Source organism: Paenirhizobium selenitireducens ATCC BAA-1503, from assembly GCF_000518785.1.
GTDB classification, from domain to species: domain Bacteria; phylum Pseudomonadota; class Alphaproteobacteria; order Rhizobiales; family Rhizobiaceae; genus Allorhizobium; species Allorhizobium selenitireducens.
In genome coordinates, this window is the sequence record NZ_JAEG01000001.1 from 56,735 (window position 1) to 112,071 (window position 55,337).

The 55,337-nt window shown below is 63.9% G+C and carries 55 protein-coding genes and 2 riboswitches (1 of these 57 cut by a window edge); of the genes, 36 read left to right on the forward strand and 19 right to left on the reverse strand.

Annotated elements, in window-relative coordinates; genetic code table 11:
* The 5 genes from clpA to L867_RS0100330 all read left to right on the forward strand — a co-directional run.
* Positions 1–698, forward strand: partial view of an ATP-dependent Clp protease ATP-binding subunit ClpA gene (gene clpA, locus L867_RS0100310; RefSeq protein ID WP_028735023.1) — the 3' portion only. 1,780 nt of this gene lie to the left of the window's left edge; only the last 698 of its 2,478 coding nucleotides appear in the window; the start codon falls outside the window, past its left edge; its stop codon occupies positions 696–698.
* Positions 699–905: 207 nt separating this feature from the next.
* Positions 906–1,322: a nuclear transport factor 2 family protein gene (locus L867_RS0100315; protein ID WP_028735024.1), complete on the forward strand. Its 417-nt coding sequence runs from the start codon at positions 906–908 to the stop codon at positions 1,320–1,322.
* A gap of 120 nt (positions 1,323–1,442) precedes the next feature.
* Positions 1,443–2,201: an AzlC family ABC transporter permease gene (locus L867_RS0100320; RefSeq protein WP_028735025.1), complete on the forward strand. Its 759-nt coding sequence runs from the start codon at positions 1,443–1,445 to the stop codon at positions 2,199–2,201.
* Positions 2,198–2,533 (forward strand): AzlD domain-containing protein, encoded by a 336-nt coding sequence (locus L867_RS0100325; RefSeq protein ID WP_028735026.1) that lies wholly within the window; start codon positions 2,198–2,200, stop codon positions 2,531–2,533. Before L867_RS0100320 ends, L867_RS0100325 begins: the two co-directional genes overlap by 4 nt.
* 106 nt (positions 2,534–2,639) lie before the next feature.
* Positions 2,640–3,494, forward strand: coding sequence for an urea carboxylase-associated family protein (locus L867_RS0100330; protein WP_028735027.1), 855 nt, complete (start codon positions 2,640–2,642; stop codon positions 3,492–3,494).
* Positions 3,495–3,670: 176 nt separating this feature from the next.
* On the opposite strand, the gene L867_RS0100335 is transcribed toward L867_RS0100330, so the two are convergent.
* Genes L867_RS0100335 through L867_RS0100350 form a run of 4 tightly spaced genes read right to left on the reverse strand, consistent with a single transcriptional unit; the run spans position 3,671 to position 6,568 of the window.
* Complete coding sequence (locus tag L867_RS0100335) at positions 3,671–4,096, reverse strand: HIT family protein (protein ID WP_028735028.1); 426 nt, start codon at positions 4,094–4,096, stop codon at positions 3,671–3,673.
* Between the two features lie 60 nt (positions 4,097–4,156).
* Positions 4,157–5,356, reverse strand: coding sequence for a GNAT family N-acetyltransferase (locus tag L867_RS0100340; protein WP_028735029.1), 1,200 nt, complete (start codon positions 5,354–5,356; stop codon positions 4,157–4,159).
* 10 nt (positions 5,357–5,366) lie between these two features.
* Positions 5,367–6,101: a glycerophosphodiester phosphodiesterase gene (locus L867_RS0100345; RefSeq protein ID WP_028735030.1), complete on the reverse strand. Its 735-nt coding sequence runs from the start codon at positions 6,099–6,101 to the stop codon at positions 5,367–5,369.
* Entirely contained in the window at positions 6,098–6,568 is a 471-nt protein-coding gene (locus L867_RS0100350; RefSeq protein WP_028735031.1) for a RidA family protein, read from the reverse strand. The genes L867_RS0100345 and L867_RS0100350 overlap by 4 nt, the downstream gene beginning before the upstream one ends.
* A 120-nt stretch (positions 6,569–6,688) precedes the next feature.
* On the opposite strand from L867_RS0100350, the gene L867_RS0100355 reads away from it, so the two are divergent.
* The 14 genes from L867_RS0100355 (at position 6,689) to lpxB (ending at position 20,902) form a co-directional block, all read left to right on the forward strand.
* On the forward strand, positions 6,689–7,513 hold the full coding sequence (locus L867_RS0100355; protein WP_028735032.1) for a cell envelope integrity EipB family protein: 825 nt from the start codon (positions 6,689–6,691) through the stop codon (positions 7,511–7,513).
* 197 nt (positions 7,514–7,710) lie between these two features.
* On the forward strand, positions 7,711–8,478 hold the full coding sequence (gene rpsB, locus L867_RS0100360; protein WP_028735033.1) for a 30S ribosomal protein S2: 768 nt from the start codon (positions 7,711–7,713) through the stop codon (positions 8,476–8,478).
* 270 nt (positions 8,479–8,748) lie between these two features.
* Positions 8,749–9,675, forward strand: a complete 927-nt coding sequence (tsf, locus tag L867_RS0100365) for a translation elongation factor Ts (RefSeq protein WP_028735034.1) — start codon at positions 8,749–8,751, stop codon at positions 9,673–9,675.
* Between the two features lie 102 nt (positions 9,676–9,777).
* A complete protein-coding gene (gene pyrH / locus L867_RS0100370; protein ID WP_028735035.1) occupies positions 9,778–10,500 on the forward strand; it encodes a UMP kinase in 723 nt (240 codons plus the stop codon).
* A 50-nt stretch (positions 10,501–10,550) separates the two neighbouring features.
* Entirely contained in the window at positions 10,551–11,111 is a 561-nt protein-coding gene (frr, locus tag L867_RS0100375; RefSeq protein ID WP_028735036.1) for a ribosome recycling factor, read from the forward strand.
* 49 nt (positions 11,112–11,160) lie between these two features.
* Positions 11,161–11,904: an isoprenyl transferase gene (locus L867_RS0100380; RefSeq protein ID WP_028735037.1), complete on the forward strand. Its 744-nt coding sequence runs from the start codon at positions 11,161–11,163 to the stop codon at positions 11,902–11,904.
* A gap of 9 nt (positions 11,905–11,913) precedes the next feature.
* Positions 11,914–12,747: a phosphatidate cytidylyltransferase gene (locus L867_RS0100385; protein ID WP_028735038.1), complete on the forward strand. Its 834-nt coding sequence runs from the start codon at positions 11,914–11,916 to the stop codon at positions 12,745–12,747.
* A gap of 32 nt (positions 12,748–12,779) precedes the next feature.
* A complete protein-coding gene (gene rseP / locus L867_RS0100390; RefSeq protein WP_028735039.1) occupies positions 12,780–13,913 on the forward strand; it encodes an RIP metalloprotease RseP in 1,134 nt (377 codons plus the stop codon).
* A gap of 193 nt (positions 13,914–14,106) precedes the next feature.
* Positions 14,107–16,464, forward strand: a complete 2,358-nt coding sequence (gene bamA / locus L867_RS0100395) for an outer membrane protein assembly factor BamA (RefSeq protein ID WP_028735040.1) — start codon at positions 14,107–14,109, stop codon at positions 16,462–16,464.
* Between the two features lie 51 nt (positions 16,465–16,515).
* Positions 16,516–17,577: a UDP-3-O-(3-hydroxymyristoyl)glucosamine N-acyltransferase gene (lpxD, locus tag L867_RS0100400; RefSeq protein ID WP_028735041.1), complete on the forward strand. Its 1,062-nt coding sequence runs from the start codon at positions 16,516–16,518 to the stop codon at positions 17,575–17,577.
* Entirely contained in the window at positions 17,570–18,037 is a 468-nt protein-coding gene (gene fabZ / locus L867_RS0100405) for a 3-hydroxyacyl-ACP dehydratase FabZ (protein ID WP_028735042.1), read from the forward strand. Before lpxD ends, fabZ begins: the two co-directional genes overlap by 8 nt.
* Positions 18,034–18,849 (forward strand): acyl-ACP--UDP-N-acetylglucosamine O-acyltransferase, encoded by an 816-nt coding sequence (gene lpxA / locus L867_RS0100410; protein ID WP_028735043.1) that lies wholly within the window; start codon positions 18,034–18,036, stop codon positions 18,847–18,849. The genes fabZ and lpxA overlap by 4 nt, the downstream gene beginning before the upstream one ends.
* A 5-nt stretch (positions 18,850–18,854) precedes the next feature.
* Complete coding sequence (locus L867_RS0100415; protein ID WP_028735044.1) at positions 18,855–19,730, forward strand: LpxI family protein; 876 nt, start codon at positions 18,855–18,857, stop codon at positions 19,728–19,730.
* Entirely contained in the window at positions 19,727–20,902 is a 1,176-nt protein-coding gene (lpxB, locus tag L867_RS0100420; RefSeq protein WP_028735045.1) for a lipid-A-disaccharide synthase, read from the forward strand. Before L867_RS0100415 ends, lpxB begins: the two co-directional genes overlap by 4 nt.
* Here the strand turns inward: lpxB and L867_RS0100425 are convergent.
* The 3 genes from L867_RS0100425 to znuA form a co-directional block, all read right to left on the reverse strand.
* Entirely contained in the window at positions 20,899–22,830 is a 1,932-nt protein-coding gene (locus L867_RS0100425; protein ID WP_051438745.1) for an O-linked N-acetylglucosamine transferase, SPINDLY family protein, read from the reverse strand. The genes lpxB and L867_RS0100425 overlap by 4 nt on opposite strands.
* 110 nt (positions 22,831–22,940) lie before the next feature.
* Positions 22,941–24,131, reverse strand: a complete 1,191-nt coding sequence (locus L867_RS0100430; RefSeq protein WP_028735047.1) for a GTP-binding protein — start codon at positions 24,129–24,131, stop codon at positions 22,941–22,943.
* Positions 24,132–24,225: 94 nt separating this feature from the next.
* Positions 24,226–25,251, reverse strand: a complete 1,026-nt coding sequence (gene znuA / locus L867_RS0100435) for a zinc ABC transporter substrate-binding protein ZnuA (protein ID WP_028735048.1) — start codon at positions 25,249–25,251, stop codon at positions 24,226–24,228.
* Between the two features lie 106 nt (positions 25,252–25,357).
* Between znuA and L867_RS24240 the strand changes: the two genes are divergently transcribed.
* From L867_RS24240 to L867_RS0100450, 3 genes are read left to right on the forward strand one after another with little or no spacing between them, the layout of a single operon-like run.
* Positions 25,358–26,428 carry an ATP-binding cassette domain-containing protein gene (locus L867_RS24240; RefSeq protein ID WP_051438747.1) on the forward strand — a complete coding sequence of 357 codons (1,071 nt, stop codon included), beginning with the start codon at positions 25,358–25,360 and terminating at the stop codon, positions 26,426–26,428.
* Positions 26,421–27,236 carry an iron chelate uptake ABC transporter family permease subunit gene (locus L867_RS0100445; RefSeq protein ID WP_028735049.1) on the forward strand — a complete coding sequence of 272 codons (816 nt, stop codon included), beginning with the start codon at positions 26,421–26,423 and terminating at the stop codon, positions 27,234–27,236. The genes L867_RS24240 and L867_RS0100445 overlap by 8 nt, the downstream gene beginning before the upstream one ends.
* A 1-nt stretch (position 27,237) precedes the next feature.
* Positions 27,238–27,633, forward strand: a complete 396-nt coding sequence (locus tag L867_RS0100450) for a Fur family transcriptional regulator (RefSeq protein ID WP_028735050.1) — start codon at positions 27,238–27,240, stop codon at positions 27,631–27,633.
* A gap of 45 nt (positions 27,634–27,678) precedes the next feature.
* Here the strand turns inward: L867_RS0100450 and L867_RS0100455 are convergent, their stop codons facing one another.
* From L867_RS0100455 to tyrS, 6 genes are all read right to left on the reverse strand, one after another.
* Positions 27,679–28,206: a gamma carbonic anhydrase family protein gene (locus L867_RS0100455; RefSeq protein ID WP_028735051.1), complete on the reverse strand. Its 528-nt coding sequence runs from the start codon at positions 28,204–28,206 to the stop codon at positions 27,679–27,681.
* Positions 28,207–28,235: 29 nt separating this feature from the next.
* The gene (locus L867_RS0100460; RefSeq protein WP_028735052.1) at positions 28,236–28,508 is read right to left on the reverse strand and encodes a hypothetical protein; all 273 of its coding nucleotides are present in this window, start codon (positions 28,506–28,508) and stop codon (positions 28,236–28,238) included.
* Between the two features lie 51 nt (positions 28,509–28,559).
* Positions 28,560–30,032, reverse strand: a complete 1,473-nt coding sequence (locus tag L867_RS0100465) for a D-alanyl-D-alanine carboxypeptidase (protein ID WP_037172272.1) — start codon at positions 30,030–30,032, stop codon at positions 28,560–28,562.
* A gap of 131 nt (positions 30,033–30,163) precedes the next feature.
* On the reverse strand, positions 30,164–30,955 hold the full coding sequence (locus tag L867_RS0100470) for a hypothetical protein (protein WP_037172273.1): 792 nt from the start codon (positions 30,953–30,955) through the stop codon (positions 30,164–30,166).
* 242 nt (positions 30,956–31,197) lie between these two features.
* Positions 31,198–31,809 carry a transglutaminase-like cysteine peptidase gene (locus L867_RS0100475; RefSeq protein WP_028735055.1) on the reverse strand — a complete coding sequence of 204 codons (612 nt, stop codon included), beginning with the start codon at positions 31,807–31,809 and terminating at the stop codon, positions 31,198–31,200.
* A 509-nt stretch (positions 31,810–32,318) separates the two neighbouring features.
* Entirely contained in the window at positions 32,319–33,575 is a 1,257-nt protein-coding gene (gene tyrS, locus L867_RS0100480; protein WP_028735056.1) for a tyrosine--tRNA ligase, read from the reverse strand.
* A gap of 128 nt (positions 33,576–33,703) precedes the next feature.
* Here tyrS and L867_RS0100485 point away from each other — a divergent pair, with 128 nt between their 5' ends.
* Complete coding sequence (locus L867_RS0100485) at positions 33,704–34,849, forward strand: anhydro-N-acetylmuramic acid kinase (RefSeq protein WP_028735057.1); 1,146 nt, start codon at positions 33,704–33,706, stop codon at positions 34,847–34,849.
* Here L867_RS0100485 and L867_RS0100490 read toward each other — a convergent pair.
* On the reverse strand, positions 34,835–35,698 hold the full coding sequence (locus L867_RS0100490; RefSeq protein ID WP_028735058.1) for a patatin-like phospholipase family protein: 864 nt from the start codon (positions 35,696–35,698) through the stop codon (positions 34,835–34,837). The genes L867_RS0100485 and L867_RS0100490 overlap by 15 nt on opposite strands.
* A gap of 177 nt (positions 35,699–35,875) precedes the next feature.
* Entirely contained in the window at positions 35,876–36,553 is a 678-nt protein-coding gene (locus L867_RS0100495) for an alpha/beta hydrolase (protein ID WP_028735059.1), read from the reverse strand.
* 216 nt (positions 36,554–36,769) lie between these two features.
* Between L867_RS0100495 and L867_RS0100500 the strand changes: the two genes are divergently transcribed.
* The 11 genes from L867_RS0100500 (at position 36,770) to L867_RS0100555 (ending at position 47,811) form a co-directional block, all read left to right on the forward strand.
* Complete coding sequence (locus L867_RS0100500) at positions 36,770–37,936, forward strand: cysteine desulfurase family protein (protein ID WP_028735060.1); 1,167 nt, start codon at positions 36,770–36,772, stop codon at positions 37,934–37,936.
* 144 nt (positions 37,937–38,080) lie between these two features.
* Complete coding sequence (gene sufB, locus L867_RS0100505; protein WP_028735061.1) at positions 38,081–39,550, forward strand: Fe-S cluster assembly protein SufB; 1,470 nt, start codon at positions 38,081–38,083, stop codon at positions 39,548–39,550.
* A gap of 211 nt (positions 39,551–39,761) precedes the next feature.
* A complete protein-coding gene (sufC, locus tag L867_RS0100515; protein ID WP_028735062.1) occupies positions 39,762–40,517 on the forward strand; it encodes a Fe-S cluster assembly ATPase SufC in 756 nt (251 codons plus the stop codon).
* A gap of 23 nt (positions 40,518–40,540) precedes the next feature.
* Positions 40,541–41,815, forward strand: coding sequence for a Fe-S cluster assembly protein SufD (gene sufD, locus L867_RS0100520; protein ID WP_028735063.1), 1,275 nt, complete (start codon positions 40,541–40,543; stop codon positions 41,813–41,815).
* A complete protein-coding gene (locus L867_RS0100525) occupies positions 41,808–43,052 on the forward strand; it encodes a cysteine desulfurase (protein WP_028735064.1) in 1,245 nt (414 codons plus the stop codon). The genes sufD and L867_RS0100525 overlap by 8 nt, the downstream gene beginning before the upstream one ends.
* Positions 43,053–43,062: 10 nt before the next feature.
* Positions 43,063–43,443 carry an SUF system Fe-S cluster assembly protein gene (locus tag L867_RS0100530; RefSeq protein ID WP_028735065.1) on the forward strand — a complete coding sequence of 127 codons (381 nt, stop codon included), beginning with the start codon at positions 43,063–43,065 and terminating at the stop codon, positions 43,441–43,443.
* A 76-nt stretch (positions 43,444–43,519) separates the two neighbouring features.
* A complete protein-coding gene (gene sufA, locus L867_RS0100535) occupies positions 43,520–43,912 on the forward strand; it encodes a Fe-S cluster assembly scaffold SufA (RefSeq protein ID WP_028735066.1) in 393 nt (130 codons plus the stop codon).
* Positions 43,913–44,010: 98 nt separating this feature from the next.
* Entirely contained in the window at positions 44,011–44,868 is an 858-nt protein-coding gene (locus tag L867_RS0100540; RefSeq protein WP_232363874.1) for a class I SAM-dependent methyltransferase, read from the forward strand.
* Between the two features lie 147 nt (positions 44,869–45,015).
* Positions 45,016–45,465 carry an Lrp/AsnC family transcriptional regulator gene (locus L867_RS0100545; RefSeq protein WP_028735068.1) on the forward strand — a complete coding sequence of 150 codons (450 nt, stop codon included), beginning with the start codon at positions 45,016–45,018 and terminating at the stop codon, positions 45,463–45,465.
* A gap of 3 nt (positions 45,466–45,468) precedes the next feature.
* Entirely contained in the window at positions 45,469–46,095 is a 627-nt protein-coding gene (locus L867_RS0100550; protein WP_028735069.1) for a LysE family translocator, read from the forward strand.
* A gap of 123 nt (positions 46,096–46,218) precedes the next feature.
* Positions 46,219–47,811, forward strand: a complete 1,593-nt coding sequence (locus L867_RS0100555) for a hypothetical protein (protein WP_028735070.1) — start codon at positions 46,219–46,221, stop codon at positions 47,809–47,811.
* Positions 47,812–47,875: 64 nt separating this feature from the next.
* On the opposite strand, the gene L867_RS0100560 is transcribed toward L867_RS0100555, so the two are convergent.
* From L867_RS0100560 to gcvT, 4 genes are all read right to left on the reverse strand, one after another.
* A complete protein-coding gene (locus tag L867_RS0100560) occupies positions 47,876–48,202 on the reverse strand; it encodes a flagellar basal body protein (RefSeq protein WP_028735071.1) in 327 nt (108 codons plus the stop codon).
* Positions 48,203–48,686: 484 nt separating this feature from the next.
* The gene (gene gcvP, locus L867_RS0100570) at positions 48,687–51,551 is read right to left on the reverse strand and encodes an aminomethyl-transferring glycine dehydrogenase (RefSeq protein WP_028735073.1); all 2,865 of its coding nucleotides are present in this window, start codon (positions 51,549–51,551) and stop codon (positions 48,687–48,689) included.
* Positions 51,548–51,910, reverse strand: a complete 363-nt coding sequence (gene gcvH / locus L867_RS0100575; RefSeq protein WP_028735074.1) for a glycine cleavage system protein GcvH — start codon at positions 51,908–51,910, stop codon at positions 51,548–51,550. The genes gcvP and gcvH overlap by 4 nt, the downstream gene beginning before the upstream one ends.
* Positions 51,911–52,165: 255 nt before the next feature.
* Positions 52,166–53,305 carry a glycine cleavage system aminomethyltransferase GcvT gene (gene gcvT / locus L867_RS0100580; RefSeq protein ID WP_028735075.1) on the reverse strand — a complete coding sequence of 380 codons (1,140 nt, stop codon included), beginning with the start codon at positions 53,303–53,305 and terminating at the stop codon, positions 52,166–52,168.
* A 68-nt stretch (positions 53,306–53,373) separates the two neighbouring features.
* Positions 53,374–53,457: riboswitch (glycine riboswitch) on the reverse strand.
* Positions 53,458–53,459: 2 nt separating this feature from the next.
* A riboswitch (glycine riboswitch) is annotated at positions 53,460–53,548 on the reverse strand.
* Between the two features lie 238 nt (positions 53,549–53,786).
* Between gcvT and L867_RS0100585 the strand changes: the two genes are divergently transcribed.
* Positions 53,787–54,158 (forward strand): hypothetical protein, encoded by a 372-nt coding sequence (locus L867_RS0100585; RefSeq protein ID WP_028735076.1) that lies wholly within the window; start codon positions 53,787–53,789, stop codon positions 54,156–54,158.
* Between the two features lie 85 nt (positions 54,159–54,243).
* Positions 54,244–55,302, forward strand: coding sequence for a copper chaperone PCu(A)C (locus L867_RS0100590; RefSeq protein WP_028735077.1), 1,059 nt, complete (start codon positions 54,244–54,246; stop codon positions 55,300–55,302).
* The last annotated feature ends 35 nt before the right edge of the window (positions 55,303–55,337 follow it).

Consider the following 55,337-nt stretch of genomic DNA (forward strand, 5'->3'; position numbering starts at 1 on the left):
AGGTGATGGACCACGGCTCGCTCACCGACCATAACGGCAAGAAGATCGACTTCCGCAACGTCATCCTGATCATGACGACCAATGCCGGCGCCTCGGAAATGGCGAAGTCGGCGATCGGCTTCGGCTCGTCGAAGCGGACCGGCGAAGACGAGGAGGCGCTCAACCGCCTGTTCACGCCGGAATTCCGCAACCGCCTCGATGCGACGATCCAGTTCGCGCCGCTGCCGACGGAAGTCATCCATCAGGTGGTGCAGAAATTCGTCATGCAGCTCGAAGCGCAGCTGTCGGAACGCAACGTGACCTTCGACCTGTCGGAACCGGCCATCGCCTGGCTCGCCACGCGTGGTTACGACGAGAAGATGGGCGCCCGGCCGCTTTCGCGCGTCATCCAGGAGCACATCAAGAAGCCGCTCGCCAACGAGATCCTGTTCGGCAAGCTGAAGAAGGGTGGCGTGGTCAAGGTCGGCGTCAAGAAGGACGAGAACGGCGCGGACGTGCTCGATCTGGAAGCGCTCTCCGAAGCGCTGCCGGTCAAGCCGAAGCCCGAGGCCGAACTCGTCGGCGCGGAAGCAGAGGCTCCGGCCAAGGCGAACAAGTCCAAGGCGAAATCCAAGGCTGCAGCCGCCAAGGACGAGAAGACCGCCGAGCCTTCACCGGCCAAGCGCAGTTCCGTGCCCAAGGTGCCGAAGAAGAAGTAACGTCAAGGACCGGCACGCAACGTGCGATGACGGCCGGCAATATTGGCAGAATGTCGGATTGACCCCTTGCGGCCTTGCTGCGAGGGGTTTTTCGTTGTCGCAAGTGACGTTTCTGTGATCTGTCCTTGTATGGGGATTGCCGGGCTTGCGGGGTGCGTCCGGCGGGCGCTAGGCTTTGACGGGGCAATGGGGTAGCAGGGCATCCGGATGGACACGAAGGACCGGGAAGCGCAGCATTTCTCGCAGGAGCAGCGGGAACTCTGGGAACATGTCACGGAACTCTGGGAAATCGCGCGGCGGCGCGAAACCGGTCCGGTCCGCAAGCTGCTGCACCGCGACTATACCGGCTGGGTGACCGGCCTCGATACGCCGCACGACTACGAGGCGGCCGTGGCCTCGGTCGGGCCGGGCACACCGCAGGTCCTGCGCTATCGCCTGAAACCGTTGAAGGTCACCGTCTTCGACCACGAGGTCGGGGTGGTGCACTACAGCTACGAGGCCGATGTCGAGGCGGTCGATGGCACGCCGAAACAGATCGCCGGGCGCTGGACCGAAATTTACAAGCGTCGCGGCAGCGGCTGGTTGATGATCGCCGTCAGCGGCGGACCGGACGGAATGCGCTGACGGCAACAGTCGAGGCAAAAACCTCTGTCTCGTGGCGGCAATCGGCGGTATACGTCCTATCCTTCGTGGTCACCTCGGTCGGCCCGTCCGTCCCTATCTAGCCGCCCGCCGGATCCGTCGATGTCCCAAACCCATGCCGATGCCGCTTCCTTTCGCTGGTTCCTCCGGGGCGCGCGCGGCATCTTTTCGCTGCCTGCCTTCATCCTGATGACCTCTTTCGTCGGTTTCAGCGCATTCGCGCTCGAATCGGGCGTCAGCCGCGGCGAGGCGATGTTCATGACCGCGGCGATCTGGGCCTTGCCTGCCAAGATGATCCTGATCGGCATGATGGCGAGCGGCGCCAATGTGCTGGCCGTATTCCTCGCCGTGACGCTCTCGTCGATCCGCATGATGCCGATGGTGGCCTCGCTCGTTCCCGAGTTGCGCGGCTCCCGCACGCCGACCTGGCTGCTGCTCGTCCTGTCGCATTTCGTCGCCATCACCGCCTGGGTCTTCGCCATGGGGAGCCTCAAGGACATTCCGCGCGAGGCGCGGGTCTCCTACTTCGCCGGCTTCGGCCTGACGCTGGTTGCGGTCAACACGGTCCTGGTGGGTTTGAGCTACGGGATCGTCTCTACCTTTCCGCCGGCCGTCGCCGGCATCCTGTTCTTCCTGACGCCGGTCTATTTCGTCGGCTCGATCTGGGCCTCCGCCCGCCATTCCGTGGTGAAGATCGCCTTTGTCATCGGCGTGGTCTCCGGCCCGCTGCTGGCCGTGGTCACGCCCGGCTTCGATATCCTCATCGCCGGGATCGGCGGGGGAACGCTTGCCTATCTGATCGACCGTTTCGTCGTGCGTCGGCGCGCCATTGTTGCACCACGAGTTGGAGACGAGCCATGACCGCCGCCGAACTCTGGCCCTATGCAGTGATCCTGTTCGCCGGCTGGTTCGCTACCGATCTATGGCGCTGGCTCGGCGTGATCGCCGGCAATAGGCTGGCCGAAGGTTCGGAGACGCTGAACTGGGTGAGGGCGGTCGCCACCGCTCTGGTCATGGCGGTGACCGCCAAGCTGATCGTCTTCCCGACCGGCAGCCTGGCGGAATCGCCGCTTTGGCTCCGGCTCGCCGCCGCCGGCCTCGGCTTCGTCGCCTTTCTCGTCACCGGGCAGCGCGTCATCGTCGGGGTCGTCGTGTCCCTTGCCCTGCTGTCGCTCGGGCTGGCGGTGCTGTGAGCGCCGCCGGCTTACGGCAGCGGCGAGGGCGCATTTGGGCGCGCGCGACCGCCGTCGCCGGTCTATAGTTCTTTCACTCTTCGGAACCGCAAACACAGGAACCGCCATGTCTTCCACGCCCACCGTCACCGCCCCGACCGATGCCGCCGAGCGCCGCGCCGTCAAGCCCGTGGTCTGCTATCCTGTCGAGACGCTGCCGGTGCCGGACATGGCCATGCTGCGGCGCGCCCGCGAGACGCTGACCAAGGTCGACGATGTGATCGTGCCGCCGCGCGAGGGCGCCACCTTCTCCGTGCCGAAGGGGCATTTCTTCCGCATCCTCAGCATCGACGGCCCGCAGGTCGGCGACCTCAACCTGTGGAACGCCAACGACCTCACCGAACGCTTCTTTTCTGGCAAGACGCGGGCGCTGCACGCCACCCATGTGACGACCGGCAACCGCCTGTGGAGCACGCTCCCCAATCTCCGGCCGATAGCGACGATCACCCATGACACGCTCGGCTGGTACGGCTTCGACGAATTCGGCGGCAGCGTGCACGACGTCATCGGCACGCGCTGCGATCCCTACACCAACAAGCTGCTGTCCGGCGGCGACTATCACCACTGCTGCCATTCCAACCTGACCCGGGCGCTGGCCGGCGCGAAAGGCCTGTCGTTCGCAGAGGCCGAACCTCTCGTGCATGACGTGCTGAACGTCTTCATGTGCACCGGCTTCACCGCCGACACCCACCAGTATTTCATGAAGGCGAGCCCGGTGCGGCCCGGCGACTATATCGAGTTCTTCGCCGAGATCGACCTGCTGGGCGGCCTGTCCGCCTGCCCGGGCGGCGATTGCAGCGCCAAGCATTCGAGCGACGCCGCTGCCTGCTATCCGCTCAAGGTCGAGATTTTCCGACCCGACATGGATCTGCTGAAGAGCTGGCCCTTCCCGGAGCGGAACGGCTATCGCAATCCGGAATAGGCGAGGGCGAAACGTTCAGTGTTCGCCGTCGTCGACACCTCCCCCTTGATGGGGGAGGTCGCGCGGAACGCGCGGGTGGGGGTGACCTTTTGCGCCGGGCCGTCGGATGCGTGGTCGCGACATCACCCCACCCCGGAGCTTCGCTCCGACCCTCCCCCTCAAGGGGAGGGTGGCGCTTACAGCTCGGCCTTGATCTTCTCGGCATTGGCCTTCAGCACCTCGATATCCTCCATCTTGCCCGAATGAGGCTTGAGCGGCACGCCGTCGTGGCGCGGGATGACGTGGAAGTGCAGGTGGTAGACGGTCTGGCCGGCGGCGGCCTCGTTGAACTGCGCAACGAAGACACCGTCGGCGTCGAAGGCTTCCTTGGCGGCGACGGCGAGTTTCTGCACGACCGGGATCAGCTTGGAAAGCACCGCCGGATCGGCGTCGAGCAGGTTGCGCGAGCCGGTCTTCGGAATGACCAGCAGGTGGCCGGTCGCCTGGGGCATGACGTCCATGAAGGCGAGTGTGTCGTCGTCCTCGTAGAGCTTCACCGAGGGGATCTCGCCCTTCAGGATCTTGGCAAAGATGTTGTTCGGATCATAGGCGGAACTGGTCATCGGGAATCTCCTCAAGGTTTGGCCGTAGTTAAGGCAGCCGGCGGGCGATGATCAAGCGGCCTATTCGTCGCTCTCGCAGTCGCGCTGCTGGCGCTCGCCGCGACGGAAGGGCGTGTGCTCGCCGAGGATCTCGGCCATCTGCTCGACCTCGCGCCGCTCGTGCTCAAGATAGTCGGCGACGGCGCGCCTTAAGCCCGGATGGGCGATGTAGTGGGCCGAATGCGTGGTGACGGGCTGGTAGCCGCGGGCCAGCTTGTGCTCGCCCTGGGCGCCGGCCTCGACCCGGCTCAGTCCCTTAGACAGCGCGAACTCGATCGCCTGGTGATAGCAGACCTCGAAATGCAGGTAGGGGTGATCCTCGATGCAGCCCCAGTGCCGGCCGTAGAGCGCATCCGCGCCGATGAAGTTGATGGCACCGGCCACATAGCGCCCGTCGCGTCTGGCCATGACCAACAGGATATCGTCGGCCATGCGCTCGCCGATCAGCGAATAGAAGGCCCGCGTCAGATAGGGTTTTCCCCATTTGCGGCTGCCGGTGTCCATGTAGAAGGTGAAGAACTGGTCCCAGATGTCCTCGGTGAGGTCGCCGCCGGTCAGCCAGTCGATCTCGATGCCGTTCTCCAGCGCCGCCCGGCGTTCTTTCCTCAGCGCCTTGCGCTTGCGCGAGGCGAGCGTTTCGAGAAAGGCCTCGTGGTTGGCATAGCCGGCATTGAGGAAATGGAACTGCTGGTCGGTCCGGTGCAGGTAACCGCTGCCGGTGAAGGCCGGCAATTCGTCCTCGGGAATGAAGGTCGCGTGCGCCGAGGACACGCCGAGTTCGTCGGCCACCTGGCGGAGCCCGCCGGCGAGCAGAGGCCGGATCTCCGCCGGATCGCGCCTCTCGGCCACCATCAGACGCGGGCCGGTCGCGGGCGTGAAGGGGAAGGCGCTCTGCAGTTTCGGATAGTAGCGGCCGCCGGCCCGCTCGAAGGCGTCGGCCCAGCCCTGGTCGAAGACATATTCGCCGCGGCTGTGGCTCTTGAGATAGCAGGGCGCGGCGCCGAGCAGGTCGCCGGCTGCGTCCTCCAGGAGGAGATGATGACCGAGCCATCCGGTCTCGGCCGTGGCCGAGCCGGATTCCTCGAGTGCCGACAGGAAGGCGTGCGAGGCGAACGGATTGTATCCGTCCGCGCCGCGTCTGGCGCCGCCGAGCATGGCCCAGCGTTCAGGAGCGATATTGGCAAAGGATCGTTCGATCCGGATCGTCACGTCTCCTGGCATGCGTCTCCCATCATGCGCTGGCGATGGCAGCCTCGCGGGGATCAAAGCCCTCGAAGGTCATCTGGTCCGCATGAGTATAGGTATGAGCGCGCATGGTTTCATCCCTGACCGTCCAGGTAATCACCGGAATTCCACGTTCGCGCTGCGCCGTGACGAAGCTGTTGGGCAGGTGCGGGGCGCAATAGGAGATGAAGTCGAGGCCGAGCTGCATGGCCTCTTCGTGGGCGGCGAGCTGCTCGGGGCGCACGCCCTCCGCCGTCAGACCGACCGGGTAGGGGCAGTCGAGCTTCTTCAGGTCCCGCAGAAGCCAGAAGTCGAAACTCATCAGCGCGACCTTGCCCTCATAGCCTTCGAGCACTTCCAGCACAGCTTCGGCCAGGCCGTCGTCATGCTCGGCATCGATGCCCTTGAGTTCGATCACCAGCGGCACCCGGCCCTTGACCAGGGCGAGCATCTTCTTCAGCGACGGGATCTTGTCGGCCGTGGCGCCGATCGACAGGAGGCCGAGTTCGCCGGCGGTGCGCTCGCGCACTTCACCGGCAATGCCGCACAGCCGCTGCAGGTCATGGTCGTGGAAGACCATCGGCACGCTGTCCGACGACAGCTGGATGTCGCACTCGATGGCAAAGCCCGCGTCGATGGCGCGCTGGAAGGCCGAGAGCGTGTTTTCCCATACCGTCTTGTTCTGGTCGTGGAAGCCGCGATGGGCGACCGGCACGTCCTTGATCCAGCTGATATCGCTCACAGGGCGATCTCCAAGATAGCGTCGATCTCGACGGCGGCATTGAGCGGCAGCGCCGCCATGCCGACGGCGGCGCGCGCATGCTTGCCGGCTTCGCCCAGCACGCCGGCGATCAGGTTGGAGGCGCCGTTGATGACGAGATGCTGTTCGACGAAACCCGGGGCCGAGGCGACGAAGCCGTTGAGCTTGATGACGCGCACGATGCGGGAAAGATCGCCGGACAGGGCAGACTTCGCCTGGGCAAGGATGTTGATGGCGCAGAGCTCGGCGGCGCGCTGGGCGTCAGTGAGTGCGACGTCGCTGCCGACCAGACCGGTGACGGCGATCTTTCCACCTTCGATCGGCAACTGGCCGGAGAGATAGAGAAGGTTGCCGCTGATCACGTAGGGGACATAGTTGGCGGCGGGCGCTGCCGCTTCCGGCAGGGTGATTCCCATGGCCTTCAGACGGCCGTCGATCGTATCGGTCATGTGCGTTTCCCGGGGCTCAGTAAAATAATTGAAGAGAATCTCGTTGTGATCAAAAGCTTGTCTCGCTTTTGCCGGATCTGTTCTTATAACATCGCCGCCAAGTGCAACAGGAGGATGTCGATGTTTCGTTCGAGCTTAGCCATGGCCTTGGTCGCCGGCTCCGCCGTCAGCCTGACGGCAGCCATCGCCAACGCGGCGGTGGCCGGCGGTCTCGTGCCGCACCGGGCGGTCTACGACATTCAGCTCAAGCAGGCTTCGGAACGATCCGGCATCGAGGGCATGCGCGGCCGCATGGTCTACGAATTCAGCGGTTCGGAATGCGCGGGCTACACGACCAACTTCCGCTTCGTCACCCGCATCGACACGGGCGAGCAGATCCGTGTCACCGATCAGCAAAGCAAGACCTTCGAAGATCTGGCCGCCGGCAAGTTCCGTTTCGAGACCAAGTCGTTCACCGACGATCAGATGGACAAGGACGTGAGCGGGGCCGCAGCCGACGAAAACGGCAAGGTGATGATCGAGCTGGAAGAGCCGGCGCCGCGCGCGCTGGAACTGGCCGACAGCCGCTTTCCTGCCGAGCACATGCTGGAGGTTATCGGGAACGCCAGAAAGGGCAAGGCCCTGTTCGAGGCGCGCATCTTCGACGGCTCGGAAGACGGCGACAAGAGCTACCTGACCACCACGGTCGTCGGCCCTTCGCGCAAGCCGACCGCCTCCGAGGCGGCCGACAAGTCCACCGGTCTGGTGGCGGGCGAGGCCTACTGGCCGGTGTCGATCGCCTATTTCGACGAGAAGGCCTCGGGCGACCTGCTGCCGATCTACACGCAGTCGTTCAAGCTCTACGAGAACGGCATTTCGCGCGACCTGACGCTCGACTACGGCGATTTCATCCTCACCGGCAAGCTGACCAAGCTCGAAGTGCTGGGCACCGGCGACTGTCATTGAGGCGCTGGCGCCGGGCGGGACAAACCGTTTTCTGGCGGAAAAGCCTTGATTTCCCGAAAGAGTCGCTATAAGGCCACCAGCATTCCACACGCGAGGCTTGGGATCGACCGGGAGAAATCCGGAAGGTTCCGCCGGTGGCGCCGTAAACGGTGCTGTTTGTCTCGCGGGGGTTAAACCGGAAAAAGGAGAATAAAGGCATGGCATTGCCAGACTTCAGCATGCGCCAGCTCTTGGAAGCAGGCGTTCACTTCGGCCACCAGACTCACCGCTGGAACCCGAAGATGAAGCCGTACATCTTCGGCGATCGTAACAATATCCACATCATCGACCTTGCACAGACCGTGCCGTTGCTGTCGCGCGCCCTTCAGGTCGTGTCCGACACCGTGGCTCGCGGCGGTCGCGTCCTGTTCGTCGGCACCAAGCGCCAGGCGTCGGAACTGATTGCCGACTCGGCCAAGCGTTCGGCCCAGTACTACGTCAACTCGCGTTGGCTCGGCGGCATGATGACCAACTGGAAGACGATCTCGAACTCGATCCAGCGTCTGCGCAAGCTCGACGAAATCCTGAACTCGGAAGCCCAGGGCTTCACGAAGAAGGAACGCCTGAACCTCGAGCGCGAACGCGAAAAGCTGGACAAGGCTCTCGGCGGTATCCGCGACATGGGCGGCACCCCGGACCTGATGTTCATCATCGACACCAACAAGGAAAAGATCGCGATCGACGAAGCCAAGCGCCTTGGCATCCCGGTCGTCGCCATCATCGACTCGAACTGCGATCCGGACCTGATCGACTATCCGATCCCGGGCAACGACGACGCTTCGCGCGCCATCTCGCTCTACTGCGACCTGATTGCCCGCGCTGCCATCGACGGCATCGCTCGCCAGCAGGGCGCTTCGGGTCGTGACATCGGCGGTTCCGCCGAAGCTCCGATCGAGCCGGCTCTCGAAGCAGAAGCCGGCGCCTGACGGCGCCGCGCGGCGGGGCCTTGGCGCCCTGCCGGCTTTTCCCGATTGGGATCGGCCGCCTGGAAGCCCCGTGCTCCCGGGCGGCCTTGCCCCTTTGAAGATCTGCCGGCGCCTTTGCGCTGCGATCGACAAGGCGGACCGACTATTTCCGTGATGGCCCTGCTTCATCACGCTGTCACATTTCCGGGTACATTTCGTCCCCCAAACAGGGCGCAGGCCGCACTTCGTTGCAACAGGCTGGCGCACGATTGAACCGACAAGAGGCACACAATGGCTGAAATCACAGCAGCACTGGTAAAGGAACTGCGCGAAAAGTCCGGCGCAGGCATGATGGATTGCAAGAAGGCTCTCACCGAGAACAACGGTGACATCGAAGCCGCGATCGACTGGCTGCGCGCCAAGGGCATCGCCAAGGCCGACAAGAAGTCGGGCCGCACCGCTGCCGAAGGCCTCATCGGCATCGCCAGCGCCGGCCACAAGGCTGTCGTCGTCGAAGTCAATTCCGAGACCGACTTCGTTGCCCGCAACGATGCCTTCCAGGACCTCGTCCGCGGCGTTGCTTCGGTTGCCCTGACCACCGACGGTTCGGTTGACGCGATCGCTGCTGCCAACTACCCGGCTTCGGGCAAGTCGGTTTCCGAAACCATCAAGGACGCGATCGCCACCATCGGCGAGAACATGGCGCTTCGCCGTGCAGCTCGGCTGGAAGTCGACCACGGCGTCGTCGCGACCTACGTCCACAACGCTGCCGGCGACGGCCTCGGCAAGCTCGGCGTCCTGGTTGCCCTGAAGTCGGTCGGCGACAAGGAAGTCCTGACCTCGATCGGCAGGCAGGTCGCCATGCACATCGCTGCGACCAACCCGCTCGCCATCCGCTCGGAAGAAGTCGACGCCGCTGTCGCCGAACGCGAACGCAACGTCTTCATCGAGCAGTCGCGCGCTTCCGGCAAGCCGGACGCCATCATCGAGAAGATGGTCGAAGGCCGCATGCGCAAGTTCTTCGAAGAAGTCGCGCTGCTGTCGCAGGCTTTCGTCATGAACCCCGACATCACCGTCGGTCAGGCCGTCAAGGACGCTGAAAAGCTCGCTGGCGCCTCGATCGAAGTGACCGGCATGGCACGCCTGCTGCTCGGCGAAGGCATCGAGAAGGAAGAGAGCGATTTCGCTGCCGAAGTCGCGGCTGTCGCCAAGGGCTGATCGCCCTTCGGTCGATCGACCTTGTTAGGGAAAACTCGGGGCATCGCGTGACAACGCGGTGCCCTTCGTGTATCCGGCTTCAGAATTATCCGAGGATACAGCATGACTTCCAAACCACTCTTCAAGCGCGTCCTTCTCAAGGCTTCCGGCGAGGCCCTGATGGGCAGCCAGGGCTTCGGCATCGACGTTGCGGTCGTCGACCGGATCGCCAGTGACATCGCCGAAGCCCGCGCGATGGGCGTCGAGGTCGGGGTCGTGGTCGGCGGCGGCAACATCTTTCGCGGCGTAGCCGTAGCCTCCAAGGGTGGCGACCGGGTGACCGGCGACCACATGGGTATGCTGGCGACCGTCATCAACGCGCTGGCGCTGGCGACCTCGCTGCGCAAGCTCGACATCGACACGGTCGTCCTGTCCGCCATCGCCATGCCGGAGATCTGCGAGAGCTTCTCGCAGCGCCAGACGCTGCATCACATGGCGCAGGGCCGCGTGGTGATCTTCGCCGGCGGCACCGGCAATCCGTTCTTCACGACCGACTCGGCCGCAGCACTTCGTGCCGCCGAAATCGGCGCCGAGGCGATCTTCAAGGGAACCCAGGTCGATGGTATCTATTCGGCCGATCCGAAGAAGGATCCGACCGCGACCCGCTTCGACCACCTGACCCACAGCGAAGTGCTCGAAAAGGGCCTTGCGGTGATGGACGTCGCAGCAGTGGCGCTGGCGCGCGAAAACGCAATTCCGATCATCGTCTTCTCCATCCACGAAAAGGGCGGTTTCGGCGAGATCCTTTCCGGCGGTGGCTGCAAGACCATCGTCAGTGACAATTGAGGGCAGGCGACCGGTCTTTCGGTCCGCGTCCGGCTACAAGGGAGTTCATCATGAGCGAAGGTATTGATCTCAACGACATCAAGCGCCGCATGGATGGCGCGATCAACGCGTTCAAGCACGACATCGCGTCGCTGCGCACCGGCCGCGCCTCGGCCAATATTCTCGATCCGGTGACGGTCGAGGCCTATGGCTCGCGCATGCCGCTGAACCAGGTCGCCAACGTCACCGTTCCGGAACCGCGCATGCTCGGCATTTCGGTCTGGGACAAGTCGATGGTCAACGCTGTCGACCGCGCCATCCGCGAAGCCAATCTCGGGCTCAATCCGATCGTCGACGGCCAGAACCTGCGTATCCCGCTGCCGGAGCTCAACGAGGAGCGCCGCAAATCGCTGGTCAAGGTCGCGCACGAATATGCCGAGAAGGCCAAGGTGGCGATTCGCCATGTCCGCCGTGACGGCATGGAAGGCCTCAAGAAGGCCGAGAAGGATGGCGTGATCGGCCAGGACATCAGCCGCTCGACCTCCGACAAGGTGCAAAAGATGACCGACGACACGATTTCCGATATCGACCGCTTGCTCGTCGAGAAGGAAAAGGAAATCATGCAGGTTTAGCAGGCGCGTGTCGTTTTACCCGCCCAGGACGCATTGAACCGGACCGATTATGTCGACAGCTGAAAAACGCGCCGTACCCGAGCATGTTGCGATCATCATGGATGGCAATGGCCGATGGGCAAGCGCGCGCGGACTGCCGCGAACCTTCGGTCACCGCAAGGGCGTCGAGGCGGTGCGCGAGACGGTGCGGGCAGCGGCCGAGGCCGGCATTCGCTATCTGACGCTGTTTGCCTTCTCCTCGGAGAACTGGCGCCGGCCGGAAGCGGAGATCAACGATCTCTTCGGCCTGCTGAAGACCTTCATCCGCCGGGATCTCGCAGAACTGCACCGCGAAAATGTCCGCATCCGCATCATCGGCGACCGGACAAGCCTGCGCGAGGACATTCGCTCGCTGCTGCTGGAGGCCGAGGAGACGACGCGGGGAAATTCCTCGCTGACCGTCGTGATCGCCTTCAATTACGGCTCCCGCGACGAGATCGCGCGGGCGGCCGCAAGCCTTGCCGCCGACGTTGCCGCGGGGCGCCTCAAGGCGTCCGACATCAATGCGCAGATGATCGACGAGCGGCTTGATACGGCCGACATTCCCGACCCGGATCTGATCATCCGCACCAGCGGCGAGGAGCGGCTGTCCAACTTCCTGTTGTGGCAGGCCGCCTATGCCGAACTGATGTTCGTGCCCGATCTCTGGCCTGATTTTAACCGCGAGGTGTTTTTCGCCGCGCTTGAGCGTTTCAGCGCCCGCGACCGACGGTTCGGCGGCCTGTCCGCCAAGGCCGTGGCGCTGGGATCTTAAGGCCTGACCATGAGCCGGGAACTCACCCTCCGCATCTATTCCGCCATCGTCATGGTCGCCGTCGTGCTGGCGGCGACCTGGCTCGGGGGCGTGACGTTCCGCATCCTCGCGGCCGCCATCGGCCTGTTCGTCTATTACGAATGGTCATCGATGACCAAGCTTGGCGAGCGCAGTCTGCGGGGCCATGCTTTCGGCTGGTTCTCGATGGTCGCGATTGCCGCCAACATGCTGTTCGGCCAGGCGGACCTGACCGTTCCGCTGTTTGCCGGCCTTGTCCTCACCGCCGTCCTCCCGGCCATCATCGGCAATTGGAGCTGGTGGCAGCCGGGCGGCATCTTCTATTCGGGGCTGAGCGCGATCTCGCTCGCGGCAATCCGCGGCGAGGACCAGCTGGGCTTTGCGGCGATGATCTTCGTCTTTGCCGTCGTCTGGTCGACCGACATCCTCGCCTATTTCGTCGGCCGTGCCATTGGCGGGCCGAAGCTTGCGCCGCGCATATCGCCCGGCAAGACCTGGTCGGGCGCCATCGGCGGGACGATCGCCGGCGTGCTGGGCGGCGTCGCCGTCGCGCTTTCCTTCTTCCAGTCGATCGGGCTTTGGGTTCCTCTGATCGCGCTGTTCCTGTCGGTCGCCGGCCAGATCGGCGACCTGTTCGAGTCCTTTATCAAGCGGCGTTTCGGCGTGAAGGACTCCAGCCATCTCATTCCCGGCCACGGCGGTGTGATGGACCGGGTGGACGCTCTGGTATTTGCCTGTTTCGCCGCATTCTTTATTGCGATAGGTTTCTCCGCAGTCGGCATGGGGGCTGTCGACTCTCTCGGTGCTTTCCTTTTCGGTCTGTGAGGCCGCAAAAGCACCATGAATAGGATTGGACGATGGACCAAATTACCGCCTTCTTCGGCTTTCTGACCGGCTATATCCTTCCCTACATCGTGGTCCTGTCGCTTCTCGTCTTCGTGCACGAGCTTGGCCATTATCTCGCCGGCCGCTGGTCGGGCATCCGCGTCGTGGCGTTTTCGATCGGCTTCGGTCCGGAAATCGTCGGCTTCACCGATACGCACGGCACGCGCTGGAAACTCTCCGCCATTCCGCTTGGCGGCTATGTGCGGTTCTACGGCGACGCCGATGCCGCAAGCCTTGCCGATGGCGACGAACTGGCCGAGATGACGCCGGCCGAGCGCGCCCAGACCCTGGCCGGTGCCAGGCTGTGGAAGCGTGCTTTCACCGTCGCTGCCGGCCCGATCGCCAATTTCATCGCGGCGATCGTCATCTTTGCCGTGATGTTCGGAACGCAGGGCAAGCCGGTCGCCGATCCGGTCGTCGCCGAGGTCAGGGCCGGAAGCGCTGCTTTCGAGGCGGGCGTCAAGCCGGGCGACGTGCTCGTCGCGCTCGACGGCGCGCGCATCGACACCTTCGACGACGTGGTGCGCTACATCAGCATGCGCCCGGAGATCCCGGTCGTCGTGACCGTTCTTCGCGACGGCAGCGAGATCGGCCTCGACATGGTACCGCGTCGCACCGTCACCACCGACCGTTTCGGCAACGAGATGGAAGTGGGGCAGATCGGCATCGTCACCAACCAGCAGAGCGGCAATTTTCGCATCATCGAGCTGACGCCGCTCGAAGCGGTGGGCGAGGGCGCCCTGCAGACCTGGCACATCGTCACCGGCACCTTCGACTATCTGTCCAATTTGGTTACCGGTCGGATGAATGCCGATCAGCTGGGTGGACCCGTCCGGGTCGTCCAGGCTTCCGGCCAGATGGCGACCCTCGGCATCGTCGCCCTGTTCAATCTGGCGGCGGTTCTTTCAGTTTCCCTGGGGCTTCTCAATTTGATGCCAGTTCCGGTCCTTGACGGCGGCCACCTGGTCCTCTACGCGCTTGAGGCAATACGCGGGAAGCCTGTCGGGCAGAACGCACAGGAAATCGCTTTTCGCATCGGCCTGATCATGATCCTGTCGCTCATGGTGTTTGCAACGTGGAACGATATCAGCCGCTTAATAGGCTAGAGTCTCGGCTTGCCATTGCGGAGAGGATTTGTTTACGATGTTTCAAACTCATAGTGGCGATTGGGCCACGGCTGTAAATGAAGTAAATAGAATTTAACGTCCGTACTTGCTTGTAGGGTAAAAGCCGTTAAAACCACACACGGGCCGGAGTCGGAAACGACCCCGGGGCAATGGAAGAAGGTTGAGAATAAACATGAAGGCTGGTTCAAGATTTTTGAACGCGGTGTCGGCGGTCGCGCTGTCTGCTGGTGTTGTTTCTTCGGGCGCAGGCGTGGCTCTTCTCGCGTCGGCTGCGGTCGCCGAAGCGGCCGTGATTCAGCGCATTGATGTCCGTGGCGCGCAGCGTGTCGGTGTGGACGCGGTCCGCTCCAATATCACCATCAAGCCCGGCCAGAGTTTTTCCAACTCCGACATTGATGAATCGGTCAAGCGTCTCTATGCGACCGGCTTCTTCTCGGATGTGCGGATTTCCGTATCCGGCGGCACGCTCGTCATCAGCGTGGCCGAGAACCAGCTCGTCAATCAGGTCGTGTTCAACGGCAACCGCAAGGTCAAGGACGACAAGCTGCGCGGCTTCGTTCAGACCCAGCCGATGGGCCCTTATAACGAAAGCATGATCGCTGCCGATATCGAGCGGATCAAGGAAGCCTATGCAGGCATCGGCCGTAGCGACATCGAAGTGACGACCCAGGTCGTTCCGGTGGCCGAAGGTCGCGTCAATCTTGCCTTCGTCATCAATGAAGGCGAGCGCACCAAGATCACCCAGATCAACTTCGTCGGCAACAATGCCTATGGCGATGGTCGTCTGTCGGCCGTGCTGCAGACCAAGCGCTCCAACATGCTGTCCTTCCTGACCCGCAAGGACGTCTACAACGAGGACAAGCTGCGCGCTGACGAAGAAGCGCTGCGCCAGTTCTACTACAATCACGGCTACGCCGATTTCCGCGTGATTTCGTCGGATGCCACGCTGAACGAGGCCGGCAACGAATACGGCATCACGATCACCGTCGATGAAGGCGAACGCTACAAGTTCGGCAACATCGCCGTCGAGTCGACCGTCGAAGGCATCGATGCCGCCGAGCTTGAGCGGCTGCTCGAAACCCGCGCCGGCAACACCTACAGCGCCCGCGACATCCAGAAGTCGATGGAAGCCATCTCTCAGCGCGTTTCGGCGGCCGGCTATCCGTTTGCCCGCGTCGTTCCGCGCGGCGACCGCAATTTCGAGAACAACACGATCGGCGTGACCTATCTGGTCGATCAGGGCGAGCGCGCCTATGTCGAGCGCATCGAGATCCGCGGCAACACCCGCACGCGTGACTATGTCATCCGTCGCGAGTTCGACATCTCCGAAGGCGACGCCTTCAATCAGGAGACCATCAGCCGCGCCAAGCGTCGTCTGGAAGCGCTCGGCTACTTCACGACCGTCAATATCTCGACCGCGCCGGGCAGCGCATCCGACCGCGTCGTTGTGGTTGTCGATGTGGTGGATCAGCCGACCGGTTCGTTCGGCATCGGCGCCGGCTACTCGGTTGGCGGCGACGGCTTCGTCGTCGAGGCTTCGGTCGAGGAAAAGAACTTCCTGGGTCGTGGCCAGTTCATTCGCGTCGCCGTCGGCGGCGGTCTGGAAGACAGCCGCACCTACAACTTCTCCTTCACCGAGCCGTATTTCCTCGGCTACCGTCTCGCTGCCGGCTTCGATCTGTTCAAGAACCAGACCAGCAGCAATTCGAACTACGATTATGAAGAGCAGGGCGCGACCTTCCGCGTCACGGCTCCGATCACCGAGGATCTGGCGACCACCGTTCGTTATACCTACAAGGAACTGAAGTACACGGAAGACGGTGCATACGGCACTGATGGCTTGCCGTACACCGCCGACGACGACATGGCGGATCCGTACATCGATCTGATCGAGCAGAGCCCGTGGAAGCAGTCGATCGTCGGTCATTCGATCGTTTACAACACGGTCGACGACCGCAACATGCCGCGTGACGGCCTGTATGCCAGCTTCACCCACGAATATGCGGGCCTGGGCGGCGATTCCGATTTCTACAAGGTCTATGGCCGCGCCCGCTACTTCCATACCCTCTCGGACGAGATGGACCTCATCGGCTCGGTTGCCGCGAGTGCCGGTCACGTTGTTGCGACGGGCGATTCGCTCAATGTTTTCGATCAGTTCCAGATCGGCGGCAAGGATCTGCGCGGCTTCGCCAGCAACGGCATCGGTGCGCGTGCAGACGGCGATCCGCTCGGCGGCACGACCTACATGACGGTTTCGGCGGAAGCCAACTTCCCGCTGCCGTTGTTCCCGCAGGATCTCAACATCCGCGGCGCGGTCTTCGCCGATGCCGGCACGCTGTACGGCAACAAGGTCGATACCGGTGGCTCGACCGTCGAAGGCACGGACATGAGCTGGCGTGCATCGGTCGGTGCGGGCATCCTGTGGCTGTCGCCGTTTGGTCCGCTGCGCTTCGACTACGCCGTTCCGGTTGCCAAGGAAGACTTCGACGAGGTCCAGAACTTCCGCTTCAGCATGGCGAACCAGTTCTAAGGTCTTGCAGTCCAGAGCTGCTGGTTGAGTAACGTTCTGGGGCTTTGGCTGATGGAGCATAATCATTTTTTTCCGCCCCGTGAGGGGGTCTCTCTGGCGTCGCTTGCGGCGCAGATCGGGGCGGAACTTCAGGATGCGGGCGCGGGCGAACGGGTGATCCGATCGGTCGCGCCTGTCTATAGGGCGAAGCAGGGTGATATCTGCTACATCCTGTCGCGCCGGAGCAAGGAAGAGCTGAAGACCTGCGAGGCCTCGGCGATCCTGTGCGACAAGGCGCTCAAGTCTCTCATTCCCGATCATATCCCGGTGCTGCTGGCGCCGTCGCCGGCCATGGCTTTCGCCCAGGCCGGGGGCTTGCTCCATCCGGAGGCGTTGCGCCCCGTGCCGGTCTCTCCGTCCATGGCTGGAATTTCGCCCGCTGCGTTCGTTGATCCGACGGCAAGGCTCGAGCCGGACGTGCTGGTCGAGCCGATGGCTGTGATCGGTGCGGATGTCGAGATCGGCGAGGGTAGTCGCATCGGTGCAGGGACCGTCATCGGCGCCGGAGTCAGGATCGGCCGTGGCTGCACAATTGCCGCCGGCGCGACGATCCAGTCGGCCCTGATCGGCAACAATGTCATCATTCACAACGGCGCGCGCGTCGGCCAGGACGGCTTCGGCTATGCACCCGGTCCGCGCGGCATGTTGAAGATCGTGCAGATCGGCCGCGTCATCATCCAGGACAATGTCGAGATCGGCGCCAATACGACGATCGATCGCGGCACGATGGACGACACCGTGATCGGCGAAGGCACGAAGATCGATAACCTCGTGCAGATCGGCCACAATGTCCGCATCGGCCGCCATTGCGGCATTGTCGCCCAGGTCGGCATCGCCGGCAGCACGAAGGTCGGCGACGGCGTGATGATCGGCGGCGCCTGCGGCGTGAACGGTCACGTCACCATCGGCGACGGCGCGCAGATCGCGGCGATGAGCGGCGTGCTGTCCGACGTTCCTCCGGGCGAGCGTTATGGCGGCATTCCGGCCCGACCGATGAAGGATTTTCTAAAAGACGTTGCGGCGGCCTTGAGCCAGTCGGAAAGCCGCAAGCAGAAGGGGGGAAAGAATGACTGATCAGGTCAAGACCGAGCTGGGCGCCGCTGATATTCTCGAGATCATGAAGCTTTTGCCGCATCGCTATCCGTTCCTGCTGGTCGACCGGATCATCGAGATTGATGGCGACAATTCCGCGATCGGCATCAAGAACGTCACGGCTAACGAGCCGCACTTCACCGGTCACTTTCCCGAGTCGCCGATCATGCCGGGTGTTCTGCTGATCGAGGGCATGGCGCAGACCGCCGGTGCGATCTGCACCCGCAAGCAGGGCGGCGGCGGAAATCTCGTCTACTTCATGACCATCGACAATGCGCGCTTCCGCAAGCCGGTGGTGCCGGGTGATCGCGTCGAGTTCCACGTCTTCAAGCAGAAGCAGCGCGGCAATATCTGGAAGTTCCATTGTGACGCGAAGGTCGACGGTGCGCTGGTGGCCGAGGCCGACATCGGTGCCATGATCATGCGCAAGGACGAGAAATGAGCACGATCGGGCAAGGCGCCGTCATTCACCCCATGGCCGTCGTCGAGGACGGCGCCGTGATCGGGGCGAATGTGAAGATCGGCCCCTTCTGCCATGTCGGGGCGAACGTGACGCTCGGCGACGGTTGCGAGCTTCTCTCCAATGTTGTCGTCACCGGCCGCACGACGATCGGGCGCAATGCCAGGATTCATGCCTGCGCCGTGATCGGCGGCGATCCGCAGAGCATTCACCATGCCGGCGAAGAAACCACGCTTTCCATCGGCGACAACTGCACGATTCGCGAAGGCGTGACGATGAACACCGGAACCGCCGAGGGCGGTGGCAAGACGGTGGTCGGCAGCAACAACCTGTTCCTCGCCAATTCGCATGTCGCCCATGATTGCCAGCTCGGCGACAACATCATCCTGTCGAACAATGTCATGCTGGCCGGCCATGTGAAGGTCGGGGACCGGGTCATTCTCGGCGGCGGATCGGCCGTGCACCAGTTTACCCGCATCGGCCGCCAGGCCTTCGTCGGTGGACTGTCCGCCGTGAGCTACGACGTCATTCCCTATGGCATGCTGAACGGCAATCCGGGCGTGCTCGGCGGTCTCAACGTGGTCGGCATGACGCGCGCCGGCATCGAGCGTTCGGTGATCCACCAGGTTCGCCGCGCCTTCAAGCAGATCTTCGAGGGCGAAGCCTCGGCCCGTGTCAATGCCGCCGCCATCCGTGACGAATATCTCGATTGCCCGCCGGTCGTTGAAATCCTCGATTTCATCGCGGCCGAAAGCGACCGCGCCCTGTCGTCGCCGTTCCGCGGCAAGAGCTGATCGCCGTGGCGCCGTCCGGGGCTCGCAAAGGCCGCCTGGCGATCGTCGCCGGTGGCGGCTTCTTGCCTCTCTACGTCGCCGAGGCGGCGCGCGCGGCCGGCGAAAATCCCTTCATTCTCCGCCTTCGCAATGAAGCCGACCAGCAATGGCAGGGCTTTGATTCCGCCGTCATCGGCGTCGGCGACATGGCCGGCCTGTCGTCGCTGCTGAAGGTCAACGCGATCGATCGCGTTGTGCTGTCGGGCGGCGTCAAGCGGCGGCCGGCCTTCGGCGAGATCCGGGTCAATCTGAAATCGCTGCTGAAACTGCCCATGGCGGTGAAGACGCTGCTCGCCGGTGGCGACGACGTCGTCCTGAAGATGGTGATCGGCCTGATCGAGGCGCAGGGCTGCCACGTGATCGGCGCGCACGAGATTGCCCCCGACCTGCTCGCCGAAACCGGGTCGATCGGCAAAGTTTCACCCTCCGCCGACGACTGGCGCGACATCGCCCGCGGGGCGGAAGCCGCCGAGGCGCTCGGCCGGCTCGATGTGGGGCAGGGGGCGGTGAGCGTCGGCGGACGCATCGTCGCGCTCGAGGGCGTCGAGGGTACCGATGCCATGCTGGAGCGCGTGGCGCATCTCAGGGCCGAGAAACGCATCTCGCAGCACCGCAAGGGCGTGCTGGTCAAGCTCTGCAAGCCGCAGCAGGACGTACGCGCCGATCTGCCGTCGATCGGCCGTTCCACCATCGAGAATGCCAAAAAGGCGGGGCTGGCCGGTATCGCCGTCGAGGCCGGCCGGGCGCTGGTGATCGAGCGCGGGGCGCTGATCAGTGCCGCCGACGAAGCCGGGCTGTTCGTCATCGGCATCGATCGCGGCCTTGCCGGAGGAACCCCATGAGCACCAGGCCCCTGAAGATGGCCGTCATAGCCGGAGAAGTCTCGGGAGATCTGCTGGGCGCGGACCTGATCGCCGCGCTGAAGGACCGCCACGGCGGGCCGATCGAGCTGGTCGGGGTCGGCGGCGATGCGCTCGAGCGACAGGGACTTCAGTCGCTCTTCGATTTTTCCGAGCTTTCCGTGATGGGGCTCACCCAGGTTCTCGCACGCCTGCCGCGCTTCATCCGCCTCATCGGTCTGACAGCCAAGGCGATCATCGCGGCCCGGCCCGACTTGCTATTGATCGTCGACAGCCCCGATTTTACCCACCGGGTGGCGAAGAAGGTGCGCCAGGCGCTGCCCGACCTGCCTCTGGTCGATTACGTCTGCCCGAGCGTCTGGGCCTGGAAGGAATACCGCGCCAAGGCGATGCTTGCCTATGTCGACGAAGTGCTGGCCGTGCTGCCATTCGAGCGCCAAGTGATGCGCGATCTCGGCGGCCCGCCGACCCATTTTGTCGGCCATCGGCTGGTCACCAACGAAAGACTGCTGGAGACTCGCGCGGCGCGAGCCGGCAAGCGGCCGAAGCGCCTGGACGAGCCAAAGACGATCCTGCTGCTGCCCGGTTCGCGCGGCGCGGAGATCACGACCCTCTTGCCGATTTTCGGCGAAACCATGCGCGATTTCGTCGCCCGCAACGGTCCGACGCGTTTCCTGCTGCCGACCGTTCCGCGCCAGGAGGCGCGCGTGCGCCAGATGATCGCCGACTGGGACCTGAAACCGGAGGTGCTGATGGGCGAGGAGGCGAAATGGCGCGCTTTCGCCGAGGCCGATGCGGCGATCGCCGCGTCCGGCACCGTCATCCTGGAACTGGCGCTGGCGACCGTTCCGGTCGTGTCGACCTACAAGACCGATTGGCTGATCACGATGCTCAGCCACCGCATCAAGACCTGGAGCGGTGCGCTGCCCAATCTGATCGCCGACTACCCGTTCGTGCCGGAATTTCTCAACGACTATGTCCGCCCCGGCAATCTGCTGCGCATGGCCGAGCGCCTCGCCGCCGATACGCTGCAGCAGCGGGCCATGCTCGAAGGTTTCGACCTGGTCTGGCAAAGGCTGCAGACCGCCCAGCCCTCGGGCGTCGAGGGCAGCCGCATCGTGCTCGACCTGCTGGCGAGGCGCGGGCGGCTTTAAGAAGTTCGGAAGGGCGAAGTACGGGGCGCGAGCGCCGGCACGTCGAAGTGCTCCGGCGGCAGCCTGGACTTTGCCCGTTCGACCATGTGACCATAGCCCCATTCCAGATGGCGACAGAAGCGTTCCGCGTCGAACAGCGGCGCGATGAAACGATTGTCGGCGATCGTCTGGCGAAGGCGGGCGACCCGTTCGCGGTCGGAGACAAGCGCGCTGCACAGCGCGACGAACGCATCCGCATCCTCCGCGACCAGTTCCGGCAGGCCGATGGCGTTCAGCAGGCTCTCCGAGACCCGTGAGGCGAAGTTCGTGCCCTTCCGGGTCGCCACAGGCAGTCCGGCCCAGAGCATGTCGGAGGTGGTCGTGTGGCCGTTATAGGGGAAGCTGTCCAATCCGAGATCGGCGGCCGGCACGCGGGCGATGTGGCTCGTATAGGGCATCTTCGGCGCGAAGATGAACTGGTCGGAGCGCACGCCGGCGCGCCGCAGGAAATCGGCAGTGGCGTTTCGCGCATGGGTGCCATCGACCATCAGCCACAGCACCGCCTCGGGGTTGGCGACGAGCACCCGAGCCCACAGGCCGATCCCTTCCGGCGCGTTCTTGCGCTGGCTGTTGAAGGCGGAGAAGACGAAACGGTCCGTCGGCAGGCCGAAGGCACGCCGCGCCGCAGGGCCGGGCACGGTGCGCGTCCACGGGTCGTTCGGCTGGTAGCTGTCCGGCATGCGGCAGAATTTTTCGTGATAATGAGGGCGGGCGCTGTCCGGCAGGACGAAACGGTCGCCGATCACGTAGTCGCAGTCGACGCCGACGCTCGAGCCGGGAAAGCCGAGCCAGGCCACATGCACCGGGGCTACGGGCGCATTCAGCAGCCGCGAGCGAGAGCCGGCGGTGTGGCCCTTGAGGTCGACGAGAATGTCTATGCCGTCCCGCTGCATGGCGGCTGCGGCCTCGTCGTCGCCCATGCCCTCGATGCGCGTGATCCGGCCCCATTCGGCGCGGGCCGCAGCATCTCCACCGATGAAGCGCTCGGGCGTGTGGCAGTAGAGGGTGATGTCGAAGCGGTCGCGGTCATGGGCCTTGAGCACGCCGCCCAAGAGCCGCATCGTGGCATGGTCGACCCAGAAATCGTTGGAGAGATAACCGACACGGATCCTGTCGCCGAACCTGTGCGGTCTCGCGCGCCGGCGCGCGGGCGCATCGGCGGCGAAGGGCACGAGGCCGGTGATATTGGCGGCGAGCCGGTTCAGCGCTTCGTCGCCGCACCACATCAGATTGTAGTGCGGCGTTTCCGCGGCGAGCGCCCGCGTGTCGCCGCGGGCAATCTCGGCGCGCAGGGCCTGTTCCTCGCCCAGCAGGATCGGATAGTCGCAGAATTCGCGGGTAAATCCCATCAGCGTCGTGCGGATGAAGGGATCGTCCGGATAGAGGCGCCGCAGCTTGGCGAACAGCGTGAGGTTTCTGGCATCGCGCAGGTCGTCGCCGATCAATTGCACGGCGAGCTTCAGATGCTCCGGATCGTCGCTGTCGACCAGCAGGTTCTTGATCTGATCGACGAGCAGGCCCGGCTGGCCCGCTTTCAGTCCGACCGAAGCGATGATGAAGGCGGGGGCCGGATCGGCGGGCTGGTGCCGGTTGAGCTGGACGGCCAGCGCCAGCGCCTTGTCCAGGCGTCCGGCGTCGAGATAGAGCCGCGCTGCCTTGAGGAGAAGCGGATAGGGCTGCGGCGGTCCCTTGAGGCCGGCATGTTCGAAGGCCTCGGCCGCTTCGCCGACCATGCCGAGCTTCAGGAGGGTCTCGCCGAGCAGTTCGGCAGGGCGGTGGTTTGTCGCTTCCGGCATCAGCCCGGCAAGCAGGGTGAGGACCTCGGAATACCGTTCCGCCGAAAACATGGCTTCGGCCTCCGCCAGCCGGTCGTCGAATGACAAGCGCATGCTCCCTGCAATTCCAACATTGGCCCTTGCGTCTAGCGGACAGAACTTGCGTCTGGCTTTTGGCCGAGCCCCAAAGGCCGGGTCGAGCCGGGCAGGGCTCTGCCGTCAGGTCATTGCCACGGAGCAAAGGTGTCCTTCATGCCGGACCAGGCCGCTGGCGTGAAGCCGCTAGCCTCGACGAGGCAGGCGTCGAGTTCGGCGACAATCGAAGCCTCGTCCATCGGATCGGCACCGATGAAGACGATTTCCTGGCGCCGGTCTCCCCAGACCGGATCGAGATAGGGTGCCATGGCATTGCGAAATTCGGCGTCGTCCGGCCAGCGCTGGCGCGGCACCGCCGCCCACCAAAGGCCCATGCGACCGGTCCGCACGATCGCGCCGGCCTGGCTCAGTTCCCAGACATGATTGGGGCGCGTCGCCAGCCAGAAGAAGCCCTTGGCGCGGATGACCCCCGGCCAGCTGCGGCCGATGAAGGCCTGGAGCTTCTTCGGATCGAAGGGCTGGCGCGCCCGATAGACGAAGGAGCGGATGCCGTATTCCTCGGTCTCCGGCACATGGTCCTTGAAGCCGTGCAATTCCTTGAACCAGAGCGGATGGGTCTCGGCCTTGGCGATGTCGAACAGGCCGGTGCCGAGAATGTCGCGCGGTTCGATCTGGCCGAAGTCGGCCTCGATCAGCCGGGCGTCGGGGTTGAGCCCGGTGATGATCTTGCGCGCCGCGTCGCGCTGTTCCGGCGTCGCGGTCCCGATCTTGTTGAGCACGATGACGTCGGCGAACTCGATCTGCTCGACCAGCAGGTCGACCAGCGTGCGGTTGTCCCCGTCGCCGGCGGTTTCGCCGCGATCGGAGAGAAAATCTATCGATGCATAGTCGGTCAGCAGATTGGCGGCATCCACCACCGTCACCATCGTGTCGAGGCGGGCGATGTCCGAGAGGCTGAAGCCATGCTCGTCGCGGAAATCGAAGGTCGTGGCGATCGGCAGCGGTTCGGCGATGCCGGTCGCTTCGATGAGAAGGTAGTCGAAACGGTTCTGCGCGGCGAGATCGCGAACCCCCTTCAGCAGGTCGTCGCGCAATGTGCAACAGATGCAGCCATTGCTCATCTCGACCAGTTGCTCGTCGGTGCGCGATAGCGCCGCCTCACCGCCGCGCACCAGCGCAGCGTCGATATTCACTTCGCTCATGTCGTTGACGATGACGGCGACCTTGAGCCCGCTGCGATTGGACAAAACGTGGTTGAGGAGCGTCGTCTTGCCGGCGCCGAGGAAACCGGAGAGCACGGTAACGGGAAGCTTGTCCATGGAACAAACCTTTCTGTTTGTGTAATATTATTACATCGGTAGGGCCGAAAAAGGCGGACCCGCAGGTCCGCCCGGGAGGCATGGCGCCGCGACCTTACCGCGACAGGCAGTCGGTAAGCGACTTCGCCAGATTGTGCATGAGTTCGGGATAGAGGGCCGGACCCGCCTCAAGCGCGCCGCCTTCAGGGTCGAGCGTGCCGGCCTTGGCGTCCGTTCCTTCGGTCACCACGGAAACGAGCTTCGGCTCGAACTGTGGCTCGGCGAAGACGCAGGCCGCCTTGAGCTCTTTCACCTTGCCATGGATCTCGGCAACGCGTTCGGCACCGGGCATGGTTTCCGGGCTCACCGTGATCGAGCCGGCGACCCGCACCTTGTAGCGGTTCTCGAAATACTGATAGGCGTCGTGGAAGACGACGAAGGGCTTGTCGACCACAGGAGCAACGGCTGTGGCGATGTCTTTGTCCAGCGTGTCGATCTCCTGCGCGAGCGCCAGTCCGTTGGCCTTGTAGCGGTCGGCATTGGCGGGATCGGCGGCCACCAGCGTCTCTTCGATCTGCTTTGCCATGGCCTTGGCATTCATCGGGTCGAGCCAGAGATGCATGTCGAAGCCGCCGTGCTCATGCTCGTGATCGTGCTCTTCGCCGGCATGTTGTTCCGCGGCATGTTCTTCGGTTGCATGATCCGCATGGGCATCATGCGCCGCATGTTCGTCGCCGTCGGCATGGTCCGCCTCGCCTTCATGGTCGTGAGCCTCGAAGGCGCCGCCTTCGCGGAAGGGCAGGCGCACAAGACCGGGCGCGTCCTCGAGTTCGACCACTTTCGCCTTGCCGGCCAGCGCATCCAGTGGCTTTTCGAGAAAGGCCTCGATGCCGGGCCCGACCCAGAAGACCACGTCGGCGTTTTCCAGCGCCCGGGCGTTCGACGGCCTCAGGCTGTAGGTATGGGCGGAGGCAGCGCCCTCGACGATCAGCTCCGGCTCGCCGACGCCCTGCATGATCGCCGCGACCAGCGAATGGATCGGCTTGATCGAGACCACGACCTGCGGGGCCGCGAGCGCCAGCGTCGGCGTGAGAAGAAGGGCGGCGGTCGAGGCGGCGAGGCCGAGCCGGGAAAACGTCATGGGTGTCTGCTCCATCTTGCGCTTGTTATGTAATACTATTACATCAATTGCGTAATGCTATAACGTGTGCCATAGGATCATGCAACAGCAAATTTCCGGGTCGGACATGACCGCAATGATATCGATGACTGAACCGCCGCTCGTCACGCTCTCCAATGCCGGGATCCGACGCAATGGCCGCTGGCTGGTGCGCGGCGTCGACTTTTCCGTGCGCCGCGGCGAGATCGTCACGCTGATCGGGCCGAACGGATCCGGCAAGTCGACCAGCGCCAAGATGGCGATCGGCGTGCTCAATCCGGACGAGGGCAGGGTGGAGCGCACGCCCGGCTTTCGCGTCGGCTACGTGCCGCAGAAACTGGCGGTCGACTGGACCATGCCGCTGACCGTCAAGCGCCTGATGACGCTGACCGTGCGGCTGACCGACAGGGAGATCGCCACCACACTCGAAGCGGTCGGCATCGGCCATCTCGCCGGCGCCGAAGTCCAGCATCTGTCCGGCGGCGAGTTCCAGCGCGCGCTTCTGGCGCGTGCCATCGCCCGCAAACCGGACCTGCTGGTGCTCGACGAACCCGTGCAGGGCGTCGATTTCACCGGCGAGATCGCGCTCTACGATCTCATCACCTCGATCCGCAACACCACCGGCTGCGGTATCCTGCTGATCTCCCACGACCTGCATGTGGTCATGGCCGAGACCGATACGGTGATCTGTCTCAACGGCCATGTCTGCTGCCGCGGCACGCCGGCCGCGGTCAGCCGCAGTCCGGAGTATATGCGGCTCTTCGGCGCCACGGCCGGCCGCACGCTTGCCGTCTACAGCCACGACCACGACCATACGCACCTGCCGGACGGCCGCGTGCGCCATGTCGACGGCACGATCACCGATCACTGTCATCCCGACGACGGGCACCACCACGACCACGGACACCAGGGGGAGGCCGGCCACGACCATGGCCATGCCCACGACCATGGCCCTGCCACTGGCGGGCATGCCGGTCACGACCATGCAAATGATCACACCCGCGGCCACGAAGGTCATGGGCACACGGACCACGGGCACGCTCATGTCCACGCTGCAGATGACGACCACGGACATCACCATGCGGACGATGGTCCTCACGCGGCTGCAGGGCTTGTAACCCCGGTTGCGGCACCGACCAAGGAGGCGCGTGATGTTTGACGATTTCTTCGTGCGCGCCATCCTCGCCGGTGTCGGGCTCGCGCTGACCACCGGTCCGCTTGGCTGCTTCGTCATCTGGCGCCGCATGGCCTATTTCGGCGACACCATGGCGCATTCGGCGCTGCTCGGCGTTGCGCTGTCCCTCCTTTTCTCGCTCAACCTGATGGTCAGCGTCTTCGTCGTCGCCGCCGTCGTTTCCCTGCTGCTGCTGGTCCTGCAGAAACGTCAGGCGCTGTCCGCCGATGCGCTGCTCGGCATCCTCAGCCATTCGACGCTGGCGATCGGCCTCGTGCTCGTCGCCTTCATGTCCTGGGTGCGCATCGACCTGATCGCTTTCCTGTTCGGCGACATCCTCGCGGTCACCATGACCGACATTGCCGTCATCTGGGGCGGCGGCGCGGTGGTGCTCGGCTTGATCGCCTGGCTGTGGCGGCCGCTGCTGGCCGCAACCGTCAATGCCGAACTAGCGGAAGCCGAGGGCCTGCATCCCGAACGCGCGCGCCTTGCCTTCATGCTGCTGATGGCGCTGGTGATCGCCATTGCCATGAAGATCGTCGGCATCATGCTGATCACGTCGCTGCTGATCATCCCGGCCGCCGCTGCACGCCGGTTCTCCGCGACGCCGGAGGTCATGGCGATCTTCGCCTCGCTGATCGGCGCGGTCGCCGTCGTGCTCGGCCTGTTCGGCTCGCTGACCTATGACACGCCGTCCGGCCCGTCGATCGTCGTGGCGGCGCTGATCCTGTTCCTGTTCAGCCTCCTGCCGGCGCCGCGCTTCCGGCGGGACGAAACCACGTCGCGAGGATGAGATGACCCAACCGCAATTGACGAAGAACCAGGCCCTGGTCTTCGATGCGCTGTCGGCATCGCAGGCGCCGCTGTCGGCCTATGGCATTCTCGACCAGCTGCGCGACAAGGGGTTTCGCGCGCCGCTGCAGGTCTACCGCGCGCTCGACAAGCTCGTCGAGTTTGGCCTGGTGCATCGTCTGGAGAGTATCAACGCCTTCGTCGCCTGCGCCCATCCGCAGAACGATTGCTGCTCGCACGGCACCGTCGCCTTTGCCATCTGCAACAATTGCGGGCAGGTGGCCGAGTTCCACGACCACACGATCGACCATCGCCTGGCCGACTGGGCGAAGGGCAAGCACTTCAAGGCAGAAAAGACGACGATCGAGATCCGTGGGCTTTGCGCCAACTGCGTTTGAGCCTGCCTGGGATGCGACGAGGGGAACGCGGACCTGCCGCCGTCCTCAGATCTTCTTCAGATCGCGGGCGAAGCGCTGCCAGTTGCGCACATAGCTCTCGGCCGAAAGCCCGAGGCCGGCCGCGGCTGTGTCGTCGAGGCTGCGCACGACGCGGGCCGGTGAGCCGACGATCAGCGAATTGTCGGGAAATTCCTTGCCCTCGGTGATCAGCGCATTGGCACCGACCAGGCAGTTTCTGCCGATCTTCGCGCCGTTGAGGATCGTCGCGCCCATGCCAATCAGCGAATTGTCGCCGATCGTGCAGCCATGGATGATGGCATGATGGCCGACGGTGCAGCCTGCACCGATCGTCACGGGAAAGCGCGGATCGGTGTGGATCATCACGCCTTCCTGGATATTGGTCCGTTCACCGATGACGATCGGCTCGTTGTCGCCGCGCAGCACCGCGCCGAACCAGATGCCGACATCCTCGCCGAGTTCGACCTGACCGATCACATGGGCGTCCGGCGCGACCCAGTAGCGGTCTTCGGCAGGAAGCTTCGGCGTCAGATTGCCAAGGGAATAGAGCGGCATGGGGTTTCCTCGGATCGGATGGGCGGCGTTCAGCGCAGGCGAAGGACGATCGGGAACCGGCCGCCATGGGAAGAGACGTGAAGGTGGATATGCGCCTCCGGCTGCGAATAGCGCCAGGCGCGCGCGCCATGGCACAGAAGCAGGCCGATCAGGTCCTTGGTGCGCGAGCCGCGCTTGCGGCTGAGCCCAAGGTCGGCGATGCGGAAGGCCGCCTCGTGCAGGGGATGCAGACCGTAGCGGCTGTCCTTGCCGCTATTGTCCTGGATCGGGGCGAATTCGACGTGATTCTCGTTCGATGCCATTTTCATTACCTCGTACGCGATACAAAAATCGAGGTGGGTGGGTACCGGCGGTTACTGGGCGGCGGCCCAGCAGCCGATGCCCTTCTTCTTCAGTGCCTTGCACGCATTGACCGCCGTCTTCTGATCATCGAAGCCGCCGAAACGAGCGCGATAGAGCTGGGCGGAGCCGGTGTTGTAGGCAACTGCAAAGGGGGTGGCGGAACGCAATACCTTTCCGCCCTTGTCCTGCGCACTGCGCAGAAGGGTCATGGCCTGATCGCGGCTCGGCGATGTGCCGATCTGGATCACCCATCCCGAAGAGGGCTGGGTCGAGGCCGTCGTGGTTTCATCGATCTCGACTGGCGCCGCCTTGGCCTGCTGGACTGCGGCAGGTTCTTGAGCCGGGGCAACCGAGGACTGGCTGTCGGGCATGTAGGCGGGCGCCGGCTGTGGCACCGGCATGCCCGCGCCGAGCGGACGGGGGGCGGCACCGCGGGCGGTCGTTTCGAGCGCTGCGGTTGCAGCGTTGTCGTTGGCAGGTGCTGCATAGGCCGAGGCGACGGCCGCCGGTTCGTAACGGGTTTCCGGCAGCGGGCCGGTGGAGGGCAGGGACGGCGAACCACTGGAGGGAAGGGACGGCGAATCGAGTGCCACTTCCGGGGCTTCCCCCACGCTTTCGACAGCAGCGACCGGCGCATAGGAGGTGTTCATCTTGGCGATGAGATCGCCGCCGCCGCCGGAACGGGAGGCCTTCGGCAGGTAGGCCTGCACGAGCTTGGTCATGCGGGCATTGCGGTTGGCACCCGACGGCGCGCCCATGACGACGCCGACGATGGAGCGGCCGTCGGCCTGGGCGGAGGTCACGAGGTTGAAGCCGGCAGCCCGGGTAAAGCCGGTTTTGATGCCGTCGACGCCGCGCACCGCACCCAGCAGACGGTTGTGATTGCCGATCACCTGCTTGCCGAACTTGAAGCTGCGGGTGGAAAAATAGCCGTAGTATTGCGGGAAATGCTGGCGAAGGGCGATGCCGAGACGCGCCTGGTCGCGCGCCGTGGTCATCTGCGCGGTGTTGGGCAGGCCATGGGCGTTGCGGTAGGTGGTCTTGGTCATGCCGAGGCTGCGGGCCTTGGCGGTCATCAACTGCGCAAACCGCGCTTCCGAACCACCGATATGTTCGCCAAGGGCGGTCGCGATGTCGTTAGCGGAGCGGGTGACGAGCGCGAGGATGGCCTGTTCGACGGTGACCGAGCGTCCGGCGCCGACGCCGAGCTTCGACGGCGGTTCGGCAGCGGCATTGGCCGACACCGGAACCTTGCTGTTCAGGCTGATTCGACCGGCTTCGAGCGCCTCGAAGGTCAGGTACAGCGTCATCATCTTGGTGAGCGACGCGGGATAGCGCAGGCTGTCCGCATTCTCGCTGTAGAGGACCTTGCCGGTCCTCGCATCGACGACGATACCACCATAGGTCGGCTTGGCCTCGGCCGTCGAAACGTTCGCCCCCAAAGCGGCCACGAGCACCAGAGCGGCAACTGCAAACTTGCGCATCTGGGAAGCGAGGTTAAGGCGTCGGAATGTGTTTTTCACCGCAAGACTCTTCACATGCTGTAATTTCGGATCGGGCGCACCCCCACGCGACCACTTGAGGCGACAGTACGGAAACAGCCTTACCAAGAGGTTTATAATGAATCATTCGTTGCCGGATTCGCGCGCTTTTGAACTTTCGCCGACGCCGGTCCGGTGATGATTCGATCGCGGATATAGGCCTCGATGGCGCTGTCGATCTGCGGCCAGTCCGACAGCAACTCGCTCGAAAAACGGTAGAGCACGGTGAGGTCCCGTCCGACGTGAATGTCGCGCTGGCAGTCGCCGCCGCTGGGCGCCGCGCCGGGTGCCGGGAGCAGGCAGCGCACCGCATAATCCGGCTTGCCCGGCCGCGCCGCAGTCAAAAGCACTTCGTCGTCATAGCCAGTGCCGGCCCGGAAACGGTGCAGCGACAGTCCGAAGGGGCCGTTCTGCTCAGCGCCGTCAAACAGGTGTGAATAGATCGGCTCGACGCGTCCCGACATGTCGCGCGACATTGTGCTCTGGGAAAGTTGCAGGAAAATCAGCGAATTGGCCCGTGCCAGATCGTCGAAGCGGCGACGGTTGTCGCGACTGTAACCGGTCATTTCCGGCCACAGCAGGTAGAGGTCGACGCGTTCGGAGGGGCCGCCCTTGCGCTGCTCCTCGAAACGGATCGTATTGGCGGTGAGCCGCAGATGGTCGAGCCCGATGGAGATTTCGATGGGTTCGACGCTGTCGCTATGGCCGGCCAGCGCCCAGCGCTCACCGAACGTGTTTCCGAACAGGCTGATGCCGATGGACAGGGCGGCAAGGACCAGGACGGACACGGTCAGGATGGCGATGAAACGATTGGAGATCAGGGGCGTCTGCCCCGCCGGATCCGTCGCCGTGTCTGTGCTCTGCATGGTTCCGACCCCCGGGCAGCGAATCTCGCCGGCTAGTGGCCCAAAAGTCGGTGATTATGGTTAAGGCCGCGTTAAGCTTTCCGGGTGTGGTTCAGCAACTGCGTGAGGCCGGCATGCAGGTCGAAAAGAAGAGCCGGTCCCGATTGAACGGGACCGGCTCATTGGCTCCGGTCGGGGACGGGGTATGCGGGGGACGGACCGGGCCAGGGGCTCAGCGGCTGCCGCGTTGGCGCGGCGGCCGATCAGTTCGAATTGACGCTACCGACGGCGGTCGCCCGACCGTCCTGCAGCTTGACCCAACGACCTGGGTCGTCGGACGACTGGCGCTTCAGGTAGGTGTATTCCGTCTCGGACCACAGCATGACCTTGTTGCGCATGTTGTCGAGGATGAAGTCGCCATGGTCGGTGCGCACCGTCAGGACAGCGTGACCTTCGCCATTCGGCTGCAGCACCACGGTGAGCAGGAGGTCGGAGGCAGCAAAGCCGCGGTCGATCAGCATCTTGCGCTTGAGCAGGGCAAAGTCTTCGCAGTCGCCGACCGTGCGCGGGTAGGCCCAGCGCTCTTCGACGCCGTAGATGTCCTGGTCGGTCAGCGGCGTGATCGAGCTGTTGACCGTATAGTTGACATCGAGCAGGTCTTTCCAGTTCGTTTCCGTGAGCAGCGCCGGACCGCCGTCGGCGGTGGCTGCCACGCATTCGCCGCCATAGGTCTTGCAGAATTCATAGTGGCCGATTGGCGGATTTGCCTTTCCGACGACCCGCATGTTTGCCGGAAGTGCCATCGCCGGAAGCGCCAGCGCGCCGGTCATTGCGATGGTCAAGAGTCCAATTCCCAGATTTCTTTTTGTTGTCATTGGTTGTCTCCCCGTGTTGAGGAGACAATGGCATGGATGTTTTGATCTCTCGCAAAATAGCGAAGTAAAAACAGAGGTTAAGTCTAATCAAAACAACGAAAAACAAGAATAAAACAAGTATAAAAGTCGACCTGTATTTGAATATGTTTTGACGAAAATTTGCCTCGAATTTTACCGGATCCGCGCGGTTTCACTGCCGGGCGCCGGCGCTTCTTTCTGCTAATCGCTTGAGGATAAAGACAAATCTCACATTCTGGCAGGATGCCCCACCCGGATCTGTCCGGGATGTTTCCGGACCGCGATAACGCACACGCCGGCAGTGACCGGCGCGGATAGGGCTTGGTCTGGCGGCTGAGCCACGGCGGCAGCGGGCGATGGCCCGGAGAGGCTGCAAAAATATTTTTTCGGGGAGAGGATTTTTTGTCGGCGGCGATAGCGGCCTGCACCGGCGCTGCCCCGGTGGATCCGGGGGCGAGGGCCGGGCGCGGCAGCGCCCGGCGCATGTCGTGTCAGATGGCGCGCACCAGGATGTGCTTCTTCTTGCCGAGCGACAGCTTGATCACGCCGTCTCCGGTCATCTGGGCCGAGCCGATCGCCAGACGTTCGTCGCTGACGGCTTCATCATTGATCTTCACCGCGCCGCCCTGGACGTGGCGGCGGGCCTCGCCGTTGGAGGCGGCCAGGCCGGCGCGGACGATCAGCGACAGAAGGCCGATGCCGGCCTCAAGTTCGGCGGCCGGAATCTCGACCGACGGCAGGTTGTCCGAAAGGCCGCCTTCCTCGAAGGTCTTGCGGGCGGTCTCGGCCGCCTGTTCGGCGGCTTCGCGGCCGTGCAGGATCGCGGTGACCTCGGTCGCCAGGATCTTCTTCACCTCGTTGATCTCGGAGCCGCCGAGGGTGGCCAGGCGGCCGATCTCGTCCATCGGCAGCGTCGTGTAGAGCTTGAGGAAGCGCGGCACGTCGGCATCCTCGGTGTTGCGCCAGTATTGCCAGAAGTCGTAGGCCGACAGCATTTCCGAGTTCAGCCACACGGCGCCGGTCGCCGACTTGCCCATCTTGGCGCCCGACGACGTGGTGAGAAGCGGCGAGGTCAGGGCATAGAGCTGCTGCGTGCCCATGCGGTGGCCGAGATCGATGCCGTTGATGATATTGCCCCACTGGTCGGAGCCGCCCATCTGCAGGCGGCAGTCGTAGCGCTTGGCCAGCTCGACGAAGTCGTAGGCCTGCAGGATCATGTAGTTGAATTCGAGGAAGGACAGCGACTGCTCGCGGTCGAGACGGGTCTTCACGCTGTCGAAAGACAGCATGCGGTTGACCGAGAAGTGCCGGCCGACGTCGCGCAGGAATTCGAGGTAGTTGAGCGAACGCAGCCACTCGGCATTGTTGATCATCAGGGCGCCGTCCTTCGGCCCCTTGTCGTAGTCGAGGTAGTTCGCGAACACCCGCTTGATCGAGGCGATGTTGCTCTCGATCGTGTCCACGGTCATCAACTGGCGCGCCTCTTCCTTGAAGGACGGATCGCCGACCATGCCGGTGCCGCCACCCATCAGCGAGATCGGCCGGTGGCCGGTCGCCTGGAACCAGTGCAGCATCATGATCTGGATGAGCGATCCGGCATGCAGGCTCGGTGCCGTCGGGTCGAAGCCGATATAGGCCGTCACGCTTTCCTTGGCGAGCAGGTCGTCGAGGCCGCTTTCATCGGAAATCTGATGAATGAAGCCGCGCTCTTGCATGGTGCGGAGGAAATCGGACTTGAACTTCGTCATGACCTTCAGGCTTTCTGGATATGGAAAACGGGAAATCGCCGGCGCTTTAGCATTGTTTTTTGAATTGTGCACCCGTTTCAGCCATGAATAACGCTGATGGCAATCATTCGAATCGGCGGAGAACGGCTTTGGGCGACAGGATTCGGGCGATCGGGTTGATGAGCGGCACCTCGATGGACGGGATGGACGTCGCCATGCTGACCACGGATGGCGAAAGCGTCGTCGAGCGGGGGCCATTTCTTGCCGTGCCCTATGACCCGGCCTTCCGGGAGCGGCTGAAACAGGGATTGGAGGACGCAAGGACGATGACCGTGCGATCGGCGCGTCCTGGTTCACTCGGCGAACTGGAACGGGAGCTGACGCTGCGCCACGCGGGGGCGGTCAAGACCTTTCTCTCGACGCACGGCCTGTCGGCGGGCGAGATCGCGGTGATCGGTTTCCACGGCCAGACGGTCCTGCATCGCCCGGACCAGGCGCTGACGGTTCAGATCGGCGACGGTGCGCTTTTGGCGCGGGAGACCGGCATCGATGTGGTCTACGACATGCGGGCCAATGACATGGCCCATGGCGGGCAGGGCGCTCCGCTGGTTCCCGCCTACCACGCGGCGCTCGCCGCCTCGCTCAAGGAGGCCGCCCGGCCGGTCTGCTTCGTCAACATCGGCGGCATTTCCAACCTGACCTATGTGGACGACGAGGGACGGATCCTCGCCTTCGACAGCGGGCCGGGCAATGCGCTGATCGACCAATGGGTGGAGGTCAATGCCGGCGTGCCCTTCGATCAGGGCGGAATGATCGCCTCCGAGGGCTCGGTGCTCATGCCGCTCGCCGAACGTTATCTCGACCATCCCTTCTTCACCACCGACCAGCGCCGCTCGCTCGACCGCAATGATTTTCGCCCGCCGGAACCGGATGAGGCCGGGCTGCACGACGGCGCACGCACGCTCGCCTATGTGACCGCCGCGGCTATCCTGCGCTCGGCCGGCCATCTGCCCCATCCGCCGCAGACCTACATCATCAGCGGCGGCGGACGGCTCAACCGCACCATCATGGCGGACCTGAAGGAGATCACCGCCCGCAGCGGCGCAACCGTTCTGACGGCGGAAGAGGCCGGTTTCGACGGTGACGCGACGGAAGCCGAGGCCTGGGCCTATCTCGCCGTGCGCTCACTGAAGCGACTGCCGCTCACCTTCCCCGGAACGACGGGGGTAAAGGCGGCGGTAACCGGCGGTGTGCTGGCCCGCGCCAGGGTGCCGTCTCCGTCAGCGGCCAAATAGTTTCGGCATGGTCCTGGCGAAGGCGGCGCCATCCCGCAGGCCCACTTCGAAGGCATGCCTGAGACCGGCCGCATCCGAAACCGTGAACTTGTTGACGCGGATGTCCTCGCTCGGCCCGACGACGACGCGGTTGGGCGAAGCCGGCGGCAGCCGGCCGTAGCGCGTGGTCAGAAGCAGCGTCCGGCCGCCGGCCGCCTCGGTCTCGGAAAGCCGGATGGTTGGCGGATTGTCGACCAGCCCGCCGTCGAGATGGTCGCGCTCAGCGACACGGCCGACCGGCATGAAGGGCGGCACCGACGAAGTGGCCATCATCGCGTCGACCAGATCGGCCGAGGAGGAAATCTCATGGGTCGAGATCCAGACGGGTTTCAGCCCGAGATACCGGCCGGCCTTGGAATGGGCGCCACCGGTCAGGCGCTTCTCGATCTGGTAGGCGGCGATCGAACCGAGCGCAGCAAGCCCGCCTGGCATCCATTCCGGCGGTCGCGCCAGCTGGATCAGCATCGGCGGTGCGGCTTTGAGGGCAGCAAGCTCCGCCTCGCCGAATTGCTCGGCGAGAAACTGCCGGAACAGGCCTCCGACGACCAGCGGCGACCGGCGCTCTTTCAACGCCGCCCAGTCGAGATCCGGGATATTGCGTTCGGCGAAGGTGAATGCGGCATTGCGCACCCGCTCGCCAACGCCCGCCAGGCTCATCGCGCAGTGATAGGCGCCGGCCGACACCGCTACATAGTAGGATGGTCGCTGCGGATAGCGCAGGTTCAGCGCCAGATGGAAACCGCTCTGCCAGTAGCAGCGGTTTCCGCCGCCGGCAAAGCCGATCGCATCGAAGGAAAGGGCGTCAGGCATCTAGGCGGATCTAACGTCGGGTTGAAAAAATCTTGTGGCTATTGTTCAAGTCAGAACAATCTTGCTGTGCTTTGTCAACGCCGGTTGCGCCAATCCTGACCGGTGGCCGGCAAGATTCGCGCAACGAAAAACGCCGGCCTCTCGACTGGCGTCCTCTTGAAATGGGATGGCCCGCGATCAGCGGATGCGCTTGGCGGCCGGTTCCGGCACCAGTTCGCCCTCGAGGCGACGGTCGAGATAGTCCTCGCATTCGGCCATCAGCGTTTCGGTCTGGCCCGAGAAGAAGTGGTTGGCGCCGGGCAGTGTCTTCTGGGTGATCAGGATGCCCTTCTGCGTCTTCAGCTTGTCGACCAGGCCCTGGACGTCCTTTTCCGGTGCAACCTTGTCGGCATCGCCATGGATGATCAGGCCGGATGACGGGCAGGGGGCGAGGAAGGAGAAGTCATAGGTATTGGGCTGCGGCGCGATCGAGATGAAGCCCTCGATCTCCGGCCGCCGCATCAGAAGCTGCATGCCGATCCAGGCGCCGAAATTGTAGCCGGCGACCCAGCAGCTCTTCGAATCGGGATGCAGGCTCTGCACCCAGTCGAGCGCCGAGGCCGCATCCGACAGTTCGCCCGCGCCATGGTCGAATTCGCCCTGGCTGCGGCCGATGCCGCGAAAGTTGAAGCGCAACGTGGTAAATCCGCGCTTCTGGAACATGTAGAAGAGTTGGTAGACGATCTGGTTGTTCATCGTGCCGCCGAACTGCGGATGCGGATGCAGGATGATCGCGATCGGCGCGCTTTTCTCCTTGGACGGCTGGTACCGTCCTTCGAGGCGGCCCGCCGGGCCGTTGAAAATCACTTCGGGCATTGAAACTCCGGTCCGTGCAAATTTCTGTGGTTCCTGGACAAGCATTCCTGCCAGCTGACTTGACGAAGTCAGTCAACTTTCATAAAACCCAGTTTAGAATTGTTCGAAACTGGATCGGCTGTCCATCCAAGGTCGAAGGTGTCATAGGACAAGCCCGACGGAAATTTCAAGGAAAATGCGCTTGCTGGTGGCCAGTGAGCGCGACACGGACGCGATATGGCCAAGGAGCGCATCTATCTCGACTGGAATGCCACCGCCCCCCTGATGGAGGCGGCGCGCTCCGTCATGGTCGATGCGCTCGCTCTGACGGGCAACCCCAATTCCGTGCATGCCGAGGGCCGTGCCGCCAGGGCCGTCATCGAGACGGCCCGCCGCGAAGTGGCCTCCCTTGTTGGTGCCACGGCCGCCAACGTCATCTTCACGGCTGGTGCGACCGAGGCCGCCAATCTGGTGCTGACGCCGTCCTACCGGATGGGAAAGGCGCCCTTGCCGATCGGCCGGCTCTATGTTTCGGCCATCGAGCATCCGGCCGTGCGCGAGGGTGGGCGATTCGCGCCCGGGCAGATCGGCGAATTTCCGGTGACCCCTGACGGGTTGACGGATCTCGAGGCGCTGGAACGGCTTCTTTCCGCCCATGACGCCTCGACGGGGCTGCCGCTGGTGGCGGTGATGGCGGTCAACAACGAGACCGGCATCATCCAACCGATCCGGGAGGCCGCCCAGATCGTACACAGGCATGGCGGCCTGCTGCTGGTCGATGCGGTCCAGGCGGCCGGGCGGATCCCGCTCGATCTGCAGGACATCGGTGCCGACTTCCTCGTTCTTTCCGCCCACAAGCTGGGCGGACCGAAAGGGGCTGGCGCGCTGATCGCCCGTGGCGAAACCCTGATGCCCGCGCCGCTGATCCGCGGCGGCGGCCAGGAAAAGGGCCACCGGGCGGGGACCGAGAATGTCGCGGCGATTGCCGGCTTCGGCGCCGTTGCGGCCTGGGCGCGAACCGGGCTCGAGGCCAGAAATGCGGCAATCGGCGCCTTGCGCGACCGATTGGAACAAGGCATGCGGAGCGCGGCGCCTGATCTTGTCATTCATGGTGAGGGGATCGCGCGCGTCGCCAATACGAGTTTCTTCACCCTGCCGGGTCTGAAGGCGGAGACGGGCCAGATCGCCTTCGATCTGGAGGGAGTAGCGCTCTCTGCGGGGGCGGCCTGTTCGTCCGGCAAGCTCGGCGCCAGCCACGTGCTGACCGCCATGGGACAGGACGCCAAGACGGGGGCCTTGCGCATCTCGCTCGGGGCGGCGACGACACGAGACGATATCGACCGCACGGTCGAGATATTTGCGAAGATCGCGGGGCGCCGGAAAATCTCCGGCGAAGCCGCATGAAAGACCGGGAAAAATTGCCAAAAACCAATTTTCTCCTTGCCGCGAGGGTGAAAAACACGCCTCTGGCGACTACATAGGGGCGGGTTTCCGCTCAATACGTTGACAAGCTGCCGGCCTTTGATCCGGCAAGATTGGAGAACGCGAATGGCTGCTGTGCAGGAAACGATCGATCAGGTTCGCCAGATCGATGTCGACCAGTACAAATACGGTTTCGAGACGATGATCGAAGTCGACAAGGCTCCCAAGGGCCTGTCGGAAGACATCATCCGCTTCATTTCCGCAAAGAAGAACGAACCGGAATGGATGCTTGCCTGGCGGCTCGACGCCTACAAGCGTTGGCTCACCATGGAAGAGCCGACCTGGGCGCGCGTCAATTATCCGAAGATCGACTTCAACGACCTCTATTATTACGCCGCGCCGAAGAGCACGACGGGTCCGACCTCGATCGACGAGGTCGATCCGGAGCTGCTGAAGGTCTATGAAAAGCTCGGCATTCCGCTGCGTGAACAGGAGATTCTCGCCGGCGTGCAGACCTCCAAGATCGCCGTCGATGCCGTGTTCGACAGCGTCTCGGTCGTCACCACCTTCAAGGAAGAACTGAAGAAGGCCGGCGTGATCTTCATGTCGATCTCGGAGGCGATCCGCGAGCATCCCGAGCTGGTGCAGAAATATCTCGGCTCCGTCGTGCCGGTTACCGACAATTATTATGCGACGCTCAATACGGCGGTCTTCACCGACGGTTCCTTCGTCTTCGTGCCGAAGGGCGTTCGCTGCCCGATGGAATTGTCGACCTATTTCCGCATTAACGAGAAGAACACCGGCCAGTTCGAGCGCACGCTGATCATCGCCGAGGAGGGGGCTTACGTCTCCTATCTCGAAGGCTGCACCGCGCCGCAGCGCGACGAGAACCAGCTGCACGCCGCCGTGGTCGAGCTGGTGGCGCTGGACGATGCCGAGATCAAGTATTCCACCGTCCAGAACTGGTATCCGGGCGACAAGGACGGCAAGGGCGGCATCTACAACTTCGTCACCAAGCGTGGCGACTGCCGGGGCAAGAATTCCAAGATCTCCTGGACCCAGGTCGAGACCGGTTCGGCGATCACCTGGAAATACCCGTCCTGCATCCTGCGCGGCGACGGCTCGCGCGGCGAGTTCTACTCGATCGCCGTGTCGAACGGCCACCAGCAGATCGACAGTGGCACCAAGATGATCCATCTCGGCAAGAACACGTCGAGCCGCATCATCTCCAAGGGCATTTCCGCCGGCTTCTCCAACAACACCTATCGCGGCCAGGTTTCGGCCCACCGCAAGGCGGAGAATGCCCGCAATTTTACCCAGTGCGACTCACTCCTGATCGGCGACAAGTGCGGCGCACACACGGTGCCCTATATCGAGGCGAAGAACTCGACGGCGCAGTTCGAGCACGAGGCGACCACCTCGAAGATCTCCGAGGACCAGCTGTTCTACTGCCTGCAGCGCGGCATTCCGCAGGAAGCGGCGATCGCGCTGATCGTCAACGGCTTCGTCCGGGAAGTCATCCAGGAACTGCCGATGGAATTTGCCGTCGAAGCGCAGAAGCTCATCGGCATCTCGCTCGAGGGGAGCGTGGGGTAATGGATGCGATCGGCCTGATCTACTACGCGGTAGTGTGCGGGGGCGTCGCCCTCTTCTCACCGAATGTGTCGAACAGGTTCGCGCGCGTTGCCATAGGCTTGGCGGCCGGAGCGGTTTCGGCCTTCATCCTACCCAGTATGCGCGCACTCTTTTGAATTGATGACAGATGGAGCGCTGAGCTTGCTCGCGCGTTGATAAACAGGAAAAGACCATGCTTGAAATCAGAAACCTCCATGCCCGCATCGCCGAGGACGGCACCGAAATCATCCGGGGCCTGAACCTGACGGTCAAGGCCGGCGAAGTCGCCGCGATCATGGGCCCGAACGGCTCGGGCAAGTCGACGCTGTCCTACATCCTGTCCGGCCGCGAAGACTATGAAGTCACCGAGGGCGACATTCTCTACAACGGCGAGAGCATCCTAGAACTCGACGCCGCCGAGCGCGCCGCCAAGGGCATCTTCCTTGCCTTTCAGTACCCGGTCGAAATCCCCGGCGTCGCCACCATGCAGTTCCTCAAGGTGGCGATGAACGAGCAACGCAAGGCGCGCGGCGAGGCTGAGTTGACGACGCCGGATTTCATCCGCCGCGTCAAGGCGGCCGCCGGTGAGTTGCAGATCAACATGGACATGCTGAAGCGTCCTCTCAATGTCGGCTTTTCCGGCGGCGAGAAGAAGCGTGCCGAAATCCTGCAGATGGCGCTGCTGGAGCCAAAACTCTGCGTGCTCGACGAGACCGATTCGGGCCTCGACATCGACGCGCTGAGGATCGTCGCCGACGGCGTCAACGCGCTGAAGTCGCCGGATCGCGCCGTGATCGTCATCACCCACTACCAGCGCCTGCTCGACTACATCGTCCCGGATACCGTCCACGTCCTCTACAAGGGCCAGATCATCAAGACCGGCGACAAGAGCCTGGCGCTCGAACTCGAAGCCAACGGCTACGCCGACATCATCGGCGAAGCGGCCTGAACGGCCGGGAAGGAGTTCCGACGATGACATTGCAAGCTGCCAACCGGCTGACGGTTGCCGAAACCCAGCTGATCGAGGCCTATACGAGCCAGATCGGCGGGTTGCCCGGCGATGGCGACGTTCTCGTCGCCCGCGACCGCCTGTTCGACGAACTGAAGCGGGCCGGCCTGCCGACCCGCCGCATCGAGGCCTGGCACTATACCGATCTCAAGGCATTGATGCGCGGCTTTCCGGCCATCGACCCTTCCGCAACCGCCACGGCGGTGGAACCGGTCGTTGCGGGCGCCACGGTACTGTCCCTCGTGCAGGGCAGGGCCGAGCTTGGTCCGATGCCGGACGGCGTCCAGGCAACCGCCTATCGCGACAGCCTGACCGACGGTTCGGCTGCCGGCCGGCTTTTCGCCCGCGACGGCGACGATGCGATCGGCCGGCTGAACGGCAGCTTCGTCAGCGACGGCATCGAGCTTCGCGTCGAAGACGGCGCCAGCATCGAGGCGCCGATCGAATTGCAGAGCGTTCACGCCAGCGGCCCGGTACATGTCCGGTTTCCCAGCCGTTTCGGCAAGGACAGCCGCGCGGTGGTGATCGAGCGCCATCTGTCGAACGGGGCAGGGGCGGCCCTCGTCTCCAGCGTTGCCGATCTGAAGATCGACGACGGCGCGGACGTCACCTGGATCATTCTCCAGACCGAAGGCCCGGACGACACCCATCTCGGCCAGATCAAGGTCGAACTCGGCGCCCGTGCGCAGTTCCGCCTGTTCGTCGTCAATGCCGGCGGCAAGCTGGTGCGCCAGGAAGTTCACCTGCGCACGGCGGGCGAAGGCTCGGACTTCAAGCTTCGCGCCGTCAATCTGCTCGGTGGCGAGACCCATACCGACGTGACCATGACGCTCGGTCACGACGTGCCGAACACCACGTCGACGGAGATCGTCCGCAGCGTGGTGTTCGATCGCGCCAAGGGGGTGTTCCAGGGCATGATCAGGGTCGCGCCCGACGCCCAGAAGACCGATGCCCGCATGGCCTGCAACACGCTGCTGATGTCGGACGACGGCGAGTTTTCGGTGAAGCCCGAACTCGAGATTTTTGCCGACGACGTGCAGTGCGCCCATGGCGCGACGGTCACCGACATCGACCACAACCACCTCTACTATCTGATGGCCCGTGGCATTCCGCAGAAGAAGGCGCGCGGCCTGCTGATCAACGCCTTCGTGGCGGAGGTGGTCGAGGAGCTGGAAGACGAGGCGCTGGTCGAGGCGCTGGAAGGGATCATCACCGACTGGCTGGACAATCATGGCTGATCATCTCCCCGCACAGGTCGGTTATGACGTCGCGGCGGTGCGTCGCGACTTCCCCATCCTGTCGCGCGAAGTCTATGGCAAGCCGCTCGTCTATCTCGACAACGCCGCCTCTGCGCAGAAGCCGCGCCAGGTGATCGATGCCATCAGCCACGCCTATTCGAACGAATATGCCAACGTGCATCGCGGCCTGCACTTCCTGTCGAATGCCGCGACGGACGCCTATGAGGGCGCGCGCGAAAAGGTGCGCCGTTTCCTCAATGCCGGCTCGGTGGACGAACTGGTCTTCACCAAGTCCTCGACCGAGGCGATCAACACGGTCGCCTATGGCTGGGGCATGACCCATATCGGCGAGGGCGACGAGATCGTCCTGTCGATCATGGAGCACCATTCCAACATCGTGCCCTGGCATTTCCTGCGCGAGCGCAAGGGCGCCAAGCTCGTCTGGGCGCCGGTCACCGACGACGGCGCCTTCGACCTCGAAGCCTTCGAGAAATGCCTGACCGAGCGCACCAAGCTCGTCGCCATCACGCATATGTCCAACGCACTCGGCACGGTCGTGCCGATCAAGGACGTCTGCCGCATCGCCCATGCGCGCGGCATTCCGGTCATGGTCGACGGGTCCCAGGGCGCAGTGCACATGCCGGTCGATGTCCAGGATCTCGATTGCGACTGGTATGCGATCACCGGCCACAAGCTCTACGGCCCGTCGGGCATCGGCGTGCTCTACGGCAAGATGAACCGCTTGAAAGACATGCAGCCCTTCATGGGCGGCGGCGAGATGATCGTCGAGGTCACCGAGGACACCGTCACTTATAACGACCCGCCGCACCGCTTCGAAGCCGGCACGCCGCCGATCGTCCAGGCGATCGGTCTGGGCTATGCGCTCGACTATATCGAGGGCCTCGGTCGCGAGGCGATCGCCGCCCACGAGGAAAGCCTGCGCGCCTATGCCCATGAACGGCTCTCGGCGATCAATTCGCTGCGGATCATCGGCAATGCGCCGGGCAAGGGGGCGATCTTCTCCTTCGAACTCGGCGGCATCCATGCCCATGACGTGTCGATGCTGATCGACCGTCGCGGCGTCGCCGTGCGTGCCGGTACCCATTGCGCCCAGCCGTTGCTTGCCCGTTTCGGAGTCACCTCGACCTGCCGGGCCTCCTTCGGTCTCTACAACACCCGTGCGGAAGTCGATGCGCTTGCAGATGCGCTCGACCATGCCCGCACCTTCTTCGCGTAAGGAAACGTCGATGAGCGTCAACGAAAGCGAACAGAAGCCGGACGTCCGCGAAGGGATCGTCCATACCGCCATTCCGGCCGACGAAGTGGCACGCCTCAGCGACGACATCATCGCCGCGCTGAAGACGGTCTACGACCCGGAAATCCCGGCCGACATCTTCGAACTCGGGTTGATCTACAAGATCGACATCGATGACGACCGCATGGTCAAGATCATGATGACGCTGACGGCGCCCGGCTGCCCGGTGGCCGGCGAGATGCCGGGTTGGGTGGAGAACGCCGTCAGCGCCGTGGAAGGTGTCTCCGGCGTCGAGGTCGAGATGACCTTCGATCCGCCGTGGACGCCGGACCGCATGTCGGAAGAAGCCCAGGTCGCCATCGGCTGGTATTGATAGAAGGCAAGACGGCCACTACATTTGCATGACTCGAAGCGCCGGGCCTTGAACCCGGTCGTGACAGGAGAACGAAATGGGCTTTCAGGTGATGACCATGACGGATGCGGCAGCCGCCCGCGTCCGCGCGATCGTCGGCAATTCCGGACCGGACGCCAAGGGCATTCGCGTCGGCATCAAGAAGGGCGGCTGCGCCGGGATGGAATATACCATCGACCTGGTGACCGAGCCGAACCCCAGGGACGACCTGATCGAGCGCGACGGCGCAAGCGTCTGGGTCGAACCCTCGGCCGTGCTCTACCTGCTCGGCACGCAGATGGATTTCGAGACGACCACGCTGCGCTCTGGCTTCACCTTCTCGAACCCCAACCAGACTTCGGCCTGCGGCTGCGGCGAATCGGTCGAACTGAAGGCCGCCGATCTGGCGCTGCTGGCCAAGGAACGTGACAAGGAAACCGTCCACGGCTGACGAGTGGCGGTGGCGTCCCGATTAACCACGGCGCGCTTTTCGTGGTGCTGCGGGCCCATTCCCGCCTCGACCGTAGTTCTGTACCGTCCGTGCCGGTGATGCGCGGACATGATGCCCGCGCCCTGCATGGGCTGCCTGTCATGACCGATATGGAGCGGATCAATCGCGCCACTTGGCGCAAACCCCTGTCATTGCGCGAGTACCGCCGCCTCAGCGGCTTTCTCAATCCCGGCGAGCGCGCCGCCTTTGATCGGGCGCGTTCCATGCTCACGGGTGGCCGGGTTCTCGACATCGGCGTCGGGGCGGGGCGCACCACCGATCTGCTTGAGGATATGGCGTCGAGCTATCTCGGTATCGACTACACCCCGGAGATGATCGCGCTCGCCGCCGCCAATCATCCGGACAAACACTTCCAACTGATGGATGCGCGCGACCTGTCCGCGCTTGCCGACGCAAGCTTCGATCTCGTCGTGTTCAGTTTCAACGGGATAGACTCGGTCGACGGCGCCGGCCGGATCGCAGTCCTTACCTCGGTCGCGCGTGTGCTGGCCCCCGGAGGCGTTTTCCTGTTCTCCACCTTTCACCGCGACTGGCAAGGTTTTCGTCAAGGGCTTTCCTATTCGGCCCGGGTACTGTGGACGGCCAATCCGCTCAGGCTCGCCCTGCGGCTTGCGCGCTACGGCTACGGCTATATCAGCGCTCGGATCCGCCGGATGCGCTATTCCCGACTGGAGCGGCGCGACGGCGAGCATGTCAGCCTGCTGCACAGCGCCCATGATTTCGGCATCATGGTCTATGCGACGACCCCGGCGCAGATTGACCGGCAGTTGCAGGCTGCAGGCTTCGAGACGCCCGTTATCCTCATCGGCGCAAACGGCGACGTGCTCCATCCGGATAGCCTCATTGCGGGCGAGGAGTATTTCCAGGTCGCTGCCCGCAAGCCGCTCGTCAATTGAGGTGGGCGACCCCGCCTTGTCGCGGCGTGAGACCCATCCGCCGCATTTTTTGCGTCAGAGTTGTTCGTGGCCGGGTGAATTTACGGAAATCGATTGAGAAACAGAATAATATCTTGAAAATGCCATTTGGCCGCATATATTGCGGCAATGGATACGATCGACAAGAAAATCACCGCTTTGCTCGCCGAAGACGCCCGCCGCTCGCTTGCCGATATCGGTGAGGCCGTGGGTCTGTCGCCATCGGCTGTCAATGAACGCATCCGCCGGCTGACCGCCTCGGGCGCGATCAAGCGCTTTACCGTCGACGCCGATCACGCAGCGCTCGGCCTTGCCGTCACCGCCTTCGTCCTCGTCGGGCTCGACTACGATGCCGGGGAGGAGGCCTTCAAGGCCTTCGTCTCGGCGCATCCTTCCGTTGCGGAATGCCATCACGTGACGGGAGGTTGGTCCTATCTGCTCAAGGTGCGCTTGGCCGATCTGGCCGGCGTCGAGGCCTTCCTCGGAGACCTGAAGGCGCGGCGCTTCCTCGCCCGCAGCGAAACCATGATCGCGCTATCGACCGCCGTCGAGCGCGGCTTCACGCCTGCGGAGGACTGAAGGATGAGCCTGCTTCTGTTCGGAAAGGGCATCCTGCTCGGGCTCGCCATTGCCGCCCCGCTCGGGCCGATCGGTGCGCTCTGCATTTCCCGCACCTTGGAGCGCGGCTTCTGGGCCGGCGTCGCCGGCGGTCTTGGCACCGCGCTCGCCGACGGCGCCTATGCGCTGATGGCCGCCGCCGGATTTGCCGCCTTCGCCGTTCTGCTCGACACGATCTCCTTGCCGCTGCAACTCTTTGGCGGCGCCTTCCTGCTCTGGCTCGGCTGGAAGAGCTTTCAACCGAAGCCGCCGGCCACTGCCGCCAGGGTCGGCGCGCGCGACCTGCTGAGCACCACCGGCGCGACCTTCCTGCTGACCATCACCAACCCGGCGACCATCCTGTCCTTTGCCGCGATCTTCGCCGGGCTTGGCCTCGCATCGCAGGGCGACGGCTGGTCGGCGGCCGCGCTCGTCGCCGGCGTCTTCGCCGGCTCCATGCTCTGGTGGATATTCCTCAGCGGCACGGTCGCGCTGCTGCATCACCGCCTGCCGGAGAGCTTCGCCCTCTGGGTGTCGCGGATATCCGGCGTCGTGCTGATCGGCTTCGGCCTGGTCGCAATCGTGATGGGGGTGAGGGCGCTGGTCGCGTGAGCTGTCCGGCCCCATGGCCATGTTCGTCCTCGGCCTTGACGATTGACATTGCCGCGTCGGTCCGACGCACGTCATAGTGACGGCAGGCCGGGGTGCCGGATGTGGGCTGATGGGGGCGATGGTATGAGCACCAAGAAGAAGATCGGTTATGCGATCGCATCCGTTGCGGCGCTCGCCATGATCGTCATCGGTCTTGTCGTCGCTTCGACCGCGTCGAAGATCAGCGGCGTCTTCAAGGCCAACGAAAGCCTGAAGAGCGAGGGCTATTATCTCTCCGAATTCGAGTTCCAGATGCTGGGCATCGCCTATCACCTGGACCACGGAAGCTATTGGCTGGCGCTTTCACGACTCGACGCGATTCACCGCAAGATGACCACCCGCGAAGGCCTTGTCAGAATCCCGCAGTTTGCCAATGCGGACGAGAAGCTGGATTTCTATCTGAACCTGCAGAACCCGCGGACCGGCGCCTTCTATTCCGCCGAGGGCGATCCGTTGGTCAGCTATTTCGGCGTCACCGCCAATATGATCAAGTTGATCGAGGAGCTTTCGGTGGATGCTGGAAGGCCGTTCCACCTGAAATATCCCCTGCGGTTCCTGGACGAGATCGATACGCCGGCCAAACTGACGCGCATGATGGACGACGCGGGTTCGGTCGGCTGGATCGGAGCGCGGTTCAAGGCACCTTATGTCAGCCTGATCGAGCTGCGCGACCTCATGGAACAGGACGAGCGGCTGCATGTCTACGGCTTCCGGGACGACATGAAGCTTGCCTTCCACCAGTGGTTCTACGACCACCAGGATCCGGACACAGGCCTGTGGGGCCCGGTCGATCGGGCAAGCGGCAAGGTATTGGGCGGCGGCGACGTCGGCGACAGCGGCAAGGTCATCAAGATGTTCGTCGACAACGAGGGCAATGACCTCCTTGCGCAATTCCCGTTGCGATACGTCGACCGGATCTTCGCCTCTTCGCTCGAACAGCTTGCCGAACCCATCCCGACGCGGCTCGACGAACTGCATCGCTGGATCCTGACCAAGGACCGCGGCTTCCGCTTTCTCACGCGCTACCTGTGGAAGAAGGCCCCGGCTGCGGAGAGGGAGCAGGCCCGTGCCCTGATGCTGGATTTCGTCAGGGTCCGGTTCGAGCACTATTTCGTCCGCGCCGACGGCGCCTTCAGCCTTTATCCGGAGGCCGCCCACGCCGATCTCGACGGCACCGGCGAGGCGGTCGGCATGTACGACTATGTCGGCGCGCTCTCGCCGGCCAAGCAGGCGCGCCTGTGGGGCGGCCCGGCGGAGACCATCGCCGATCTCGGAATGAGGCCGGTCGCGAAGATCGGTGAGGCCGATTATGCCGCGATTGCCGACCGACCGGACGTGAATTCACTGCGCTTCTACACGACCGAGCCCGGAAGCGATTTTCTCCGGCACGCCGCGGGCGTCCTCTATCCGCGCGAGACGCACGCGCCTGACCTGGTCGATCTGCTGCCGCGCATCGCCGCCTGGCTCGACGCGACGCCGCAGACCATGGGTAACTGGATCACGAAAGACAGCATAGCCGAGGAACTGGCGGCCGTGCCGGTCGAGGCGGCACCGGTGCTCGGGCCGGACGCGGCAGGCACGCTCGATGCCGTGTTAACGGGGGCAGGGCGTATCGTCGTCATCGGCTTCGACGCGCTGCAGGTGCCGCGCTATCGGCTGGTGCTGGAGAAGGGATAGGGTTGCGTTTCAGCCCTCAGCAAGGTGGAGCGGGGTCGGATCAGGCCAGCCTGAGCCGCAATCGTCAATCCCGCTTGATGCTCATCAGCACATCCCACATGTCTGCGCCGGTCTCGAACACGGAGGCATTGGCCTTGAACGAGAGTTCGGCGCCAATCGCGTCGAGCATCTCGGTTGCCAGGTCCACATTGGAACTGTCGGGCAGTGTGGGTTCGCCGGAAGGGGAGACCGAGGCCGAGACGCCGCCGGTGGGGCGTGTCGAAAACGAGGTGACGGCGCGGTCATAGCCCGGCGTCAGCGCATTCGCCACATTGTTGGCGGCGGCCGAAAGCCGCGTCGTCTGCGCCTGCATGCCGGAAACAGCAATGCCCATGATCGCGGAAATTCCCATAGTCCAGCCTCGATGCCCATGTTCAATCGAAGCACCTTACGCGACGCCTGTTAGGGAAGCCTGAAGCGACGAGGTTCATGGACCGTGTCCAGTCCTCCAGGCCTTGTTCCGAATTGATACGCTTTGGCCGAATCTTGCCCAGCCAAAGACGACACAGAAATAGGCAATTAGGTAACCAGCTAAATAAAGAAATGGAAAATTACATTGAGATCTAGGGGCGGCCGAGTGCGGCGTTGAGGACTACCTTCGCGGCATGGCGAGCCAGCCCGCCATGCCGATCGGGATGCGCGCCGAGATGCCCAGGCCGATATTGTCGAAGACGGCCACGCCGAGTGCCGCGCCGATGCCGGCGCCGATTGCGTTTCAGAGGGCCATGAGCGAGAGCCTGGGCGGTTCCGATGGCCGATTTGCCGCCACGCTACCCACAACGAGAAAGCCCGCCTTGCGGGCGGGCTTTCGTCGCATGTGAGGGCAGTCGAGGCCGCTATTCGGCGGCTTCCGCATATTCGCTCATCGGCGGGCAGGTGCACACCAAATTGCGGTCGCCGTAGACATTGTCGACGCGGTTGACCGACGACCAGTACTTGTCGACCCTAAACGCGCCGGGCGGGAAGCAGGCCTGCTCGCGCGTATAGGGACGCGTCCACTCGCCGACCAGGTCCTCCACGGTGTGTGGGGCGTTCTTCAACGGGTTGTCGGTCTTGTCCATGCGGCCTTCCTCGATGTCGCGGGCTTCCTCGCGGATCGCCAGCATGGCATCGCAGAACCGGTCGATTTCGGCCTTGGTTTCCGATTCCGTCGGCTCGATCATTAGCGTGCCGGCAACCGGCCAGCTCATGGTCGGCGCATGGAAGCCGCAGTCGATCAGGCGCTTCGCCACGTCGTCGACGGTGACGCCGGAGCTATCGGCGAGCGGCCGGGTGTCGATGATGCACTCATGCGCCACGCGGCCGGCCTCGGACTTGTAGAGCACCTCATAGGCGCCGGTCAGCCTTGCTGCGATGTAGTTGGCGTTGAGGATCGCCACCTTGGTCGCCTGGGTAAGCCCTTCGCCACCCATCATCAGGCAGTAGGACCAGCTGATCGGCAGGATCGACGGCGAACCGTAGGGCGCCGCCGACACCGCGCCGGGACGGCCGTCGGTCGCGACATGGCCCGGCAGGAAGGTCGCCAGATGCGCCTTGACGCCGATCGGGCCCATGCCCGGACCGCCGCCGCCATGCGGAATGCAGAAGGTCTTGTGCAGGTTGAGGTGGGAGACGTCGGAGCCGATGTCGCCGGGGCGGGCAAGGCCGACCATGGCGTTCATGTTGGCGCCGTCGAGATAGACCTGGCCGCCATGGGCGTGGGTGATCTCGCAGATCTCCCGCACCGTTTCCTCGAACACGCCGTGCGTCGAGGGGTAGGTGACCATGCAGCACGACAGCGTGTCGGCATACTGCTCGGCCTTGGCGCGGAAGTCGTCGAGATCGACGTCGCCGTTGTCGCGGGCTTTGACCGGCACGACAGTCATGCCGGCCATCTGGGCGGAGGCCGGGTTGGTGCCGTGCGCCGAGGTCGGGATGAGGCAGATCGTGCGGTGCGTATTGCCGCGCGACAGGTGGTAGTTGCGGATCGTCAGCAGGCCCGCATATTCCCCCTGCGCGCCCGAGTTCGGCTGCATGGAAATCGCGTCATAGCCGGTCACCGAGCAGAGCTTTTCCGACAGATCGTCGATCATTTCCTTGTAGCCGAGTGCCTGGTCGGCCGGGGCGAAGGGATGGATCTCGGAGAACTCGGGCCAGGTGATCGGCAGCATTTCCGCCGTCGCATTGAGCTTCATCGTGCAGGAGCCGAGCGGGATCATCGCCCGGTCGAGCGCGAGGTCGCGGTCGGACAGCCGGCGGATATAGCGGGTCATCTCGCTTTCGGCGCGGTTCATGTGGAAGATCGGATGCGTCAGGTATTCGCTGGTGCGTAAGAGATCCTTGGGCAGGCGATAGCCGGTGTCGAAATCCGCGACGACAAAGCTGCCGCCGAACGCGCGCCAGACGGCTTCGAGCGTCGCCGGCCGGGTGCGTTCGTCAAGGCTGATGCCGATCCGCGTTTCGCCGATCTTGCGCAGGTTGACCCCTTCGGCGACCGCTGCCCGCAGGATCAGGCCCTGCATGTGGCCGACTTCGACGGTGATGGTGTCGAAGAAGGTTTCCGGCTCGACCGCGTAGCCGAGCTTTTCCAGCCCCTTGGCGGTCAGGACGGCCTTCTGGTGCACCTGCTGGGCGATCGCCTTGATGCCCTTGGGGCCGTGGAAGACAGCATACATCGACGCCATGACGGCGAGCAGCACCTGCGCGGTGCAGATGTTCGACGTCGCCTTTTCGCGGCGAATATGCTGTTCGCGGGTCTGCAGTGACAGGCGATAGGCGCGGTTGCCGCGCGCATCGACTGAGACGCCGACGAGACGGCCGGGCATGGAGCGCTTGATGGCGTCCTTGACCGCCATATAGGCGGCGTGCGGGCCGCCATAGCCGACCGGAACGCCGAAGCGCTGGGTCGAACCGATGGCGATGTCGGCGCCCATCTCACCGGGAGACTTGAGCAACGTCAGCGCCAGGATGTCGGCGGCGACCGCGGCGATGGCGCCGGTCTGGTGCAGGCGCGCGATCAGGCCGGAGAAATCGTGGATATGGCCATGCGTGCCCGGATACTGGAAGATCGCGCCAAAGACGTCGACCGGGTCGAGATCGGTGAACGGATTGCCGACGATCACCTGCCAGCCGAGCGGCTCGGCGCGCGTCTGGATGACGGCAATGGTCTGCGGATGGCAGGCCTCGTCGACGAAGAAGGCCTTGGCCTTCGACTTCGACACGCGTTCGGCCAGCGCCATGGCTTCCGCGGCCGCGGTCGCCTCGTCGAGCAGCGAGGCGTTCGCCACGTCGAGCCCGGTCAGGTCGCAGATCATGGTCTGGTAGTTGAGCAGCGCTTCGAGGCGGCCTTGGGAAATCTCCGGCTGGTAGGGCGTATAGGCTGTGTACCAGGCGGGGTTTTCCAGGATGTTGCGCTGGATGACCGGCGGCGTGATCGTGCCGTAATAGCCCTGGCCGATCAGCGAGACGAGCGCTTTGTTCTTGTTTGCGGTCTCGCGCAGCTTGTCGAGCGCCTCGCGCTCGGTCATGGCGGCCTCCCAGGTGAGGGGGACCGCCTGGCGGATGGACGAGGGCACGGTGGCGTCGATCAGCGCGTCGAGGGTCTTGTAGCCGACGATCTTCAGCATCTCCTCCATTTCGGCCGGCGAGGGGCCGATATGGCGGCGATTGGCGAAATCGTAGGGCTGGTAGTCGGTGAACTGGAATTCGGTCGGCGTGCTCATGCGATCAGCTCTTTGTAGGTGGCTTCGTCGAGAAGGGCGTCGGCATCGGCAACCGTCTTCAGCTTCAGCTTGAAGAACCAGCCGGCGCCCTGCGGATCGGAATTGACCAGCGACGGGTCGTCGACGATCGCCTGGTTGATCTCGGTGATCTCGCCGTCGAGCGGGCAGTAGACCTCCGAGGCGGCCTTGACGGATTCGACGGTCGCGGCATCCGCGCCCTTGTCGAAGGTCGCGCCGACTTCCGGCAGTTCGACGAAGACCAGATCGCCCAGCTGCTCGGCGGCATGGGTGGTGATGCCGACGGTCGCGACATCGCCCTCGAGCTTCAGCCATTCGTGTTCAGCGGTGAATTTCAGCATGTGATGTTCCTCTCTTGGAAAATTGGATCGCTACGTTTCGTGTGTGTGGCACCCCCCTCTGTCCTGCCGGACATCTCCCCCTCAAGGGGGGAGATCGACGAGTGTCGCTGTCCTGCTCCCCTGTCGGAGCTAGCTGGCTGGGCGGGATTGTGCCGCGGTATTGATGGCTGAACGAGAACGCCCGATCTCCCCCCTTGAGGGGGAGATGTCGCGAAGCGACAGAGGGGGGCGAGCCGGTCACATTCATCGGCAGACTTACCGTTTGTAGGTCGGGGTGACGAAGGGCATCGCGGCGACGGTGACGGGCAGGTATTTGCCGCGCACTTCCGCAAAGATCTGCGTGCCGGGCTCGGCATGGGAGGCGGCGACATAGCCCATGGCGACCGGTCCCTCGACGCTCGGGCCGAAGCCGCCGGACGTCACTTCGCCGAGCTCCGTCGTGCCCTCGGCATCGGCATAGAGCTTGGCATGGCCGCGCACCGGTGCCTTGCCCTCGGGTTTCAGGCCGACGCGGCGGCGGCTTGTGCCGTTCTCCAGTTCGGACAGGATGCGATCGGCGCCGGGAAAGCCGCCGGCGCGGGCGCCGCCGCTGCGGCGCGCCTTCTGGATCGCCCATTCGAGGCCGGCCTCGATCGGCGAGGTCGTGGTGTCGATGTCGTTGCCATAGAGGCAGAGACCCGCTTCGAGACGCAGCGAATCGCGGGCACCAAGCCCGATCGGCTCGCAGTCCGGATGGGCGAGCAGCGCCTTGGCGATCGCTTCGGCCTTGTCTGCCGGCACCGAGATTTCAAAACCATCCTCGCCGGAATAGCCGGAGCGCGAGACGATGCAGGCGACGCCGTCGAGCGTCACGTCGCGCACGTCCATGAACTTCATCGCGGCGACGTCGCCGCCGAGGCTCGACAGCACGGCCTGCGACTGCGGACCCTGAAGCGCCAAAAGTGCCCGGTCGTCCAGATAGGTGACGTCGACGCGGTCGGAGAGGTGTTTCTTCATGTGGGCGATGTCAGCCTGCTTGCAGCCGGCGTTGACGACGACGAACAGGTGGTCGCCGCGATTGGCGAACATCAGGTCGTCGAGAATGCCGCCGTTTTCGTCGGTGAAGAAGCCGTAGCGCTGCCGGCCTTCCTTCAGGCCGAGAATGTCGACCGGCACCAGGCTTTCGAGCGCGAGCGCCGCGTCTTCATAGGCGCCGGACTTTGCCCGCAGTTCCACCTGGCCCATGTGCGAGACGTCGAACAGGCCGCATTTGGCGCGGGTGTGGAGATGTTCCTTCAACACGCCGGCCGGATACTGCACCGGCATGTCGTAGCCGGCGAACGGTACCATGCGGGCGCCAAGCGCGACGTGAAGGTCGAAAAGAGGAGTTTTGTGCAGTTCGGCGGAATGGTCCAAGAAGGCGCCTCCGGTTCTGGGCGCTCGCGCGCCGGCTCAAGGTCTTGGGCACGGGTGTGCCGGTGTCATGAGCCCCCTCTGTCCGTTTGCCTGAGATTGTTATCCCTTCGGCGCACCCTTCCGTTTCGGGAAGGTTTCTCTCCAGAGTTCCAGTCGACGCCCTGCGGTCCTTTTGCCTGAGAGTTTCCGGGGCGGTTGCTCCTTCGGCACCGGAGTGAACCGGTTTCTCCCTGCAGGGATGCGGCAATTATCGGGCTGGGTGGTGGCTTGGCAAGAGGCAAAGGTCGCCAGCGAACAAATATTTGTCGCTCACGCTTCAGTCTTTCGTCTGGGCACGCGGCGCGCCCGCCCGGCTTGCTGCTGTTTGCGGCGGATCAAAGACGTGTCGCCGCCAATCCGCAACAAGGGGGCGCAATTCAATACGAGGACTTTGAATTCCGGCGGAAAGCCGCTAAGGAATCGTCTCGTTCGGAGGAATGCAATGTCGAAGGCACGGTTGATGAGGGGCGGTCTGCTGCGCATTCTATGCGCATTCGCCCTTCTGTCGCTGGCCTTCGCCCACAAGCCGCCACAGGTCATGGCCGCAGCCTATGCGACAGTGTCGCTGCAGTTGCCGGACGGTACCTTTGCCGACATGTGCATCGGCGACACGGCGACCAAGAATCCGCTGGTCCGTCAGTATTGCGAAGTCTGCGCGCTGTCGTCGACGGCGCTTCTTCCGCCTCCGGCGGGCGAGTCCTGGCTGCTCAGCCAGTTCGCCGGTCTCGCCAACGATCCGGTCTTCGTCACCGAACGACCGGACGTGCTGTCGATCGAGCGCCCGCGCTCGCGTGCTCCTCCCGAGCTTTCCTGATTTCCTTCGACCATCGATAGAAATGGCGCCCTTTTCCGGCGCATGCCGGCATCCTCCACGAGGAGGGCCGCACAGGAGACCACAGATGAAGACCATGATTTCCGCTCTCGCCACCACAGCCGTTGCAGCCCTTGTCGCCGGTTCGGCTCATGCCCATGCGAGTTTCGCCAATGCGCCGGCCAAGCCGGAATCCTATGTCGCCGCGGTCCTGCAGGTGCCGCACGGCTGCGACGGCAAGGCCACCAACGAAGTGCAGGTCAAGCTGCCCGAAGGTTTCGTCTTCGCCAAGCCCATGCCGAAGCCGGGCTGGGAACTCGAGATTATCAAGGGCGACTACCAGAAGACCTATGACAACCACGGCACGGCGGTGAAGTCCGGGGCGGTGGAGATCCGCTGGAAGGGCGGCAATCTGCCGGACGACAACTATGACACCTTCACGATCAACGGGAAGGTCAGTGGCGTGGAAGCCGGCGGTGCGCTCGCTTTCGTCACGACGCAGTTGTGCGGCACGGACGGCAAGGTCGCCTGGGACGAAGTGGCCGCACCCGGCGTCGATCCCCATTCGCTCAAGCACCCGGCGCCGCTGCTCCAGCTTGCCGCAGTTGATGACATGCCGATGGGCCACGGTGCCATGCACGGGCAGGGGGCCATGCATGGCCAGGGTCACGATGCTATGATGATGGCTCAGGGCGGCCAGATGATGCATGGCGCGATGGACGGGTCCGGCATGGCCGGCGCCAATCCAGGCACGATGGAAACCGCCAAGGTCGGTGACCTCGAACTGACTGCAGGCTTCACCCGCGCCATGCTGCCGGGCCAGCCTGTGGGCGGTGGTTTCGTCACCATCCAGAATGCCGGCGCAACCGACGACGTGCTGATCGCAGCCGAATCGCCGACATCGGGTCGCGTCGAGCTTCACGAAATGGCGATGGTCGGTGACGTCATGAAGATGCGTCAGCTGAAGGACGGCATTCCGGTTCCGGCCGGCACAACCGTGGAGCTGAAGCCGGGTGGTCTGCACATGATGTTCATGGATGTGAAGGATCCGTTTGTCGAGGGCGGCCAGGTGCCGGTGACCCTCACCTTCGAAAAGGCCGGCACCGTCGAACTCGTTCTGCCGATTGGTCCGGCCAAGGGCAAGTAAGCCCGGATCCCAGTGCCCCGGATCCCAGTGCATTG

Coding starts and splice junctions, on each gene's coding strand:
- gcvH (WP_028735074.1), bottom strand. CDS start 51,910: ATGCTGAAATTCACCGCTGAACACGAATGGCTGAAGCTCGAGGGCGAT.
- L867_RS0100380 (WP_028735037.1), top strand. CDS start 11,161: ATGTCGACAGCTGAAAAACGCGCCGTACCCGAGCATGTTGCGATCATC.
- gcvP (WP_028735073.1), bottom strand. CDS start 51,551: ATGAGCACGCCGACCGAATTCCAGTTCACCGACTACCAGCCCTACGAT.
- L867_RS0100430 (WP_028735047.1), bottom strand. CDS start 24,131: ATGGACAAGCTTCCCGTTACCGTGCTCTCCGGTTTCCTCGGCGCCGGC.
- L867_RS0100385 (WP_028735038.1), top strand. CDS start 11,914: ATGAGCCGGGAACTCACCCTCCGCATCTATTCCGCCATCGTCATGGTC.
- L867_RS0100525 (WP_028735064.1), top strand. CDS start 41,808: ATGGCTGATCATCTCCCCGCACAGGTCGGTTATGACGTCGCGGCGGTG.
- L867_RS0100550 (WP_028735069.1), top strand. CDS start 45,469: ATGAGCCTGCTTCTGTTCGGAAAGGGCATCCTGCTCGGGCTCGCCATT.
- L867_RS0100330 (WP_028735027.1), top strand. CDS start 2,640: ATGTCTTCCACGCCCACCGTCACCGCCCCGACCGATGCCGCCGAGCGC.
- pyrH (WP_028735035.1), top strand. CDS start 9,778: ATGACTTCCAAACCACTCTTCAAGCGCGTCCTTCTCAAGGCTTCCGGC.
- L867_RS0100540 (WP_232363874.1), top strand. CDS start 44,011: ATGCGCGGACATGATGCCCGCGCCCTGCATGGGCTGCCTGTCATGACC.
- L867_RS0100490 (WP_028735058.1), bottom strand. CDS start 35,698: ATGCCTGACGCCCTTTCCTTCGATGCGATCGGCTTTGCCGGCGGCGGA.
- rpsB (WP_028735033.1), top strand. CDS start 7,711: ATGGCATTGCCAGACTTCAGCATGCGCCAGCTCTTGGAAGCAGGCGTT.
- L867_RS0100355 (WP_028735032.1), top strand. CDS start 6,689: ATGTTTCGTTCGAGCTTAGCCATGGCCTTGGTCGCCGGCTCCGCCGTC.
- sufA (WP_028735066.1), top strand. CDS start 43,520: ATGGGCTTTCAGGTGATGACCATGACGGATGCGGCAGCCGCCCGCGTC.
- sufB (WP_028735061.1), top strand. CDS start 38,081: ATGGCTGCTGTGCAGGAAACGATCGATCAGGTTCGCCAGATCGATGTC.
- sufC (WP_028735062.1), top strand. CDS start 39,762: ATGCTTGAAATCAGAAACCTCCATGCCCGCATCGCCGAGGACGGCACC.
- lpxD (WP_028735041.1), top strand. CDS start 16,516: ATGGAGCATAATCATTTTTTTCCGCCCCGTGAGGGGGTCTCTCTGGCG.
- L867_RS0100590 (WP_028735077.1), top strand. CDS start 54,244: ATGAAGACCATGATTTCCGCTCTCGCCACCACAGCCGTTGCAGCCCTT.
- L867_RS0100445 (WP_028735049.1), top strand. CDS start 26,421: ATGTTTGACGATTTCTTCGTGCGCGCCATCCTCGCCGGTGTCGGGCTC.
- L867_RS0100455 (WP_028735051.1), bottom strand. CDS start 28,206: ATGCCGCTCTATTCCCTTGGCAATCTGACGCCGAAGCTTCCTGCCGAA.
- fabZ (WP_028735042.1), top strand. CDS start 17,570: ATGACTGATCAGGTCAAGACCGAGCTGGGCGCCGCTGATATTCTCGAG.
- L867_RS0100315 (WP_028735024.1), top strand. CDS start 906: ATGGACACGAAGGACCGGGAAGCGCAGCATTTCTCGCAGGAGCAGCGG.
- L867_RS0100530 (WP_028735065.1), top strand. CDS start 43,063: ATGAGCGTCAACGAAAGCGAACAGAAGCCGGACGTCCGCGAAGGGATC.
- rseP (WP_028735039.1), top strand. CDS start 12,780: ATGGACCAAATTACCGCCTTCTTCGGCTTTCTGACCGGCTATATCCTT.
- L867_RS0100460 (WP_028735052.1), bottom strand. CDS start 28,508: ATGGCATCGAACGAGAATCACGTCGAATTCGCCCCGATCCAGGACAAT.
- L867_RS0100325 (WP_028735026.1), top strand. CDS start 2,198: ATGACCGCCGCCGAACTCTGGCCCTATGCAGTGATCCTGTTCGCCGGC.
- L867_RS0100340 (WP_028735029.1), bottom strand. CDS start 5,356: ATGCCAGGAGACGTGACGATCCGGATCGAACGATCCTTTGCCAATATC.
- L867_RS24240 (WP_051438747.1), top strand. CDS start 25,358: ATGACCGCAATGATATCGATGACTGAACCGCCGCTCGTCACGCTCTCC.
- lpxB (WP_028735045.1), top strand. CDS start 19,727: ATGAGCACCAGGCCCCTGAAGATGGCCGTCATAGCCGGAGAAGTCTCG.
- L867_RS0100320 (WP_028735025.1), top strand. CDS start 1,443: ATGTCCCAAACCCATGCCGATGCCGCTTCCTTTCGCTGGTTCCTCCGG.
- znuA (WP_028735048.1), bottom strand. CDS start 25,251: ATGACGTTTTCCCGGCTCGGCCTCGCCGCCTCGACCGCCGCCCTTCTT.
- L867_RS0100545 (WP_028735068.1), top strand. CDS start 45,016: ATGGATACGATCGACAAGAAAATCACCGCTTTGCTCGCCGAAGACGCC.
- L867_RS0100465 (WP_037172272.1), bottom strand. CDS start 30,032: ATGCGCAAGTTTGCAGTTGCCGCTCTGGTGCTCGTGGCCGCTTTGGGG.
- L867_RS0100475 (WP_028735055.1), bottom strand. CDS start 31,809: ATGACAACAAAAAGAAATCTGGGAATTGGACTCTTGACCATCGCAATG.
- lpxA (WP_028735043.1), top strand. CDS start 18,034: ATGAGCACGATCGGGCAAGGCGCCGTCATTCACCCCATGGCCGTCGTC.
- sufD (WP_028735063.1), top strand. CDS start 40,541: ATGACATTGCAAGCTGCCAACCGGCTGACGGTTGCCGAAACCCAGCTG.
- L867_RS0100350 (WP_028735031.1), bottom strand. CDS start 6,568: ATGACCGATACGATCGACGGCCGTCTGAAGGCCATGGGAATCACCCTG.
- L867_RS0100425 (WP_051438745.1), bottom strand. CDS start 22,830: ATGCGCTTGTCATTCGACGACCGGCTGGCGGAGGCCGAAGCCATGTTT.
- L867_RS0100500 (WP_028735060.1), top strand. CDS start 36,770: ATGGCCAAGGAGCGCATCTATCTCGACTGGAATGCCACCGCCCCCCTG.
- L867_RS0100470 (WP_037172273.1), bottom strand. CDS start 30,955: ATGCAGAGCACAGACACGGCGACGGATCCGGCGGGGCAGACGCCCCTG.
- tsf (WP_028735034.1), top strand. CDS start 8,749: ATGGCTGAAATCACAGCAGCACTGGTAAAGGAACTGCGCGAAAAGTCC.
- tyrS (WP_028735056.1), bottom strand. CDS start 33,575: ATGACGAAGTTCAAGTCCGATTTCCTCCGCACCATGCAAGAGCGCGGC.
- frr (WP_028735036.1), top strand. CDS start 10,551: ATGAGCGAAGGTATTGATCTCAACGACATCAAGCGCCGCATGGATGGC.
- bamA (WP_028735040.1), top strand. CDS start 14,107: ATGAAGGCTGGTTCAAGATTTTTGAACGCGGTGTCGGCGGTCGCGCTG.
- L867_RS0100560 (WP_028735071.1), bottom strand. CDS start 48,202: ATGGGAATTTCCGCGATCATGGGCATTGCTGTTTCCGGCATGCAGGCG.
- L867_RS0100555 (WP_028735070.1), top strand. CDS start 46,219: ATGAGCACCAAGAAGAAGATCGGTTATGCGATCGCATCCGTTGCGGCG.
- L867_RS0100495 (WP_028735059.1), bottom strand. CDS start 36,553: ATGCCCGAAGTGATTTTCAACGGCCCGGCGGGCCGCCTCGAAGGACGG.
- L867_RS0100335 (WP_028735028.1), bottom strand. CDS start 4,096: ATGACCAGTTCCGCCTATGATCCGAACAACATCTTTGCCAAGATCCTG.
- L867_RS0100450 (WP_028735050.1), top strand. CDS start 27,238: ATGACCCAACCGCAATTGACGAAGAACCAGGCCCTGGTCTTCGATGCG.
- L867_RS0100585 (WP_028735076.1), top strand. CDS start 53,787: ATGTCGAAGGCACGGTTGATGAGGGGCGGTCTGCTGCGCATTCTATGC.